Here is a 55461-nt window from a genome sequence, read left to right as displayed (position 1 = left end):
CTTTGACGAGATTGTCCACGGCCGCGACGACCACGACACGGTTCGCGTCGCGGTCGATCGCGAGCCCCAGCAGCGCGGTGTTGGCGCCCACGACGTCGGCGGTTCGCGGGAAGCTCCCCGCGGGAAGGAGTTGCACGAACGGCTCCCCGCCGTAGGCCGCCTCCCACGCGTCGCGGATCTGGGTGTCGGTGGCGCCGGCGGCGATCGGTGCGGAGGTGGTGGCCAGGATGCCCCGGGCCATCGGCACGATCACGGGGGTGAACGAGATCCGCACCGACGCCGCATCCGCCCCTGCTGCGGCGAGCGCCTGCCGGATCTCGGGGATGTGGCGGTGCGTCCCGCCGACGGCATAGGGGTTCGCCGACCCCAGGATTTCGCTCGCCAGGAGGTTCGTCTTCAGGCTCTTGCCGGCACCGCTCGGCCCCACGGCCAGGACGCTGACGATGTCGCCGGCGTCGATGACACCGGCAGCCACGCCCGGGGCGATGCTCAGCGACACGGTCGACGCGTTGCAGCCCGGCGCGGCGATCCGTGTCGCGCCCACGAGAAGGTCGCGCTGCTTCGAAGAGCCGACGGGCAGTTCGGGCACTCCGTACGTCCACGCCTCGGTGAAGGCTCCACCGTAGAAGCGACCCCAGTCCGCCGACGATGTCAGGCGGTGGTCCGCGCCCGCGTCGATGACGAGCGGGGTATCGGTCAGCGCGTCGGTGTACTGACCCGACTGGCCGTGCGGGAGGGCCAGCACGACGATGTCATGGCCGGCGAGCACCTCGGGGGTGGTCTCCTGCAGCGTCAGGTGCGCGAGCGATCGCAGGTGCGGCTGATGCTCGACCAGCGGCTGCCCGGCGTTGGAGTGCGCGGTGACCGTGCGGATCTCCACGTCGGGGTGCCCGGCGAGGAGGCGCAGGATCTCGCCACCGGCGTAGCCGGATGCGCCGGAGACGGCGACCGAATAGGGCATGACTTCCACCTTATGTTCTGGGACGACGGGGCCGGAGACGGCGACACCCGAGCCGCAGACGCGTTCGGGGTCGCCTAGAGTCGGCGGGCGCCGCGGCGCGAACGCAGACCGGTGCCGCAGAACGCGAGCGAGGAGGAACCGGCCGGAAGCATGGGGCGACCCTAGTCCCGCGCCGGACCGCCGCGCAAATCCTTCACCACTCGGGCCGCCTCGGCCGCGTCCGGGCCGTGCATCCCGTCACGTCATGTCCGACTTCTGCAGGAAACCACCCTCCAGAACCTGCAGATGTGGGACATCACTACGCGAACCGGCCGCACATCCGGCGGCGTCGGAGCGCCAGGCCAGGATGGACGCATGCTCACCACGCTCGCCGTCGCGGGGTACCGCTCACTGCGCGACGTCGTCCTGCCGCTCGGCCGCCTCACGGTCGTCACCGGACCGAACGGCTCCGGAAAGTCAAACCTGTACCGGGCCCTGCGCCTCCTGTCCACCGTCGCCGCCGGCGGGCTCGTCGGCGCCGTGGCGCGCGAGGGCGGCCTGTCCTCGCTCGTGTGGGCCGGTCCGGAAAACGGTGGCGGCGAAGAGGGCACGAGGCGCCGCGGTCCGGTGGCGGTGCTGCTCGGCTTCGCCTCCGACGATTTCGGATATCTCGTCGACCTGGGTCTGCCGCAGACCGAGCAGTCGAGCCTCTTCGCCCGGGATCCCGAAATCAAACGCGAGCAGGTGTTCACCGGTCGCGCGGCCAGGCCGTCGAGCCTGCTCGTGGACCGGCTGCGCGCGGTCGCCCGGGTGCGCGACGGCGCCTGGCGGACCCTCGGCCAGCAGCTCACGCCGTACGAGAGCATCGTGACCGACCTCGCCGACGGGGAGGCCGCCCCCGAGCTGCTGGCGCTGCGCCGCCAGCTGTCGGCCTGGCGGTTCTACGATCACTTCCGCGTGGATGCGGACGCTCCCGCGCGCCGGCCGCAGGTCGGCACCCGCACGCGCCGCCTGGCCGACGACGGGGCGGATCTCGCCGCGGCCTGGCAGAGCATCCGCGAGGCCGGGTTCGGCGGGCGCCTGGATGCGCAGGTGGAACGAGCCTTCCCCGGCAGTCGTGTCGAGATCGGCGTCGACGACGGACGCTTTCGCCTCCTGTGGCACCAGCGCGGACTCCTGCGCGCACTCTCGGCCGAAGAGCTCTCCGACGGAACGCTGCGCTACCTGCTTCTGGCGGTGGCCTTGCTCTCCCCCGAGCCTCCACCGCTCATCGTCCTGAACGAACCGGAGTCGAGCCTGCACCCCGATCTCCTGGCACCCCTCGCCGAGCTGATCGCCGCCGCATCCGACGACGCTCAAGTGCTCGTGGTCACGCACGCCGAGCCCCTTGCCGCCTCCCTGGCCGACACGGGGGCCGCGTTGCACCGGCTCGAGGGTGCCGCCGGCGGCACGCGCGTGGCGGGCCAGGGCACCCTCGACCGGCCGTCGTGGCACTGGGGGTCGCGCTAGACAGCGAGCGCGGCGCGAACGTCCTCCCGCGGCCCGCGGCCCGCGGCCCGCGAAACGGGACGCGGGGCGCTCTCAGTCGCGCAGCGCCGCACCGAAGCGCTCGGCCGCGACGGCGACGCCGGCAAGCTTCGCCTCGGTAGCCTCGGCGGAGGTGAGCGTGCGGTCGGGTGCGCGGAAGCGCAGCGCGAACGTCAGGCTCTTGCCGCCCTCGGGCAGGCCCGGGCCGCGGTAGTCGTCGACGAGGTGCAGCGACTCCAGCAGCTCACCCGCCCCCTCGACGATCGCCGCACGCACATCGGCGGCGGGCACCGCACCATCCACCACCAGCGACACGTCCTGCGTGGCGGCAGGGTAGCCGGAGAGGGATGCGGCGACGACGCGGTCACCCGCGACCTGGAGCAGCGCATCGAGGTTCAGCTCGGCCACGAGGACGCGCCCGGGCAGGTCGGACTTCTCGGCGACGGCCGGGAGCAGCTCCCCCACATATCCGACCTCGACGCCGCCCACTGTCAGCACGCCGGCTCGCCCCGGATGCAACGCCGCACGCTGGGACTGCGCGACGTCGATGTGCACCCCGGCGGCCGCCGCGATCGTACGGACCGCGTCGAGGGCGTCGGCCAGGTCGAACGGCGCCACCGGCTGGCCCGGCTGCTTGGCGATCCGGTTGCCGGTGAGGAGCACCGCGACATGGCGCGGCTGCGGCGGAATCGCCGCATCCAACTCCGCAAGCGTCTCCGGGTCGGGCCGCTCGGCCGGAACCGGAACGCTCGCGGTGCCGTAGTCGATGCCCGGCTCGGGCAGGAAGACGACCCCGCTCTCGAACAACGCCAAGTCGGTGAACCCGCGCGAGACATTGCGGTGCGCCACCTGCAGAAGCCCCGGGATCAGCGACCGGCGGAGGAACGGGTTCTGCCCGTCGAGGGGGTTGGCGAGCTGGATGCTCGGCAGGTCTGCTCCGGACGCCGACCCGTGCAGGTCGTTCTGCTCCTCCGTGGTGAAGCCGAACGACAGGGTCTCGACGTACCCTGCGGCAGCCAGCGCGTTCGCCACCCGGCGCCGGCCCTGTTGCGCCGGCGTGAAACCGCGTCCGGACGGCGGGATGGGCAGCTTCGACGGAATACGGTCGTAGCCGGTGATCCGGGCGACCTCCTCGGCGAGGGTCCATTTGTCCGTCAGATCGGGCCGCCACGACGGCGGGATCACGATCCACGAGCCGGGCGCTTCGGCGGCTTCGGTCACCTCGCAGCCGATGGTCTCCAGCGCACCGATGATCTCGGCATCGGTGTACTCCACGCCGATGAGCCCCGGAACGAACGGGCGCGGCAACTCGATCGCCTCGACGAACACCTCGGTGAACAGGGCTCCGCCGGTCTCGGTGTCGAGGGTTCCGCCGGCGTGCTCGACCATCAGGTCGGCCACGCGGCGTGCCGCCACGAACGGGATGAGGGGGTCGACGCCGCGTTCGAAGCGGCGGGATGCCTCGGAGGGGAGCTTGTGGCGACGCGCCGTCCGGGCGATCGTCACGGGGTCGAAGATCGCCGCTTCGATGAGCACGTTGCGGGTCTCGTCGCTCATCTCGGTGGCGCCGCCGCCCATGACGCCGGCCAGGCCGATGGGGCCGGACTCGTCGGTGATCAGCAGGTCTTCTTCGCTGAGGGAGCGTTCCTTGCCGTCGAGCGTCGTGAGCTTCTCCCCGGCCTGAGCGCGGCGCACGGTGATGCCGCCGGTGAGAGTGTCGAGGTCGTACCCGTGGATCGGGTTGCCGAGCTCGAGCATGACGTAGTTGGTGATGTCGATGAGCACCCCGAGAGACCGGATCCCGGCCAGCGTCAGCCGCGACACCATCCACGGCGGCGTGGGACGGGTGGGGTCGACGCCGCGCACGATGCGCACGACGAATTCGCTGGCGCCGACCCGGCCGCGGATGGGAGCGTCGTCGACGACCGAGACGGAGAATCCGCCGGTGGGCTGCTCGAGCTCCTCGAACGGGCGGTCGCCGGGGTCACGGAAGCTCGCCCCGGTGGCGTGCCCGTACTCGCGGGCAACGCCCCGCAGGCTCAGGGCGTAGCCGCGGTCGGGGGTCACGTTGATCTCGACCGCCACGTCGTCGAGGCCGAGGAGGGCGATCGCGTCGGTGCCGACCTCGGGATCGAGCCCCAGTTCGGTCAGGCGCAGGATGCCGCTGTGCTCGTCGCCCAGCCCCAGCTCCTTGGCCGAGGCGATCATGCCGTCCGAGACATGCCCGTAGGTCTTCCGGGCGGCGATCGGGAACGGACCCGGCAGGACGGCACCCGGGAGGGTCACGACGACCTTGTCGCCGGCGAAGAAGTTGCTCGCGCCGCAGACGATCCCGCGTACGCCGCCGTTCGATGGGCCGACATCCACCTGGCACCAGCGAATGGTCTTGCCGTTGGACTGCGGCTCCTCGACGACGTCGAGCACCTGTCCGACGACGATCGGACCGGTCAGCTCGAAGCGGTGGACATCCTCCTCTTCGAATCCGACGGAGACGAGCGAGGCGAGGATGTCTTCGGGTGTGGCGTCGGCAGGAACATCGACGTACTCGCGCAGCCACGCGATGGGAACGCGCATCAGACCACCATCCCGAACTGCTCGCTGAAGCGGACATCGCCCTCGGCCATGTCGCGCATGTCCTGCACGTCGGAGCGGAACATCAGCGTCCGCTCGAAGCCCATCCCGAACGCGAAGCCGGAGTAGACCTCCGGGTCGATGCCCGCGGCGCGCAGCACGTTCGGGTTGACCATGCCGCATCCGCCCCACTCGATCCATCGTGCGCCGCCCTTGAAGGTGGGATGCCACAGATCGAACTCGGCGGAGGGCTCGGTGAAGGGGAAGTAGTTCGCGCGCATACGGGTCTTCGCCTCGGCGCCGAACAGCTGGCGGGCGATGTGGTCGAGCGTGCCGCGCAGGTGCGCCATGGTGATGCCCTCATCGACGACGAGGCCCTCGAACTGGCTGAAGACGGGCAGGTGCGTGGCATCGAACTCGTCGGTGCGGAAGACCCGGCCGGGCGACACGATGTAGATCGGGAGGTCGCGGGTGAGCATGGAACGCATCTGGACGGGGCTCGTCTGCGTGCGCAGCAGCAGGTGGCGGGCGACCGGGTCGACGTAGAAGGTGTCCTGCATCTGACGGGCCGGGTGGTCGGCGTCGAGGTTCAAGGCATCGAAGTTGTACCACTCGTGCTCGAGTTCCGGACCTTCCACGATCTCCCAGCCCATGCCGACGAAGATGTCGCTGACGTGGTCCTGCAGGAGGGTGAGCGGATGCCGCGACCCGACGCGAGCACGCTGCGGCAGCGCCGTGATGTCCACACGTTCCGCCTCCAGCTGCGCGGCGGTCTCCGCCTCCGCCAGCGCGGCCTCACGGGCCGCGAGCGCCTGGTTCACACGGCCACGCGCCTGGCCGACGAGCTTGCCGAAGGTGGCTTTGTTCTCCGGGGCGACATCGCGCAGGCGGGCGTTCAGCCGTGCGAGCGGTGACCCTTCGCCGGAGTGCGCCGCGCGGACGGCCTTGAGCTCGGCGGTGGTGGAGGCGGCGTCGATGGCCGCCAGGGCGGCGTCGACCGCCGCTTGCACGGCGTCGGGGGTGATCTCGGGTGCGTCAGACACGAGAGTCGAGTCTACCGACGGGCGCGTGCCGCCCCGTTCGTGCGTGTCAGAACCCGCCGCCGCTGGTCCCGTCGTGCTTGCCGAGCCCACGCTGCGCGACGATGAGCTCGGTGTCGGTGACTTCCTGCATCGGCTGATGGGCGCCCGCGACGGTTGCCACCCTCGGCGAGCGCCGGAGCCGCTTCTCGGCCAGTGTCGCCACGCCCGACAGCGCGAGACACAGCGCGATGTAGATGGCGCCGACCACGATCGTCGCGGGGATGATCGGGGAGCCGATGCTCGCCTGTGAGCCGAGGAACTTGGCGTAGAACAGCAGCTCCGGGTAGGTGATGATGAACCCGAGCGCGGTGTCTTTGAGCGTGACCACCAGCTGGGCGATGATGACCGGCAGCATCGCCCGGATCGCCTGCGGAAGCAGGACGAGGCGCATGACCCCGGACTTGCGCAGGCCGATCGCGTAGCCGGCCTCCTTCTGCCCGCGCGGCAGCGACTCCACGCCGGCGCGGAAGACCTCCGCGAGCACCGATCCGTTGTAGGCGATGAGCGCGATGACCACGGCCCAGTAGGGCTCCATGCGCACCCCGATCACCGGGAGGCCGTAGTACAGCAGGAACATGAAGACGAGCACGGGCACCGCCCGCAGCAGCTCGATCACGACCGTGAACGGCACGCGCACCCACGCGTGATCGGAGAGGCGCCCGATCGCGAGCACGAAGCCCAGGATGAGGGCCCCGACCGCGGCGGTGCCGAAGGCGGCGAGCGTGCGCATGGTCGCCTGACCGATGTTGATCCACACGTTGGTGTACGTGAATGCCGACCACTTCTGCGCCGTGAACTGGCCGGTGGCGGCGAGCCGCCACACGAAGAAGCTGATGACGGCCACGACGACGACGATCGTCAGCACGCCCAAGACGCGGTTGCGCGCCATCGCGCGCGGACCGGGGACGTCGTACAGGACGCTGCTCATCGCGCGATCCTCCAGCGGTTCTCGAGCGTGCGCTGCACCCAGGACAGCACGAGCACCAGCACGATGAAGATGACCATGACCCACAGGATCGTGACGAACTGGTTCTCGCCGCGCTCACTCAGGTAGTTCCGGATGGATCCGAGGTTGATGACGGAGAAGCCCGCCGCCACGGTGGTGTTCTTCAGCAGGGCGATGAACACGCTCATCAGGGGCGGGATGACGGAGCGGAAGGCCTGCGGCATGACGACGCTGCCCATCACCTGCCCGAAGGTCAGCCCCAGCGCGCGAGCGGCCTCGGCCTGGCCGACGGGCACGGTGTTGATGCCGGAACGGATGGTCTCCGCCACATACGTCGCGGTGTACACACCCAAGGCGCAGATCGCGAGCGTCACCGAGACCGACTGCGTCAGGCGAAGACCGAGCAGCGGCGGGAGGGCGAAGGAGAAGGCGAAGAAGACGAGCGTGAGCGGCGTGTTCCGGATGGTGTTGACGTAGAGGGTGCCCACCGCCCGCGCCACCGGGATCGGGGACACACGCATCGCGCCGACGATGGTGCCCAGGACGAGCGCGAGCGCACCTCCGGCCACGAACAGCAAGAGGGTACCCAGGAGGAACGTCCACCACAGGTCGAGGTTGTCGGTGATGACACCCACGCGCGATCCTTTCCGCAAACGGCCGGAGAAGGGGGCGGCGCAGGTGCGCCGCCCCGGGAACTCACTGGTCGACGGCGGGCTGTTCGCCCTCGATGCCGGCGGGTGCGAGGTGCTCTTCGAACAGAGCGGTCCACACGTCGCCGCCGTCGGTGAACAGGGCGTTGATGTGCTCCTTCAGCGCCGTGTCGCCCTTCTCCAGGCCCACGCCGTAGCGCTCCTCGCTGAAGGGATCGCCGGCGATCTTGAGGGCGTCAGGCTCCAGCGCGACGTAGCCGGCGAGGATCGCCTCATCCGTCGTGATCGCATCGACCGAGCCGGCCTTCAGCTGCTCGACGCACTGCGAGTAGGTGTCGTACTCGACGGCGTCACCGGGGTTGTACTCGTCTCGGATGCGCTGGAGCGGGGTGGAGCCGGTCACCGAGCAGACGATCTTGCCCGCGAGGTCGTCTGGGCCGGTGATGTCCTCGTTGTCGGCGGCGACCAGCAGACCCTGACCGGTGATGAAGTACGGGCCGGCGAAGTCGATCTGCTCCTTGCGCGAGTCGGTGATCGAGTAGGTGCCGACGTAGTAGTCGATATCGCCGTTCACGATCGCCTGCTCGCGGTTCGCGGAGGGGATCGTCTGGTACTCGATCTGGCTCTCGTCGAAGCCCAGGGATGCGGCGATCCAGCGCGCGATGTCCACGTCGAAGCCGGTGCGGTCACCCGAGGCGGCGTCCTCGTAGCCGAGGCCGGGCTGGTCGTTCTTGACGCCGACGACGACGCCGTCCCGCTCGACCATCCGGTCGTACGTGGGGCTGCCTTCCAGGTCGACCTCGGTGGCGACCTCCCACAAAGCTTCGGTTCCAGCCGTTTCCTCTCCCCCGCCTCCCGAGCCGCCGGAGGGCGAGCCGCTGTTGCAGGCGCTGAGGGTGAGCATGGCGACGGCGGCCAGGCCGACGCCGGTGAGGATGCGGGACTTTCGCATGTCAGGACTCCTTGGGGGATGTGCTGTGGATGGGGGTCAGTGCGTGATGAGTTTGGAGAGGAAGTCCTTGGCGCGGTCGGACCGAGGGGAGGTGAAGAAGCCCTCCGGCTGCTGCTCCTCGACGATGAGACCGTCGGCCATGAACACGACGCGGTCCGCTGCCTTGCGGGCGAAGCCCATCTCGTGCGTCACGACGATCATGGTCATGCCCTCACGGGCAAGGCCGACCATGACGTCCAGGACCTCGTTGATCATCTCGGGGTCCAGCGCGCTGGTCGGCTCGTCGAAGAGCATGAGCTTCGGATGCATCGCGAGGGCCCGCGCGATCGCGACGCGCTGCTGCTGCCCACCGGACAGCTGCGCGGGGAGCTTGTTCGCCTGCGCGTCCACCCCCACCCGCTCCAGAAGCTCATGGGCCTCGCGCTCGGCGTCGGCCTTCTTCATGCCGCGCACCTTGATGGGGCCGAGCGTGATGTTCTGGAGGATCGTCAGATGCGCGAACAGGTTGAACGACTGGAAGACCATGCCGACATCCGCCCGCAACTGCGCGAGAGCCTTCCCCTCTTTGGGCAGCTCCTTGCCGTCGATCGAGATCGTGCCGGACGTGATCGTCTCCAGCCGGTTGATCGCGCGGCACAGCGTCGACTTGCCCGAACCCGACGGACCGATGACGACGACCACTTCACCGCGGCCCACGGTGAGGTTGATGTCTTTCAGCGCCTGGAATTCGCCGTAGTGCTTCTGCACATCCGCGAGCACGACGAGCGGATCGCCTGTGGCACGGGAGTCGGGGGTCACCATAATCACACCCTAGGAGCGCCGTGCACGCCGACCAAGGATCGACGCCCGCCTTTATCGACTTGTAACAGGGCCGCCGGCGCCGGACGCCTCGCCCGCGCGCTGCGCGAACGCGGTTTCGTACAGGCACACACTCGCCGCCGTCGCGAGGTTCAGCGACTCGGCGCGACCGTAGATCGGGAGGCGCAGAGCCAGGTCCGCCTGCGCGAGCGCGCTTTCTTCCAGTCCGTGCGCCTCGTTGCCGAACAGCCATGCGGTCGGGTCCGACAGTGCCGCCCGGGAGGCCAGGAAGTCCGTGCCACCGACATCGGCTGCCACCACGCGCATGCCGGCGGCGTGGGCACGCTCGACGGCCGCCTCCAGCTCCACTCCGACCACGATGGGAAGGTGGAACAGCGAGCCCGTGCTCGAGCGCACCACCTTCGGGTTGTACGGGTCGACCGTCCGCCCGGTGAGGATTACCGCATCCGCGCCCGCAGCATCAGCCGCGCGGATGATCGTGCCGAGGTTGCCCGGGTCGCGGACCTCTTCGCAGATCGCGACGAGGCGCGGAGAATCCGAGAAGACGTCCTTCATCGCCGTCGGCGACTGCTGGGCCACGGCCACGATGCCCTGCGGTGTGACCGTATCGGCCATCGCATCCAGCACGTCCTCGGTCGTGAACTCGACCTCGATGCCGGCGGCGCGCGCGGCGTCCCGGACGTCGCCGTGCCGCTCCATCGCGGACGGGGTGGCGAACAGCTCCAGCACGGTGGCCGGCACGTAGGCGAGGGCCTCGCGGGCAGCCTGCGGACCTTCGAGGAGGAAGAGCCCCGTCTCCTGGCGCGCGCTGCGCTTACTCAGTTTCGCAACCGCGCGAACGCGCGGCGAGCGGGGATTTTCCAGCACGTTCTCAGTCTATGGGCCCCGACGCTCGGCACCGGGCACCGGGGAGCCACGACACGGAGACAAACGAAAGGGGCGCCCTCCGAAGAGGGCGCCCCACGATCGTGGAAGCGGCGATTACGCGGTCTTCGCGGCGTTGACGTCGCCGGGCAGGGCGTTCTTCGCGGTCGCGACGAGCGAGGCGAACGTCGCCGGCTCGTTCACCGCGAGCTCCGCCAGCATGCGACGGTCGACCTGCACACCCGCCAGGCCGAGGCCCTGGATGAAGCGGTTGTACGTGATGCCGTTCGCACGGGCAGCCGCGTTGATGCGCTGGATCCAGAGGCGGCGGAAGTCGCCCTTGCGCTTGCGCCGGTCACGGTAGGCGTAGACGAGGGAGTGGGTGACCTGCTCCTTCGCCTTGCGGTACAGGCGCGAACGCTGCCCGCGGTAACCGGATGCGCGCTCGAGGATGACGCGACGCTTCTTGTGGGCGTTGACGGCCCGCTTGACTCTAGCCATTTCTTCTATTTCCTAACGTGCGTCGGCGCTCAGATGCCGAGGAGCTTCTTGGCGACCTTGGCGTCACCCTTGGCGAGGACCTGGTCCTGCGACAGGCGGCGGGTGCGCTTGGTGGCCTTGCCCTCGAGGTTGTGGCGGAGGTTCGCCTGCTGCTTCATGATCTTTCCGCTGCCGGTGACCTTGAAACGCTTCTTGGCACCCGAGTGGGTCTTCTGCTTCGGCATGTCTCTTCCTTCGTTGTGGTTCCCGCCCGGGCGGGGAGTGGTGGGGGCCTATTCGGCCGAGGCCTGGGTGGGCCGAGCCTCTTCGGCCGTGTCCTCGTCGTCGGGGTGCCCGTCGCCACGGGCGGCCGCACGCGCGGCTTCCCTGTTGGCGGTGCGCTGAGCGTTCTGCTCGGCCTTGGCCTCGGACTTGTTCTTGTGCGGCGCCACGACCATCACCATGTTGCGCCCGTCGATCGTCGGGCTGGATTCGACCGTGCCGAACTCCGCGACGTCTTCGGCGAACTTGCGCAGCAGACGGACGCCCTGCTCGGGACGGGACTGCTCGCGGCCGCGGAACAAGATCATGGCTTTGACCTTGTCGCCGGCCTGCAGGAAGCCCTCGGCGCGCTTCAGTTTGGTTATGTAGTCGTGTGCCTCGATCTTCAGACGGAACCGGACCTCCTTGAGGACGGTGTTCGCCTGGTTGCGACGCGCTTCCTTGGCCTTCTGCGCAGCCTCGTACTTGAACTTGCCGTAGTCCATGATCTTGACCACGGGCGGCTTCGAGTTCGGGGCTACCTCGACGAGATCGAGGTCGGCCTCTTGGGCCAGGCGCAGCGCCACCTCGATGCGGACGACGCCGACCTGCTCACCCGCGGGACCGACGAGGCGGACCTCGGGGACGCGAATGCGGTCGTTGGTGCGGGGATCGCTGATACGGAACTCCTCTTCTGGGTAGTCAGCCACCACGCCGCGGATGCGGCGGGAGCGGAAGAGGAATGCACGCCACCCGGCTCGACGCTTTCAGCGCCGGCTTCTCGCACCCGAACAACCCCGACGAGCGGGGCGGAGTGCGTGGACCCGGTAGCCTGGAACGGCGAACGGGTGGGATGGAATCCTCTTACGTCCGAAGCAGAACGCTCCGGAGCCCGCACAAGTCTACCAGAGAGAAGCACGTGACCTCGATCCCCGGCAGCGACCCCATCCCCGACCCGCACGTCGAGCGTCTCGCTCGCTGGGAAGAACAGGAGCGGGCCTCCTCATCCGCGTCCCGCGACATCGCTGACGTGCCGGCCGTCGAGGTCATCACCACCACCGCGGTGCACCTGCTGAGCGCCGCCGCCGTGAAGGTCGGCCTGGCGGATGACCCGGAAACCCAGACCGACCTGGACGAGGCCCGCAAGATCATCAACGCTCTCGCCGGCCTCATCACCGCGGGCGCGCCGGAGATCAGCGACATGCACGCCCGCTCGCTGCGCGACGGACTTCGCTCCGTACAGCTCGCCTTCCGTGAGGCCTCCGTCATCCCCGATCCGATCGGCAAGGGGCCGGGCGAGAAGTGGACGGGACCCGTCACCTGACCCGGGCTGGGCCCGTCGCTCCGGTCCTCGCTTCGGGCTCCGTGCCCCGGAAAACGAGGGCATCACGGAAATCGAGGATCGATCGAGCCCAAGGGGTCCTCGATCCGCGAGATGTCCTCGATTTCCGGGTCGCGTTCGGAAATTTTCCGGGCCCGCTCGCCCACGTCGCCGCTTGGTCGCGAGCGAGGCTCAGCGGGCGAGGCGACGTGACGTGCCCCGGAAAACGAGGAGATCACCGAAATCGAGGATCGATCGAGCCCAAGGGGTCCTCGATCCGCGAGATCTCCTCGATTTCCGTGAGCGGCTGCGGGTGCGTGAGCGGCTACGGGTAGGGAGCGGCTACGCGGAACGGTGGAGCTTGACCGTCAGAGAATCCACGAGCACGGCGATGCGGTCATCGGCCGCCCAGCGGCGGGCGACCCGCGCGAGCACCGCGTCCAGTTCCTCCTGGTCCAGGCCGTGCATGAGCTGGAGGTGCACGATGAGGTCGGGACCACGCAACTGTGCGGACGGATCGCCCGGCTCGACCGCGAGGTCGAGCACCGCCAGCTCCCCCGAAATGCTCTGCTGCAGCCCGGTGAAGACGTCCGCGGACAGGTGGCTCGGTTCCCACGGGATACCCTGACCGATCGCCCACACCGCGGGGCGACGGAGCACGAACTCCGTCTCGGACCCCGGATCGATCACGATCAGGTCGGTGTCGTCGGATGCTGCGGCGAGGGCCGTACGCACTCCCTCGGCGGGGACGGGGCGTGCCGCCGCATCCCACCGCCCCATCGCGTCGACCGAGGTGAAGACCGGGAGCACCTTGCGACCGTCGGGCGCGCCGACGGTCACGATCGACAGCTCCTGGGTCTTGTCCACGGTCAACCCGGTGGGTCCGACCCCCTCGTCGCCCTTCTCTGCGATGAGCGGGATCAGGAGGCGCGCGTGCCGGTAGGCCTCGACCACGGCCACCGCGTCGGCGTCTCCGGCCCGGAAACCCTGCAAGGCCGCGAGGAGCGCGGGGTCTGCCGATCCGTCGTCGCCGGAGTGCGGGTTCGCCTCGAAATGGCGGCCCTCCCAGGGCACGCCCGCGGAGTCAGCGCCGGAGTCCGGCGACATCCAGCGCCTCGGCCAGCGTGAAGGCCCCCGCATACAGCGCCTTGCCTATGATCGCGCCCTCGACGCCGAGGGGGACGAGTTCCCGCAGAGCGACGATGTCGTCGAGGCTCGACACTCCCCCGGATGCCACGATCGGCTTGGGGGTCCGCGAGGTCATCTCGCGCAGGAGCTCCAGGTTCGGTCCGCGTAGTGTGCCGTCCTTGGTGACATCGGTGACGACGTAGCGGCTGCAGCCGGCGTTCTCCAGCCGGTCGAGCACGGTCCACAGGTCGCCGCCATCCCGCGTCCATCCACGCGCAGCCAGGGTCGTCCCCCGGACGTCCAGGCCCACCGCGATGACATCGCCGTAGCGGCTGATGACATCCGCCGCCCACTCCGGGTTCTCCAGGGCGGCGGTGCCGAGGTTGATCCGCGCGGCACCGCTCTCCAAAGCCGTCTCGAGCGAACGGTCGTCGCGGATGCCGCCGGACAGCTCGACCTGCACGCCGCGCACCTGCTTGATGACCTTGCGGAGTATCCCGCCGTTGCTCCCGCGGCCGAACGCTGCATCCAGGTCGACGAGGTGGATCCATCGCGCGCCCTGCCGGGCCCACTCACCGGCGGCTTCAACCGGGTCGCCGTAGGACGTCTCGCTTCCGGCCTCCCCCTGGGTCAGCCGTACCGCCTTTCCGCCGGCGATGTCGACGGCGGGCAGCAGGATCAGCTCGGGACTTGACGCGAAATCGTTCATGGCTCCTCGTGCGAACGGACGGCGGGCGCCGGGGCTGGGCACAAGCTCAGAGAGTAGCCCCGCCGAGGCCGCCGATCCAATTGGACAGCAGCTTGATACCGGCCTCGCCCGATTTCTCGGGGTGGAATTGCGTCGCTGCGAGCGGACCGTTCTCCACCGCCGCGAGGAACGGCGTGCCGTACGTGCACCAGGTGAGGGCCGGTGAGGGGAACGGCGGCAGAACTTCCAGATTCCACTGCTGCGCCGCGAAGGAGTGCACGAAATAGAACCGCTCGGACTCGAGACCGGCGAACAGGCGCGAGCCTTTGCCCGCCTCGACGGTGTTCCACCCCATGTGCGGCAGCACCGGAGCATCCAGTTCGGTGACCACTCCCGGCCACTGCCCGAGCCCCTCCGTATCGACCCCGCGTTCCACCCCACGGCCGAAGAGCACCTGCATACCCACGCAGATTCCCAGAACCGGACGGCCACCGGCCAGACGGCGCTCGATGAGCTCGTCACCGCGGCTCTCCCGCAGTGCCTCCATGACGGCGTGGAAGGCCCCGACTCCGGGGACGACCAGACCGTCGGCGTCGCGGATGAGTCCGGCGTCCTTCGTCAGGCGCGCATCGGCTCCGGCCGCAGCGAGAGCCTTCACAGCGGAGTGGATGTTGCCCGAGCCGTAGTCCAGGACGGCGACGAGCGGCTTATCGCTCACAGAGCGCCCTTGGTGCTGGGGATGCCGTCGACCATCGGATCGAGCGACTTCGCCTGCCGGAACGCACGCGCGAATGCCTTGTACTCGGCCTCGGCGATGTGGTGCGCGTCGCGGCCCTCGAGCACGCGGATGTGTACGGTCAAGCCGGCGTGGAACGCGATCGCCTCGAACGTGTGCCGCACGAGCGAACCGGTGAAGTGCCCGCCGATGAGGTGGAATTCGAAGCCGGCCGGTTCACCGACGTGCACGAGGTAGGGCCGGCCGCTGATGTCGACGACAGCCTGCACGAGCGCCTCATCGAGCGGCACGAGGGCGTCGCCGAACCGGGTGATGCCCGACTTGTCGCCGAGGGCGTCACGGATCGCGTCACCGAGCACGATGGCCACGTCCTCCACGGTGTGGTGCGCGTCGATGTGCGTGTCGCCGGTCGCGCGCACCGTGAGATCGATCAGGGCGTGCTTGGCGAACGCCGTCAGGAGGTGGTCGTAGAAAGGCACACTCGTCGAGATGGAGCTGCGCCCCGAGCCGTCGAGGTCGAGTTCGATCTCCACGGAGGACTCGCTCGTGGCACGTCGCAGGGTCGCGGTGCGGGGCGCGCCAGTTCCGGTCATACCTTCGATCCTATCGAGGCCAGGGCATCGAGGAACGAGGTGGACTCCTCCTCCGTCCCGGCAGTCACGCGCAGCGAGTGCGGGATACCGACGTCGCGGATGAGGACACCGCGGTCATAAAGCGCCTTCCACGTGGCAGCAGGGTCATCCACCCCGCCGAAAAGGACGAAGTTCGTCGACGACTCGTAGGGCGTGTAGCCCAACGCCGAGAGGGTGGCCCCGATGCGATCGCGCTGGCTGATGATGTCCTCGACCATGCCGAGCATCGTGGAGGCATGCCCCAGGGCGGTCACCGCCGCCGCTTGCGTGAGGGCGCTGAGGTGGTAGGGCAAGCGCACGAGCCGCAGGGCGTCCACGAAGGCCGGATCCGCCGCCAGGTAACCGACCCGGGCGCCGGCGAACGCGAACGCCTTGCTCATCGTGCGCGAGACCACCAGCCGTTCGCGACCCGGGAGAAGGGTGAGCGCCGAACGCTCGTCCCGCGGCGCGAACTCGTGGTAGGCCTCATCCACGATCACGATGCCGTCGGTGGCGTCATACACGGCGGAGATGACGTCCAACCCCATCGGCGTTCCGGTGGGGTTGTTGGGCGCGCAGAGGAACACGACATCCGGCTGAACCTGCGCGACCTGCGCGGCCGCGGATTCCGGTGAGAGCGTGAAGTCGTGCGCCCGTTCGCCCGCCACCCACCGCGCTCCGGTGCCCCGGGTCAGGAGGGGATACATCGAGTACGTCGGCGCGAAGCTGAACGCCGTGCGGCCGGGACCGGCGAAGGCCTGCAGGATGTGCTGCAGCACCTCGTTGGATCCGTTGCCCGCCCAGATCTGATCGGGGGTGAGTCCGTGGCCGAGGTACTCCGCGAACGCCTCACGAAGAGCCGTGAACTCCCGGTCGGGGTACCGGTTCACGTCCCGCAGCGCTCGGGCGATCGAGTCGAGGATGTCATCGGCCACTTCTTGCGGCACGGGATGTGTGTTCTCGTTGACGTTCAAGGCGATCGGCAGCGCGGCCTGGGGGGCACCGTACGGCACCAATCCGCGCAAATCGTCGCGTAGCGGGAGGTCGTCCAACCGGATCGTCATTCTCCCCATGCTACGGCGAGCTGATCGGGCTACGGGGTGGCGGCGAACTCTGTAGGGATCGCCAGGCGCTGGCCGGCCGACACCGTCGAGGAGTCCAGCATGTTCAGCCGCGAGATCGCGTCGACGACGTCACGCGTGTCGGCATCGGGGGCGACGTCCTGGGCGATGGACCACAGCGACTCCCCAGACATCACCGTGATCTCGGTGAACGTCCCTGCCGGCGCTCCCCCGTCACCCGAGGCGAGGGCGGACCCGCCGGCGAGGGCGGCCCACGTGATCGCCAGCACGGCGGGAAGTGCGGCCAGGGACGCCAGCACACGGCGACCACGCGCGGTGAGGCGCAGGCGGGTGGTGGGGGCGACGCTCGCGATGGTGGCCATGGCTCCTCCTTTGGGGGAAGGTTCGCATCCAGCACTCGGCCGGGAGGGCAAGATGCGAACCTGTCTTCCGAATCTATCTTCGATATACTTCGCGTGTCAACCAACGCCTGATCGGACATGGATCGGAGGCGACACGCGGAGCGCAGCGACATCCGAAGCCCGATACCGGATACGGTTTCGACGACGGAAGACCATCACGGACCTCCGACATTCGAAGACCGGTGCCATGGCGGGCCCGGGAGGGAGCAGGAGAATGACCGACGCGACCGCTCGAGAGAAGCCGCAGACGCGCCGACGCAAGAGCCTCAGCGACAAGCAGCTCGCGATCCTCGAAGTCATCCAGAGATCCATCGCCCGGCACGGCTACCCGCCGAGCATGCGCGAGATCGGCGACGCCGTCGGGCTCAAGTCGCTCTCCAGCGTCACGCACCAGCTCAACCAGCTGGAGCTGAGCGGATACCTCCGTCGCGACCCCGGCAAGACCCGGGCCATGGAGGTGCTGATCGATCTGCCGGGCACGGCGGCGGAGAATCCGGCCGACGCCGGCCCGTCGGTCGGCGACGCCGCGCTCGTGCCGCTGGTGGGCCGCATCGCGGCCGGTGTGCCGATCACCGCCGATCAGCACGTCGAGGAGATCTTCCCGCTCCCCCGCCAGCTCGTGGGCAAGGGCGACCTCTTCATGCTGAAGGTGTCGGGCGAGTCGATGATCGACGCTGCGATCTGCGACGGCGATTGGGTCGTCATCCGCTCACAGGCCACTGCGGAGAACGGCGAGATCGTCGCGGCGATGCTCGACGGCGAGGCCACGGTCAAGACCTTCCGCCGCCGCGACGGCCACACCTGGCTGCTCCCGCGCAACTCCGCCTTCGAGCCGATCCTCGGCGACGAGGCGGTCGTTCTGGGCCGCGTCGTGGCGGTGCTGCGCGCCGTCTAACCCCGCCGCCGCCCCCTCCGCATCCGCGCGAGAAACGACATCCCGGCCGAGAAACAACGCGTTGCGTTACGTCTCGGCCGGGATGTCGTTTCTCGGTGGCGTCCGTGGGGGTCAGGCGACGGGGGCGGCCACACGCGCGCGCGTCCGGCGCGTGGCCTCGATGATGTTGCGGAGGGACGCCACCGTCTCGTCGTAGCCGCGCGTCTTCAAACCGCAGTCCGGGTTCACCCACACCTGCCGCAGCGGCAGATCATCGACGGCGCGGTCGAGCAGCTCCGCGACCTCGGCGACCGAAGGCACACGCGGTGAATGGATGTCGTACACGCCCGGGCCGATGCCGTGGGCGAACCCGGAGGTGCGGATGTCGCCGATCACTTCGCCGCGGCTCCGCGCAGCCTCGATCGAGGTCACGTCCGCATCCAAGGCGGCGATCGCATCGATGACCACCGCGAACTCCGAATAACACAGGTGCGTGTGCACCTGCGTCGCGTCGGCTGCGCCGGCCGTGGCCAGGCGGAACGACCCCACCGACCAGTCGAGGTACGCCGGCTGGTCCGCGCGCTTGAGCGGCAGGAGTTCGCGGAGGGCGGGCTCGTCGACCTGGATGACCCCGATCCCCGCACGCTCAAGGTCGGAGATCTCGTCGCGGAGGGCAAGGGCGACCTGATTCGCCGTCTCCCCCAGCGGCTGGTCGTCGCGGACGAACGACCACGCCAGGATCGTCACCGGTCCTGTCAGCATCCCCTTGACCGGCAGTTGGGTCAGTGACTGCGCATGCGTCGACCAGCGCACCGTGATCGGTGCCGGGCGCGAGACGTCGCCCCACAGGATCGACGGTCGGGTGGCGCGTGATCCGTACGACTGCACCCACCCGTGACGGGTCACCGCGAACCCGCCGAGATTCTCGGCGAAGTACTGCACCATGTCGTTCCGCTCGGGCTCGCCGTGCACCAGCACGTCGAGTCCGAGCTCCTCCTGCAGCGCAACGACGCGGGCGATCTCCTCGCGGAGGAACCCCTCGTACGCATCCGTGTCGATCTCCCCGCGGGCGAAGCGTGCACGGGCGCGGCGGATGTCACCGGTCTGGGGAAACGATCCGATGGTGGTGGTCGGAAGCACGGGCAGCCCGAGCGCCTCCCGCTGTGCCACCTCGCGCACCCCGTACTCGCCGCGAGAGAAGTCGGCATCGGTCAGCGCCTGGGCGCGGGCGCGCACGTCGCCGTCGCGGACTCCGGGCGCATTCCGGCGATCGGCGAGAGCGGCGGATGCGGCGGCCACCTCATCCGCGATCGCGTCGGGGCCGTCCTCAAGACCCCGCGCCAGAGTCGCCACCTGACCGATCTTCTGGTCGGCGAACGCCAGCCATGTCGCGAGGCGGGGGTCGAGGTCCGGCTCGTCCTCGACATCGTGCGGAACGTGCTGCAGCGACGTGGAGGTCCCGGCCGCCACAGCGGCGGAGCCGAGGGCGGCGAGCTCGGCGAGGCGGGTGTGCGCTGCTCCGAGATCACCTCGCCAGACGTTGCGTCCGTCGATGACGCCGCCCACCAGCGTCTTGCCGCCCAGCCCGTCGACGACCGGCGGGACGGCTCCCCGGGTGAGATCGACCGCGATCGCCTCGACGGGGGCTGCGGCCAGCGCCGCCCACGCCTGCTCGGAGAGCTGCGCGTAGGGGGCTGCGACGAGGATCGCAGGGCGGTCGGATGCTCCGCCCAACGCCGCGTACGCCCGCTCCGCCGCCGCGGCGAGGGACGCCGCATCCTCCGGGAGGCTCTCGCTCACCAGCGCCGGCTCATCCAGCTGCACCCACTCCGCGCCGGCCGCGCGGAGTGTTGCGAGGAGTTCCGCGTACACGGGAAGCAGGTCGTCGAGGCGGTCGAGCGGCCGGAAGCCGTCCGGCGCCCCGTCGGCGGGTTTTGCGAGGGCGAGGAATGTCACGGGGCCGACGATCACCGGCCGCGTCGTGTAGCCGTCGGCGCGCGCCTCGGCCACCAGGCGCGCATACCGGTCACTGGAGAGGCGGAAGACGGTGTCGGGCGAGATCTCGGGCACGAGGTAGTGGTAGTTCGTGTCGAACCACTTCGTCATCTCCAAGGGGGGATGCTCCCCCGCGCCCCGCGCCGCAGTGAAGTACCCCGCGAGGGGAACGGTGCCGTCGGCCTCGCGCAGGTCAGCGAAGCGCGCGGGGACCGCGCCGACGGTGACAGCGGCGTCGAGCACCTGGTCGTAATACGAGAACGACTCAGGGATGGCGGAGTCGTTCCGGCCGAGCCCCAGGGCGGCCAGGCGGCCCCGCGTCGCGCGACGCAGCGCCGCCGCTGCGGCCTCGAGCTCCGCCTCGTCGAGCGCGCCCGCCCAGTGCGCCTCCACGGCGCGCTTGAGCTCGCGCCGGCGTCCGATGCGGGGGTATCCGAGGATCGTTCCGGTGGGGAATGCGGTCATCTCGCGGTCTCCTTGTGCGGTGTGAGGACACCGGCCTCGCGGAGGACCGCGAGCACCGTGTCGTGGTGGTTGAAGGCGTAGAGGTGGACGCCAGGCGCGCCGCCGTCCACCACGTCGGCGACCAGACGTGCGGCGTAATCGATTCCGATGCGGGTGCGACCCTCGGACGTGGGCTCCACCTCGAGGGCGATGGCGAGCTCGGACGGCAGATCCTCGCCGGTGAGCTCGAGCACGCGCCGCAGACGTGCCGGCGAGGTGATCGGCATGATGCCGGGCAGGATCGGGATGGTCACGCCGGCGTCGCGGGCGCGCGCGACGAACCCCAGGTAGTGGTCGGCGTGGAAGAAGAGCTGCGTGATCGCGAGGGTCGCTCCCGCGGCCTGTTTCGCCAGCAGGGCATCGATGTGCTGACGAGGATGCCGCGAACGCGGATGCCCCGTGGGGAACGCTGCGACCGCGATCTGCACGCGGGGGCGACGGTCCACCCGGGCGGCCCCGGGAAGCCCGGGGATGCCGAACTCGGTGTAGGGCGCACGCTCGGCCTGCACCCTGTCGATGAGTTGCACCAACTGCGCTGAGCTCTCAAGGTCGCCGAGTTCCACCTCGTCTTCGGCCACCCCCTCCGGCGGGTCGCCACGGAGCGCCAGGAAGCTCGTGATCCCCGCGTCCAGGAATTCACGGATGAGTGCGGCTGCGCCGGTGTAGCTGTTGCCGATACAGGTGAGGTGCGCGAGCGGCTCGACGTCGGTCGTGCGCCGGATGTGGCGGAGCACGTCGAGCGAGCGCCCGCCGGTGGATCCACCCGCGCCGTACGTCACGGAGATGAACTGGGGCCCGGTCCGCGCCAGACGCGCGATCGTTTCGTGGAGCGCCGGCTCCGAGGTCGCCGAGCGAGGCGGGTACAGCTCGAAGGAGAACGGCACGTTGGTGCGCAGATCGTCGGACATCTGGGGCTCTCGGCGGAGGAACGGGGTGCTGCGCGCAGCACCTACGGCGGTTTGCGCACGCGACGTCAGGGGCGGGGCGGTCGTGCGGTTCGACGGTACCGCCGGCCCCTTCCCGAGGGGTGCGGTGTGTCGGACTGTTTCGCCGATCTAGGCTGACGGCATGCCTGCTCCCCTCCCCCACGGCTCTTGGCCATCTCCCCTCTCCGCGCGCGATGTGGCGGCGGCGTCGCCGCGGATCGACGGCGCGCGGTTCGTCGGTGATGAGGTGTGGTGGGGGCAGACGGTTCCTGAAGAGGGCGGCCGGACGACGGTGCGACGGCGGTCGGCGGATGGCACCGTGAGCGACGTCCTGCCGGCGCCGGGGAACGCGCGTTCCCGGGTGCACGAGTATGGCGGAGGCGCATGGGCAGCGACCGACGACGCCGAGCTCGTCTACGTCGAGAAGAGCGATCAGCGCGTGTGGGCACTCCGGCCGGGCGGGCAACCGCGAGGCCTGACCCCCCGCGCCGACGGCGTGCGGTTCGGCGGCTTGCGCGTTCAGGCAGGGATGCTGCTGGCCGTGCGCGAGACGGACGGGACCGGGCGCACGCCGCAACGCGACATCGTCGTGATTCCCCTGGACGGTTCCGCGGCCGCGAACTCGGCGGCCGTGCAGAGCATTGTGGCCGGCAGCGATTTCGTGGCGCAGCCGGCACTCTCCCCGGATGCGACGCGACTCGCCTGGATCGCGTGGAATCACCCGGACATGCCGTGGGATCGCACGGAGCTCCGTGTCGGCGAACTGCAGGACGGCCGGATCGACACGTGGGCTGTTGTCGCCGGCGGCGCGGACCGCGCGCCGCTGCAACCGGAATGGACAGGACGGGACGAACTCGCGTTCCTCGACGACGCGTCCGGCAGGTGGAACCTGTGGGGCACGCGGGTCGGCGGCACGCCGCATCCGATCGCCCCCGCCGATGCCGACACCGGCGGCGCACTCTGGGTGCTGGGTTCCCGGTGGTTCGCGCCCATCGACGGCGGCTTCGTCGCGGTGCGCACCGACGGTGCCGACCAGCTGGTGCTTCTGACGGACGGAAACGAGCGCACGCTGCCGGTGCCGGTCACATCAGGCGCCCTCGTGGAGGACGCCCACGGCCGAAGGGTGCTGGTCTCGGGCAGCAGCCCGCATCAGCAGGGTGGGCTGTGGATGATGGATGTCGACGCGGAGGAGGCCGTCCTCGTGGCCGGTGGCACGCCGGTTCTCCCGGAGGACTGGATGCCGCGCCCGCGGAGCCTCACGGCGGAGGGGCCGCACGGCCCTGTGCACGCCTTCTCCTATCCGCCGACGAACCCCCACTACACCGGCGTGGAGGGCGAGCTGCCGCCCTGCATCGTCCTCGTCCACGGCGGCCCGACCTCACACGTCGGGCCGGCAGCATCCGCGAAGATCGCCTACTTCACCAGTCGCGGGATCGGCGTGCTGGACGTCAACTACGGCGGGTCCACCGGCTACGGGCGGATCTACCGTGATCGGCTGAAGGGGCAGTGGGGCATCGTCGACGTGGACGATGTGGCTGCCGCCGCGGAGGGACTCGTGGCCGGCGGCGACGCGGACGGCAAGCGCCTGGCGATCGACGGCGGGTCGGCCGGTGGCTGGACGGTGCTGGCGGCGCTCGTGGGCACGGATGTGTTCGCGGCGGGAATCGCGCGGTATGCCGTCGGCGACGCGCGGACGCTGGCAGAGGACACGCACGACTTCGAGGCGCGCTACCTGGACGGACTCATCGGTCCGCTGCCGGAGGCCGAGGCCCTCTACCGCGAGCGGTCCCCGCTGAGCCGCCCCGAGCGATTCCGCGTGCCGATCCTGATTCTGCAGGGGGCCGAGGATGCGGTGGTCCCGCCGTCGCAGGCGGAGGCGATCCGTGATGCTCTTGCGGCCCAGGGGATCCCGCACGCGTATGTGCTCTATGAGGGCGAGGGCCACGGTTTTCGCCGTGGCGAGACGATCGCGCACGCCCTGGAGAGCGAGCTGGCGTTCCTCGGCCAGATCTTCGGCTTCGAGACGCCAGGGGTCCCGCCGATCACGCTCTCGACCTGACACCCCGTCGAGCCCGACGCGCCGCGGCACCGACCCCGCTGCCCACCGAGTGTCAACGGTCGGTTGACATCAGCGTCAACCTTTGGTTGACTATCGACATGGATGAGATCCGGGCAGCACAGCAAGCAGTGCAGGATGCCCGCCGCCGACTGGAGTCCGCCGTCGATGCGGCGCGGGCGGCGGGGCGGACATGGGCCGATATCGGGAGGGAATTGGGAATGACGAGGCAGGCAGCATTCAAGCGGTTCGGGAAGCCGGTGGATCCGGTAGGCGGCGAACCGCTCCCCCGGCGGGGCGTGGCGGAGGTCCGCACCACGACGGAGCTCGTGTTCACGCTCATCGCGACCGGCGATTACGGCAGGCTGACCGAGATCATGCATCCGGTCACCGCGCAGGAGCTTCCGCGCGAGCGCATCGCCGACACGTGGCGAACGGTGCTCGGTGAGGTGGGTGCGCTGCAGAGCCTCCGCGACACGCGCGTGGAGATGCCCGGCGGGGCCACCATCGCTGCCGAAGAAGACGAGGTCGTCGGCACCGTCGTGGGCGCGACCACCCTGGTCTGCGAGGCCGGGGAGATGACCGGCCGCGTGGCAGTGAACGAGGACGGCCTCGTCGTCGGCATCCTCATCGTGCCGGAGGGGTACGGCCCCACGCCCTTCTAAGTCCCCGACGCGTGTGAATCGGCTGCCGCACCCCTCGGTGTGGCAGCCGATTCACGCACGTGGCGGGTCAGGATGCGAAGGGTGCCAGCTCGGCAGCGAGCCGCTCCCCCACGTGCGCGTGCAGGTACGTTCCTTCGGCACGGTGCTCCTCGGCCAGGATCAGCCCGGAGTCGTGGGCCGCCGAAATGAGCTCGCCCCGGTCGTAGGGCACGACCGCGCGCACCTCGACCGCGGGAAGCGGAAGCGCCTCCTCGATCGCCGCGCGCAGCTCGCCGACCCCCTCGCCGGTCCGCGACGAGACGAACAGCGCGCTGGGCTCGAGGCCCCGCAGCACCATTCGCGTATCGGGATCGAGGAGATCCGCCTTGTTGAACACGACGATCTCGCGCGTCGAACGGGCGCCGACATCCCCCATGACATCCCGCACCGTCGCCAGCTGGGCCGCCGGGTCGGGATGCGACCCGTCCACGACATGCACGATGACGTCGGCGTCGCCGACCTCCTCGAGCGTGGAGCGGAACGCCTCGACGAGCTGGTGCGGCAGGTTGCGGACGAATCCGACCGTGTCGGTGAGGGTGTACACGCGGCCGTCGACGGTCTCCGACCGACGCACCGTCGCATCCAGCGTCGCGAACAGCGCGTTCTCCACGAGCACGCCCGCACTGGTGAGGCGGTTCAGCAGACTCGACTTGCCCGCGTTGGTGTATCCGGCGATCGCGACGGCGGGAATGACGTTGCGCTTGCGCTCGGCGCGCTTGGCGTCCCGGGCGGGCGCGAAGTCGCGGATCTGTCGGCGCAGCAGGGCCATGCGCGTACGGATGCGGCGTCGATCGAGCTCGATCTTCGTCTCACCCGGACCGCGTGAGCCCATACCGGCACCGCCGGCACCCACCTGGCCACCGGCCTGGCGGCTCATCGAGTCACCCCAGCCGCGCAGACGCGGTAGGAGGTATTCGAGCTGGGCCAGTTCGACCTGCGCCTTGCCCTCGCGGCTCTTCGCATGCTGGCTGAAGATGTCGAGGATGACCGTCGTACGGTCGATGACCTTGACCTTCACGACATCTTCGAGCGCACGGCGCTGGCTGGGGGCGAGCTCGGTGTCGGCGATGACCGTGTCGGCGCCGACGGCAGCGACGATGTCGCGAAGCTCCTGAGCCTTGCCGCGGCCGACGTACGTCGCGGGGTCGGGATGCGGCCGCCGCTGCAGCACGCCATCCAGCACGACGGCACCGGCCGTCTCCGCCAACGCGGCGAGTTCGCGCAGGGAGTTCTCCGCGTCCCCCTGCTCGCCCTGGGCGTGAACGCCCACGAGAACGACGTTCTCCAGCCGCAGCTGGCGGTACTCGACCTCGGTGACGTCTTCCAGTTCGGTGGAGAGCCCGACGACGCGGCGAAGCGCGGCGCGTTCCTCGCGTTCCCACTGCTCGCCGTCGCTGTTGCCGTAGCTCACCGTGGTCTCGTCCTGCAGGGCCTGAGCGGCCCCGAACACACTGACCCCGGAGCGAGCCTCGGCACGCTCGAGCACACGATCCACGGGGTCGACCCGGGTCTCATCGGTGCTCGAAACGGGCAGCTGGTGCCCGTGTCGGGGTGTGGTGGTGTCCGTCATATCATCCTTTCTCGATGCCTGACCGGCCGGTTACCGCCCGGTCGGGCACCCCTGCACTCTAACTGTCCCGCCATCGGGACGGTCTCCGCTACGCTTCCGGCATGGGCAGCGACCACTATTTCAGCGCGTCGCCTTCCAGTTCCGCCCAGTTCCGTCGCATCCGCGTGACCTTGGCGGGGCACGACCGCGAGGTCACGACGGCGGCGGGAATCTTCAGCCCCGACCGGCTCGATGCCGGTACGGCGGTGTTGCTGTCCCACACGCCTCCCCCGCCCGCCGGCGGTCACTTCCTCGATCTCGGCTGCGGCTGGGGCCCGATCGCGCTGTCACTGGCGCTGGAGGCGCCTCGCGCCACGGTGTGGGCGGTCGACGTCAATGAACGGGCCTTGGACCTCGTGCGGCGCAATGCCGAGGAATTGGGGCTTAATAACGTCAACGCGGCCCACCCCGAGGATGTTCCCTCGGACGTCGTTTTCCGCACCATCCGCTCCAATCCCCCGATCCGCGTGGGCAAGAACGAGCTGCACCACATGCTCGAGCACTGGATCCCCCGCCTGGACGTCCGATCGGACGCGTGGCTGGTCGTGCAGCGGAACCTCGGTTCGGACTCGCTGCAGCGGTGGCTGGACGCGACCTTCCCGCGAGGCTTCACGGTGCAGCGCGCCGCGACGTCCCGCGGCTACCGGGTGCTCAAGGTGCGCCGGCACGGAACGCCCGAGACCGGGACGATCACGCTGCCGTGACACCCCAGGGCGCGGGTCAGGAGAGCGTGATCTCGCCCGAATAGACGAGGGATGCGGGTCCGGACAGCATCACCGAACCCTCGTGCACGCGGACGCCGAGGCGCCCGCCCGGGACGTCGACGACCCAGCGATCGGGCGCCGCCTGACCTGCCCAGTGGCGAACTGCGAGGGCGGCAGCGGCCACGCCTGTCCCGCAGCTGAGGGTCTCGCCCACTCCGCGTTCGAAGACCCGCATGCTGATCTCGCCCACGCCGTCGCGGACCAGCGGATCGGACGGCACAACGAACTCGACGTTGGCCCCGCGTGCCGGTGACGGCTCCAGCACGGGCTGATACGTCAGATCGAGGCCCTCCAGCTCGGCGGCGGATGACAGCGCGACCACGATGTGCGGGTTGCCCACGTCGATGCCGATGCCCGGGCGCGCGATATCCAGGCCTCGTGCACGAACGAGAGTGTCCCCCGATTCGATCCGGAAGCGGCCCAGGTCCACCTCTAGGCCGTCCTCACTGCGGGTGAGTGTCTTCACGCCGGCGCGGGTTCCGATGCGCAGCCCGCCGTCGAGGCTCGCCAGCCCGGTCTGGGAGAGGTACTTCGCGAAGACACGGGTACCGTTGCCGCACATCTCGGCCTTCGACCCGTCGGCATTGCGGTAGTCCATGAACCACTCCGCGCCGGCCGCGGCCGCATCGGACCCCTCCGCGATGGAGGCCGAGCGGACGACACGCAGCATCCCATCGGCGCCGATGCCGAAGTGCCGGTCGCAGAGCACCGCCACCTGCGCGTCGCTGAGGTCCACCTCGCCGTCGGGATCGGCGATCAGGACGAAGTCATTACCGGTGCCGTGGCCCTTGGTGAACGGGAGCGAAATCGGCATGCCGTCAGTCTACGGTGGCGGCGCGCACGAGGTCTGCGGCGTCGATGGTGCGCGCATCCACCCAGGTGACGTCGTCATACCGGCGGAACCACGACACCTGACGGCGCGCGTACCGCCGAGTGAGAGCCTGGGTCTCCTCGACCGCTTCCTCGGGTGTCATCTCCCCCCGCAGCTGGGCGAGCGCCTGCGCGTATCCGATGGCACGGCGCGCCGTCACGCCGCGCTCCAGCCCGCTGGCCCGCAACATGTCGGCTTCGTCGACCAGGCCGTCCTGCCACATCCGGCGCACGCGCGAGTCCAGCAGGGGCACCAGCTCCGACCGCTCGATGGCCGTCGCGACGACGGAGGTGCGCGGATGCCAGAGCACGGGCCGTGCGGGCAGCGCCGCGCCGTGCGTGGACTCGCCTTGCGCGAGCACCTCGAGAGCCCGCACGATGCGGCGGCCGTTGTGCGGGTCCACGCGCGCCGCCGTCGCCGGGTCTGCCGCCTGCAGCCGAGCGAAGAGCACCCCCGGCCCCTGTTCCGCCAGCTCAGCCTCCAGGCCCGCGCGTAACGCGTCGTCGCGGGGCGGAAATCGGAAGTCGTGGATGACCGCGGAGACGTACAGCCCCGAACCACCGACGAGGATCGCGTCCGCCCCCCGCGCATGGATGCTGCGCACCGCGGTGCGTGCCGCTTCCTGGTACCACGCCACCGCGGCCTCGTCCGTCACCTCGAGCACGTCCAGCAGATGATGTGGGATACCCCGACGCTGGTCCTCCGGCAGCTTGGCGGTACCGATGTCCATGCCGCGGTACAGCTGCATGGCGTCGGCGTTGACGATCTCGGCGGGCTGCCCGAACGAGCCGAGCGCTTCGGCCAGGGCAAGCGAGAGGGCGGTTTTACCCGTCCCCGTCGCCCCGACGACGGCCCAGAGGCGTCGCTCGTTCACACCCCGACGCGGAGGCCCGGGAGGCCGAGCGACACCGCCCGTGCGCCGCCGGCTCCGCCGACGGGTGCGGGAACCGCGCAGGAATCCCCTTGAGCCCGATCCCACGCGTCGCCGGCGCGCGTTCGCCGGATGCGCAACGGGGAGTGGTCGGGGCTGTCCGCGAGCAGGTGGAAGGGTGCCGCGTGTGTCACCACGGCGGTCACGACGTCGCCGGGCCGCGGCACGCCCGACCCAGCGGGCACTTCGGCGTGGACCAGACGGTTGTCCTCCGCGCGTCCCGTCACGCGGCGGGTCGCCGCATCCTTCTTGCCTTCGCCCGTGGAGACGAGGATCTGCAGCTCACGGCCGACCTGGCGCTGGTTCTCCTCGAGGGCGATCCGCTCCTGGAGCGCGAGCAGGCGTTCGTAACGCTCCTGGACGACGGGCTTGGGCACCTGGTCGGGCATTGTCGCCGCCGGTGTCCCTTCGCGGATGGAGTACTGGAAGGTGAAGGCGCTGGCAAAGCGCGAAGCTTCGACGACCCGGAGGGTGTCTTCGAAGTCGGCGGCCGTCTCACCGGGAAACCCCACGATGATGTCGGTCGTGATCGCGGCCTGCGGGATGCGCTCGCGAACGCGATCGAGGATCCCGAGGAATCGCTCGCTCCGGTAGGAGCGACGCATGGCCCTGAGGACGCGGTCGCTGCCGGACTGCAGCGGCATATGGAGCGAGGGCATGACCGCGGGCGTCTCGGCCATGGCGGCGATGACGTCGTCGGTGAAGGCTGCCGGGTGGGGGCTCGTGAAGCGGATCCGCTCGAGCCCGTCGATCTCGCCCGCGGCCCGCAGCAGCTTGCCGAACGCCTCTCGATCGCCGAATTCGACGCCGTACGAGTTGACGTTCTGCCCGAGCAGCGTCACCTCGATCGCTCCGTCGTCCACGAGCATCCGGATCTCGTTGAGGATGTCGCCCGGCCGGCGATCCTTCTCCTTGCCTCGCAGGCTCGGGACGATGCAGAACGTGCAGGTGTTGTTGCACCCGACGGAGATCGACACCCAGCCGCTGGCCGCCGAGTCGCGCTTCGTGGGAAGGGTCGAGGGGAAGATCTCGAGGGACTCGAGGATCTCCAGTTCTGCGTCGCCGTTGTGACGGGCGCGTTCGAGGAGGCCGGGAAGAGAACCCATGTTGTGGGTGCCGAACACCACGTCCACCCACGGTGCCTTGTCGAGAACGGCCTGCTTGTCCATCTGCGCCATGCAGCCGCCGACGGCGATCTGCATGCCGGCGTGCGCGTCCTTGCGGGACTTCAGATGACCGAGGGTCCCGTACAGCTTGCCGGCCGCGTTGTCGCGCACGGCGCACGTGTTGATGACGATGACGTCCGCCTCCTCCCCGAGCGCCGCGCGCACGTACCCCGCGCTCTCCAGCGAGCCGGACAGGCGCTCGGAGTCGTGCACGTTCATCTGGCAGCCGAACGTGCGCACTTCGTAGGTGCGCGCACGGCCGTCGGGGCTGTACGCGGCAAGAGACGGCGCGATCAGCGTGGGGGCGGCGGACAGGGTGGTCATGGTGCCCCATTCTAGGTTCCGGCGACGGGCGCGGGGATCGAAGGTGTGGGCGGTCTCCCCATGACGTGTCGCGGGGCGTCACGCCGGAAATCAGCGGAAGTGCACGCCGCCGCTCGACCGGTTCTCCGCCAGCGCCGCGCGCGCCGCCGTCGCAGCGACCGACCCGGGGTACCCCCGACGGGAGAGCTGACCCATCAGCCGGCGGAGCGCCGTGTCATCGTCGTAGCGGCTCAGCTGGCGCGCTTTGGTCCGAGCGAATTGCAGCGCCCGCTCCGCATCGTCGTCGGGGAGTTCGGCGAGGACCGCGTCGGTGACGGCGCGCGGAACCCCGCGACCCGACAGCGTCTGCGCGATCGCGCGCCTTCCCTGCCCTTTGCGCTCGGTCGCGGCATGGATCAGCTGCTCGGCGAGCATCGTGTCATCGAGATAGCCGAGACGAACGAACTCGGCGACGAGCGCATCCGCCTCGCCGGGTCCGAGATCCCTTTCGCGGAGGAAGGACCGCGCCTCCGAGACAGACAGCTGCCGCGCCCGGAGACGGCGCAGGAGCGCGCTTTCGGCGTCGGCCACCGCATCCGATGCCGAGGTTCCGGTCGGAACGACGTCGGTGCCGAGCGCTTCTTCTGCCTCGACGGTCCACGCGGGGTGCCAGGCCGGCGCGTCTGCCGCGCCGGCGAACAAGGGGGTTACGGGGGCGAGGCGCTCGCCCTCGCCCCCGTTACTCATAGCTCACCCCGGTTGTTGAGCGACGCCGAAACACGGTTGTTGAGCGACGTCGAAACATCAGGCAGGGCGGCGCGCGGCCAGCTCGTCTTCGACCGACGTTGTGCGCGGCGCACCGATCCCGAGCTTGTCCTTGATCTTGGTCTCGATGTCGGCGGCGATGTCGGGGTTCTTCAGGAGGAAGTTGCGCGCGTTCTCCTTGCCCTGACCGAGCTGCTCGCCGTCGTAGGTGTACCACGCGCCGGACTTCTTGACGATGGTGTGCTCGACACCGAAGTCGATCAGGCTGCCCTCGCGGGAGATACCCGTGCCGTACAGGATGTCGAACTCCGCCTGCTTGAACGGCGGGGCCATCTTGTTCTTCACGACCTTCACGCGCGTGCGGTTTCCGACAGCGTCGGAGCCGTCCTTGAGCGTCTCGATGCGGCGGATGTCCAAGCGCACGGAGGCGTAGAACTTCAGCGCCTTTCCGCCGGCGGTGGTCTCGGGCGAACCGAAGAACACGCCGATCTTCTCGCGCAGCTGGTTGATGAAGATCATCGTGGTGTTCGTGGTGTTCAGCCCACCGGTGAGCTTGCGAAGTGCCTGCGACATCAGACGGGCCTGCAGGCCGACGTGGGAGTCACCCATCTCACCTTCGATCTCGGCACGAGGGACGAGCGCGGCGACCGAGTCGATGACGACGAGGTCGATCGCCCCCGACCGGATGAGCATGTCGGCGATTTCCAGCGCCTGCTCACCGGTGTCGGGCTGCGACACCAGCAGCGAGTCGATGTCGACGCCGAGCTTCTTGGCGTACTCCGGGTCGAGCGCGTGCTCGGCGTCGATGAATGCGGCGATGCCGCCCTGACGCTGGACGTTCGCGATGGCGTGCAGGGTCAGGGTCGTCTTACCCGACGACTCCGGACCGTAGATCTCGATGATGCGGCCGCGCGGGAGTCCCCCCACGCCAAGGGCCACATCGAGGGCGATCGATCCGGTCGGAATGACGGCGACGGGCGCACGCTCGTCGCTGCCCAGCCGCATGACCGAGCCCTTTCCGAACTGCCGGTCGATCTGTGCGAGGGCCGAGTCGAGGGCCTTTTCGCGGTCGGCGGGTGATGGCATGGCGTGCTCCTTCTGCTGCGCGTGTCCGTCGCCTGTAGGCTGTCGCGCTCCAGCCCGGCGGGTGGATGCTGCGACAAGGCGTGTGGTGTCGTTCGACGTTGTTCACGCTAGACGGGGCCTCCGACATCGCGGAGGATTCCCGTGGTCGCGGGGACAAACGCGTCCTCGACACCTTCTGTGCAGGAGCCTACGCGCCGTTCGAACACTTCTTCGATGACACGCCGCGAGGACGGCTCACCCGCCCGGATATATGCGTGCCCTGCCGGGGTCGCGTCGAGCAGCCGCGAGCCGGGGCGAGCCCTGGGCGCGACGTCGGCTCAGCGCCGGCGGGGTTCGAGGCGGCCGGCGCCGTAGCGACGCGATGGCGGCACGTCGGTCTCCTCGCACAGAGCCAGCCACACGTCGCGCGGAGGGATCCCCGCATCGAGTGCCTCGGCGGCCGTGCGCCCACCGACGGCGGACAGCACCAGATCGGTCACCAGCGAGGATCCGCGAGCGCCGAACTCATCGGACACCGCCCGATCGAACTCAGACCTGCGCACCGTGTCAGCGCAGCGACAGCTCGGGCTCCACCGAAGCGACCAGGTCGTCGGGAACCACGTCGGGGAACGGCTGCAGGCCTTCCAGGACGGAGATGCGGTCGCCCACCTCGCGCATGATCGTGGAGATCGGCACGTCGAGCGCCTCCGCCACCGAGGCGAGGATCTCGCTGGAGGCTTCCTTCTGGCCGCGCTCCACCTCGCTGAGGTAACCGAGCGCGACGCTTGCGCGGCTCGCCACCTGCCGCAGGGTACGACCCTTCTCCTGACGGAGTTCGCGCAGGACTTCGCCGATCTCTTGACGTACCAGGATCATTTCAAGCCCCTCCTCACGTTGACTCCGCTTTCTGCCGGGTGCACCACGGTACAACACCGCATGCTGGCAATCTAATCCCTTGCGCTGGGGAATGGATGGGAATCGCCGAATGTAACGGCGCAGAAACACGCCCTATTCCCGCGCGCGGCGAGTGCCCTCACAGGGCGAGTATCGCGCGGCGGACCGCGATGCGAGCGGCCTCCTTGCGGATCGCGTCGCGGTCTCCGCTGAGGACGAGCGAGTCCACTCGAGTGCCCAGTGGGGTCGACACGGCAACGTGCACCGTTCCGACCGGCTGCCCGTCGGGCGAGTCGGGGCCGGCGATGCCGGTCGTGGCGATGCCCACCTCGGCCGCTCGGCCGTTGTGGCCCAGCACTTCGCGTACCCCTCTCGCCATCTGACGCGCCACGCTCGGATGCACCGGCCCGTGCGCGTCGAGGAGAGCTTCATCCACCCCGAGGACGCTGCGCTTGATGTCGGTCGCGTAGGCCACCACTCCCCCGCGGACGACGCGGGAGGCTCCTGGTACCGCAACGAGCGAGGAGACGACCAGCCCGCCGGTCAGCGATTCAGCGACCGCGACGGTCCACCCCAGCTCCGCCAGCCGCTCGATCAGCCTCGCGGCGCTTTCGCGAGGGTTGCTTGCCAGGGTCTGCTCGAGTTCTGCGGGGAGCTCGTCCATCATGGCGCGACTTTACGCGACCGCGCGGCCCGCAACTCACTGACGAGATAGTCGATTCCGCTCGCGATGGTGAGCAGTACGGCGATCGTCATGGTGACGACGTTGACCCACCAGACCGCGCCCTGCCAGGTCGGATCGTCGATGAGCGACGCCAGCGGCAGAAGGGCCAGCGACAGCGCGAGGGCCTGAGCCACCGTCTTCAGCTTGCCCATCCATGCGGCGGCGAGCACGTGGTCGCTCACGACCAGGAAGCGGTACACGGTGATGCCGATCTCGCGCACGAGCACGATGATCGTGATCCACCACGGCAGCTCACCGAGGATCGACAGACCCACGAACGCCACGCCCGTCAGCACCTTGTCGGCGATCGGGTCGAGCAGCTTCCCGAGATCTGTGACGATCTCGTACCGGCGCGCCAGGTAGCCGTCGATGCCGTCGGTCGCGATCGCGACGATGAACAGCACCGCGGCCCACCAGCGCAGCGGCCCGTCCGCGCCGTCGTCGGCCAGCAGCATCCACAGGAAGACCGGCGCGCACAGGATGCGCACGATCGTGATGACGTTCGGCAACTGCCGAGGAACGGCCATCAATCGCGACCCGTCAACTGCCACGCGTCGCCGTCGTCGTCGTCCGCGTCCACGACCGGAAGGCCGTCGAACTGGGCCTCGATCGGGTCGGACGCGTAACGGTCGGATGCTGCCGGCTCCGGAGCATCCTCACCGCGCAGCCGTGCCATCACCGAGGGCAGCTGCTCTGCGGTCACGAGCACGTCGCGGGCCTTGGAGCCTTCCGACGGGCCGACGATCTCGCGGGACTCCAGGAGGTCCATGAGGCGCCCGGCCTTGGCGAAGCCCACGCGGAGCTTCCGCTGCAGCATGGATGTCGAGCCGAACTGCGTCGAGACCACCAGTTCCGCCGCGGCCAGGAGAAGCTCGAGGTCGTCCCCGATATCGGCGTCGATCTCCTTCCGCTCCGCGGCGGCGGCGACGTCGGAGCGGTACTCCGGCCGGGCCTGCTGGGTGACGTGGGCGACGACCTTCTCGATCTCGGCTTCACTCACCCACGCGCCCTGCACGCGCAGCGACTTGTTGGCGCCCATCGGCAGGAACAGCGCGTCGCCCTGTCCGATGAGGCGGTCAGCACCGGGCTGGTCGAGGATGACGCGGGAGTCGGTGACGCTCGTCACGGCGAACGCGAGACGCGACGGCACGTTGGCCTTGATGAGTCCGGTCACCACGTCGACCGATGGTCGCTGGGTGGCGAGCACGAGGTGGATGCCGCTCGCGCGGGCCAGCTGCGTGATGCGCACGATGGAGTCTTCGACGTCGCGCGGGGCGACCATCATGAGGTCCGCGAGCTCATCCACAACGACCAGGAGGTACGGATACGGCTTGAGGACACGCTCGCTGCCGGCGGGGAGCTGCAACTCCCCCGCCACCACGGCCTTGTTGAAGTCGTCGATGTGGCGGAATCCGAACGACGCGAGGTCGTCGTACCGCATGTCCATCTCCTTCACGACCCACTGGAGCGCCTCGGCGGCCTTCTTGGGGTTCGTGATGATCGGCGTGATGAGGTGCGGCACGCCGGCGTAGGCGGTGAGTTCCACGCGCTTGGGGTCGACCAGCACCATCCGCACTTCCGACGGCTTGGCGCGCATGAGCAGGCTCGTGATCATCGAGTTCACGAAGCTCGACTTGCCGGAGCCGGTGGAACCGGCCACGAGCAGGTGGGGCATCTTCGCGAGGTTCGCCACCACATAGCCGCCGCCGACGTCCTTGCCGACACCGATGGTCATGGGGTGCGTGGATGCCGCGGCCACCGGAGAGCGCAGGACGTCACCCAGCGTGACGATCTCGCGGTCGGTGTTGGGGATCTCGACGCCGATCGCGCTCTTGCCGGGGATCGGGGCGAGGATGCGCACCTCGTTGGATGCGACGGCATAGGCGATGTTGTTGGTGAGCGCCGTGATGCGCTCGACCTTCACACCCGGGCCGAGCGAGATCTCGTACTGCGTGACGGTCGGCCCTCGAGAGAACCCCGTGACGCGCGCGTCGACGTTGAACTGCGACAGCACGCTCTCCACAGCCGCGACGACCGCGTCGTTCGCCGGCGACCGGTCCTTGTGCGGCGATCCGGCCGCGAGAGCGGCGACCGACGGCAGCCGGTAGTTCGCTGCCGGCGGGAGCCCCTGACCGTCACCGCCCAGTCCGGAGATGCCGGGCAGCTCCGCGGTCAGATCATCGGGAGCGTCGTCGCGCAGCGACGTTCCTCCGCCGGGCAGGGCAGCGGCAAGCGCGGCCGGGTCGAGCACCTCGGTGAGGGCGTCGGGCGTCGGCGGGCGCGGCGGGGGCGGAGGGGTCGGGGTGGGGGCCGTCGGGAAGACCTGCTCGAAGCCGCCCTCGACCGTGCCGGGCGTCAAGAGCTGGGTCAGGTCCTGCGATCCCAGGCCCCCGTCGACCTCCTGCTCTCGGCCCGTCCGGTTGCGTCGCCACCACGGAAGCGCCGGGTCGGCGTCATCCCCGTCGTCGCCGTCGCCGGAGGACGCCTCATCCGCGCGCCGTGTCTCCGCACGCTCGGCGCGCGCGGCCCGCTCGGCAGGATCGGCGCCGAACAGCCAGTCGTAGAGGTCGCCCAGACGGCGGCCGATGCGATTGGGCGGCGTCTTCGTGAGGATCAGGATGCTGAGCACCGCGACGAGCGCGAGCACGATGCCGGCACCGACCGGTGTGAGCAGCATCGCGAGGGGCTCCCCCGCCATCCAGCCGAACAACCCGCCCGCGAGACTGAGGACCGGAAGGCCCTCGCTCGGCTGCGGCCGATCGCCGAGAACGTGGCAGAAGCCGGCGACCGTCACGAGGAAAAGCGCGAAACCGATGCCGATGCGGCCGTTGTCGTGCACGGAAGAGGGGTGGCGGAAGAGCCAGCCGGCCAGCAGCAGCAACAGCACGGGGAAGACGAATGCCTCGCGGCCGATCAGACCGCCGACGCTGTACGCGCTGATGAGTGCCGCGACGTCGGTGCCGATGAGGAACCACTCCACCACCGCGCCGGCAGCGGCGAGGAGGACGAGCAGGAACGGGAACCCGTCGCGCCGCTGATCCTTCTCGAGGGTCTCCGGCCCGAACGCACGGAAAACCCCTCCGACAGCGTGGGCGAGCGCGAGCCATGCGCGAACGAGGACGGCGGGCTTCTCGGGTTCGCCGACGTAACGTTTGGGTGCGGGGGCAGGTTTGCGCGCGCCACCCTTTGCGGACGCGCGGGCGCCGGTCGTCGTGGTGCTGCGGGGCATACTCCCACGGTAGGCCGGGGGGCCGACGTTTCCCCGGATTGACGCGGGTCTCTCAGCGGAGCCGCTTCACCCTAGAGTGATCGCGTGCGCACCCGATCGGTCCTCACCGTCGTCGTCGTCACCCTCGTCGTCGTGGGAGTCCTGGCTGCTTGGGTGACGGCGCCCGCGTGGATGCCGGCCCTCTCGGTGCGGGACGCCGTTCCTGTGGCCGCGCTCCACGACGTCGGCGAACTCTGTTCTCTCGGGTACGCGTCGTGCCGGGAAGTCGGGGCCATGAGCTGACGACCCGACGGAACTCAGCGGAGCCGCTTGACCATCGTGTCGCGCCCCATCCCGGCGTTCGTGACCGCGAACCCCTCCGAGCGATACAGCGTCACGGCGAAATTGCCCCGCTCGACGCTGAGGCTGATGCGGCCGAACCCCTGCGCACGCGCCTCGTCGCACAGAGTGTGGAGGAGCAGCCGGCCGACGCCGTGGGATCGCCAGATGGGTCGCACGCCGATGATCAGTTCCGGCACGCCCGTGCCGACATAACCGAAACCGGGTTCTGTGCGCGGGAACATCCGGTACCACGCGGCCCCGACGGCCTCACCGGCCGGCGACTCGGCGACCATGCCCGCGTCACCCGGCCGCATCCACCCGGCCAGGTATCGCTGGTAGTCGGCTCCGGCCAGCACCTCATGGCGTGGCCGATCGCCGCCCGCGCGCCAGTTCGCCGCTTCCACCACCATGTCGGCGAGGAACGTCCCATCGGATTGACGGGCCGGGCGAACCGGGAGCGCCGGCATGGTTACGCCTCGATCACCAGCGGCACGATCATCGGGCGGCGACGCAGCCGCTGGTTCACCCAGCGACCGATCGTCCGGCGCACCACCTGCGACATCGCGTGACTGTCGCGCGTGCCCGACTGGGCTGCCTCGGCGAGCGCGGCGGCGATCTTCGGCTTGACGCTCTCGAACACTCCGGCGTCTTCGGCGAAGCCACGCGCGTGGATCTCCGGTCCGGTGATGATCTTGCCGGTCGCGGAGTCGATGACGACGATGACCGAGATGAAGCCCTCCTCACCGAGGATGCGGCGGTCCTTGAGATCCGCTTCGGTGATCTCGCCGACGGATGAGCCGTCGACGTAGACGAACCCGATGTCGAGTTGTCCGACGACCTCGGCGAGGCCGTCGCGAAGGTCGACGACGGTGCCGTTCTCACCCAGGATCGTGCGCTCGGCGGGGATGCCGGTGTCCTGCGCGAGGCGCGCATTGGCCATCAGGTGGCGGTACTCGCCGTGCACCGGGAGCACGTTCGCGGGCTTGATGATGTTGTAGCAGTACAGGAGCTCCCCGGCGGCGGCGTGGCCGGACACGTGCACCTTGGCGTTGCCCTTGTGCACGACCGTCGCCCCGAGCTTGGTCAGCCCGTCGATCACGCGGTAGACCGCGTTCTCGTTACCCGGGATCAGGCTGGACGCGAGGATGACCGTGTCACCCACACCCGGCTCGATCTCGTGGTCGTTGTTGGCCATGCGCGACAGGACCGCCATCGGCTCGCCCTGCGACCCGGTCGACATGTACACGATGCGGTCTTCGGGGAGGTCGCGTGCCTTCTTGTAGTCGATCAGCACGCCCTCGGGCACGTGCAGATAGCCGAGCTCTTCGGCGATCGTCATGTTGCGCACCATGCTGCGGCCGAGAAGCGCGACGCGGCGCCCATGAGCGGCGGCAGCATCCAGAACCTGCTGCACCCGGTGCACGTGGCTGGAGAAGCTTGCCACGATGACCCGGCGGGGGGCCGAACCGATGACCTGCTCGAGGACCGGGCCGATGCTGCGCTCGGTCGGAGTGAACCCGGGCACATCGGCGTTGGTGGAGTCGACGAGGAACAGGTCGACGCCCTCCTCGCCCAGACGAGCGAAGGCGCGCAGGTCGGTGATGCGGCCGTCCAGCGGCAGCTGGTCCATCTTGAAGTCGCCCGTGGCCAGGGCCATGCCCGCGGGGGTGCGGATCGCGACGGCGAGCGCGTCGGGGATGGAGTGGTTGACCGCGACGAACTCGAGATCGAACGGACCGACCTTCTCCCGCTGCCCCTCGGCGACGGTGAGCGTGTACGGCTTGATGCGATGCTCTTTGAGCTTGGCCTCGAGGAGGGCGAGAGTCAGACCCGAGCCGAGGAGCGGGATGTCGCTCTTGAGCCGAAGCAGATAGGGAACCGCACCGATGTGGTCTTCGTGACCGTGGGTGAGCACGACCGCGACGATGTCGTCCAGACGGTGCTTGATCGGCTCGAAGTCGGGAAGGATCAGGTCGACGCCCGGCTGGTGCTCTTCGGGGAAGAGCACGCCGCAGTCGACGATGAGGAGCTTGCCCTCGTACTCGAATACCGTCATATTGCGGCCGACCTCTCCGAGCCCGCCCAGCGGCGTGACTCGAAGGGTGCGGGGTGCGAGCGCGGGCGGGTCATAGACCGTCGTGGGCATGTGTTGCCTCCTCGGATGCGGTTGCATCGCTATTGCGGCTCGCGTGGCGCGAACCTCTTTCTTTGTCGACTCGCGCGGCGCGAGCCCATGTCATCGGGTGGTGCCGTGCACCTTCGGCAGCGCGCCACCGGCCGCGGCGTTCCGGTCGGGGCGGAAGTTGGAGAAGTCCGCGCCGGGGACGTCGCGGACGAGGGCGAGTTCGTCCTCGATGATCGCGGCCTCCCACTCCTCGGGCCCGACCAGTGGCAGGCGAACGCGGGGACTCGTGATGCGTCCGAGGCCGTGCAGGATGTACTTCGCCGCCACCGTCCCGGGCACGTGGGTCATGACGGCGCGGACGAGGGGTTCGAGGCGCTTGTGCGCGGCGGTGGCAGCGGCGAGGTCGCCGCGGTTCACCGCATCCACGATCGTGCGGTACGGCGCGGCGGCGATGTTCGCGGTGACTCCGATGAGCCCGCTCGCTCCGATCGCGAGGTGCGGCAGCACGTTGGCGTCATCGCCGGAGAAGTACATCAGGTCGGTCTGGTTGAGAACGCGGCTGACCTCACTGAAGTCGCCCTTGGCGTCCTTGATGGCGAGGACGTTGGGGTGCTTCGCGATCCGGAGGATCGTTTCGTACCTGATGGGTACACCGGTGCGGCCGGGAATGTCATAGAGGATGACCGGCAGGTCGGTAGCGTCGGCGACGAGACGGAAGTGCGTGAGGATGCCCGCCTGTGTGGGCTTGTTGTAGTACGGCGTCACGATCATGATGCCGTCGGCGCCGGCCTTCTCGCTCGCCTTGTAGAGCTCGATGGCGTGCGCGGTCTCGTTGGATCCGCCGCCGGTGATGATCTTGGCGCGGCCGGCCGCGACATCCTTGCCCACCTCGACGAGGCGCAGTTTCTCGGGGTCGGTGAGGGTGCTGGTCTCGCCGGTGGTGCCCGTGACGACGATGCCGTCGGCACCGGCGACGATGACATCGTCGATGTGCTTCTCGACGGCGGGCCAGTCGACCTCGCCGTCGGCCGTCATGGGGGTGACGAGCGCGACGAGCACCTGCCCGAACGGATTGCCCGAATGCGTCATGTTCTCAGGGTATCGGTCGGCGCGGCGTCGTCGCCGCCGCATCCTGGCGCCCAGGCGTTCGCAGGGGGTTCTGTCGCCCGAGGCCGGCGGGCGCAGCGGGCGCCGGCGCCTGGCGGGGCGGGCGGGCGCGGCGGGCGGGGCGGGCGGGCGCCGGCGCGGGGCGGGGCGGGCGGGCGCAGCGGGCGCGCCGGCGCGGGGCGGGGCGTGCACGTCGGGAGGAGAAGTGCACTCGGGAGGGCCGAATCCGGCACTCACCCCCTCCCCAAGCGACATCTCCTCCCCAAACGCCCGCGCCGGACGCTGGCCGCCGATAGCGGGCGCGCTCACGGGCACGTCGGGAGGAGAAGTGCACTCGGGAGGGCCGAATCCAGCACTCACCCCCTCCCCACGCGACATCTCCTCCGCCAGCGCACAGGCATCGGGAGGGTCGGAGGGGGATGCCGCGTCAGCGGCCCCGACCGGCGGCCTTGACCACCACGGCGTCGGGCAGGAGACGGGAGGCGGTGACGAGCGCCTTGTATCTGCGGGACGGGATGGAGACCGACCTGCCCCGGCCGAGGTCTCGGAGCGACTCGCGGACGACGTCCGGCGCGTCCAGCCACATCCAGTCCGCGATCCCCTCCTCGCCCGGCGGCAATCCGAGCCGCTCGTGGAAGTTGGTGTGCACGAAGCCGGGGCAAACGGCCGTCACGGTCACACCCCGGTCGCGGTACTGCACGTTCGCCCACCGGCTGAAGCTGACGAGCCACCCCTTCACGGCGCCGTAGGTGCCCCGCGGGATCAGCCCCGCGACGGACGCGAGGTTGAGGATCTTGCCGCTTCCCCGCGCGAGCATGCCGGGCAGCGCCGCGTGCATGAGCCGCATCGGCACCTCGACGTGCAACTGAAGATGCCTCACCTCGTCCTCGATCGGGTTCCGCTCGAACGCCAGCGGCAGGCCGTAGCCGGCGTTGTTCACGAGCAGGTCGATCGGATGCTGCCCATCGGACAGGCGCGCGACCACCGTGTCGCGCTGCTCGGCGTCGAGAAGGTCGGCGACCAGCACCCGGGCCGAAACCCCGTGCGCGTCGCGGACGGAGGTGGCGAGTGCCTCCAGCGCGTTGCGGTCGCGGGCGACCAGCACGAGATCCATCCCCCGCGCGGCCAGCTGTCGCGCGTACTCGGCGCCCAGGCCGGAGCTCGCTCCCGTGATCAGTGCCGTACGTGCCATCACGGCCAGCCTAGGACCGCCGTTAGTCTGGCGCCATGACGCGCGTGTGGCTGACCGGATGGGAATGGGGATGCTGCGGGGAGCCCTTCCGCGTGGGCGACGCCGTCGACTTCGGCATCGCCTCCCGCGCGGGCGATGCGTGGCTTCACGAGCTCCTCGGATCCGACCTCGCCGCAACCGTCGACGCGGTCGAGTCGCACCACGAGGAGGAGTTCCCCGACCGGGTGCGCGGGGTGGTCACGGCCGTGCACGCAGTCGCGATCGGATACGTGGAACGCCGCGAGCTGCGCCGTCCGGGGCACGGCGCGCCCCCCGATGCCGTCGCCCCACGAGCGGGCGAGGAGTGGCCGGAAACTCGGCGACAGGTTGGCGACGGGATCTTCATCGGTACACGCCCGTCGCGGTACGTGGTCGTCCGCGAACCCGTTCCGGACAGCGCGACCCTTCATCCGGTCGAGGGCGTGCGTCTGCCCGGCCCAGAGGGCGGAGCCGTCATACCCACCAGGAACCCTCTGCCGGACCCGCCCCCGGAGCGCCGTCTGCGATCGACGGCCGGATGGCTCGTCGACCTCGAGGCTGACCGCGCGTGACCGGGCAGCGGCCCGAGCGTCACCCGATCCCTTCGGTCACCGTCTCGTTGTACGAGAACTCCAGGTCGAGGTTTCGACCGAAGTAGTGGTCGCGGGTGGTGTCCCTCGCGCCTGCGCACATGGGACCGTCTCCGATGGGTGCTCGTTCGTCTCCCGTTGGGGGCCTCGGTACGTCCGGCCAAGACCGCATCGCCAGGGGCGAACGACCCACAACAATCGCTGCTGCTCGGCGCGACCCGCCGCTGGTTCCGCCCGTCTGCGCGGCATTCTCCACGCGCGCCGCCGCTCCGACGGGCCATCCGTCGGGGGGGACGAACGACCCTGGTCCGGCCGCGTGCCCCCGACGTACGCTCGCCACGGGTGCACGACCGCGGACCCCTCGTCGGCCGTCGCACCTGTGACGACCACCTACTTGTGGCCGCTCGGGAGCTAGACAGGAGATGTCATGAACGCATTCCAGGCCAGCGGTGATCTGACTCCGAGGTTCGCGCGGCCCGGTGAGGCGACCATCGCCGCCCGCCACGTCATCCCCCAGGAGGAGTCCCTCCCCGACACCGCAAAGCAGATCGTCGACGACGAGACGATGCTCGACGGCAACTCCCGCCTCAACCTCGCCACCTTCGTGGGGACGTGGATGGACGAAGACGCCAAGCAGGTGTACGAGGCGTCGTTCGACAAGAACATGATCGACAAGGACGAATACCCGCAGACCGCGGCTATCGAGGACAACTGCTGGCACATGCTGGCGAACCTCTGGAACGCGCCCGACGCCTCCCAGAGCATCGGCACGTCGACGATCGGTTCGTCGGAGGCCTGCATGCTCGGCGGCCTCGCCTTCAAGCGGCGCTGGCAGCAGTCACGCCGCGTCGCCGGGAAGGACACGTCCAAGCCGAACCTGGTGATGTCATCCGCGGTGCAGGTGTGCTGGGAGAAGTTCTGCAACTACTTCGACGTCGAACCCCGGTTCGTGCCGATCAGCATGGACCACAAGACCCTCGACGGGTACGACCTCGAGAAGTACGTCGACGAGAACACGATTGGCGTCGTGGCCATCCTGGGGGTCACCTACACCGGCATGTACGAGCCGGTCGCCGAGATCGCCAAGGCGCTGGATGACATCGAGGCCAAGACCGGCCTCGACATCCCGATCCACGTGGACGGGGCATCCGGGGCGATGATCGCGCCGTTCCTCCAGCCCGACCTCGTCTGGGACTTCCGCCTCGAACGCGTGCACTCAATCAGCACCTCGGGCCACAAGTACGGCTTGGTGTACCCAGGCTTGGGCTGGGTGGTCTGGCGCAACACGCAGTGGCTGCCCGAGGACCTGGTGTTCCAGGTGAGTTACCTCGGCGGGCAGATGCCGACGTTCGCCCTGAACTTCTCCCGCCCCGGCGCACAGGTGCTGCTGCAGTACTACATGTTCCTCCGCCTCGGGTTCGAGGGGTACCGCGCCGTGCAGCAAGCGTCGCAGGACGTCGCGAAGTACCTCGCCAAAGGTATCGCCAAGATCGGCGCCTTCGAGCTGTGGAACGACGGCAGCGACATCCCCGTCTTCGCGTGGTACCTGAAAGACGGGCACACCAAGAACTGGAATCTCTACCACCTGCAGGATCGACTGCGGATGAAGGGCTGGCTCGTGCCGGCGTATCCCATGCCCGATGACCTGAGCGATCTGACGGTGCAGCGCATCGTGGTCCGCAATGGTCTGAGCATGGACTTGGCCGCCGAACTGCTCGAGAGCATCGAGACCGAGACCGCCTACCTCGATGCACTCGAATCGCCCATGCCCGTCGAAGCCCAACACTCCGGTTTCCACCACTAGGCGGCGGAGATGTCGACCAACGCATCGAATCAGACAGCGGATGCTGCCGCGAAGGCCGCGTCCAATCATCCGCTCACGTCCCGCAAAGTCGTCACGAGCTTCCTGGGAGTCGGCCAGCTCGCACTGCTGACGCTCGTGGTCGTGGCGAGCCTGCGTTCCCTCCCCGCGATGGCCGTGTACGGGCTCGGGAGCGTCACCCTCTACATCATCCCCGCCGTCCTCTTCCTCATCCCGACCGCGCTCGTGGCCGCCGAGCTGGCCACAGGGTGGAAAGGCGGTGTCTACGTCTGGGTCCGCGAGGCCTTCGGCAACCGCTGGGGGTTCACGGCGGTCTGGCTCCAGTGGATCCAGAATGTCGTCTGGTACCCGACGCAGATCGCGTTCATCGCCGCGGCGCTGGCGTTCGTGTTCGTCGACCCGTCGCTGGCGAACTCAGGGCTCTTCACCGCGATCGTGATCCTGGTGCTGTACTGGGGGTCGACGCTCATCACGCTGCGCGGCGGCAACCTCTTCGCCAAGCTCGGCTCGTGGGGCGGCATCCTCGGCACGCTCCTGCCGGCCGTGCTGCTCATCGTGTTCGGCTTCATCTGGCTCGGCACCGGCCAGAAGAGCGAGGTGCCGCTGGACGCCTCGGCGATCATCCCGCCGTTCACCGGCATCGCCTCCATCGTGCTGATCGTCTCCAACGTGCTGGCGTACGCGGGCATGGAGGTGAACGCCGTCCACGTGAACCAGATGAAGGATCCCGGCAAGGGGTACCCGCGGTCGGTGCTGCTGGCCTCGATCCTGATCCTTCTGGTGTTCATCCTGCCGACGATCGCCATCTCGATCGCCGTGCCGGAGAAGGAGCTGGGGCTCACCAACGGCATCATGCTCGCCTTCCAGGCCTACTTCGACAAGTGGGATCTCGGATGGGGAACCGCGGTGGTGTCCGCGCTCATCGCGGCTGGCGCGCTCGCATCTGTCATCACGTGGATCGCCGGTCCGTCGAAGGGTCTGCTCGCCGCGGCCGAGACCGGGCTGCTGCCGCCGGCGCTGCAGAAGCGCAACAAGGCGGGGGTCCAGTCCGGCATCCTCATGCTGCAGGGCACCATCGTGACGATCCTCGCGGCGATCTTCGTCGTCGTGCCCAACGTCAGCGCCGCGTTCGTCGCTCTCGTCGACATGGCCGCTGCGATCTACCTCATCATGTACATGCTGATGTTCGCCGCCGCGATCGTCCTGCGCCGCAAGGAACCCGACGTGAAGCGCACCTACCGCGTACCGGCGATGAACCTCGTGGCCGGTGTCGGATTCGTCGGGTGCCTCGCCGCGTTCCTGCTCGCCTTCATCCCCCCTGATGGATTCACGGCATTCCCACCCGCCGTGTACCCGTGGATCGTGGGTCTGGTCATCGTGGTGCTCGGCGCTCCGCCGCTCGTCTTCTACGCCCTCCGCCGACCTGGATGGGACCGCCGCAGCGAAGCCGACAAGACCAAGCACGGCACCCACGACGAGGATGACGCCCAAGGCAACTCGGAGTCAGGACCCGCCGCCGCCTCGGCGGCGCGCCCGCCGACGACGGGATCCGCGCGGGGTACGAACAAGTCGAGCCGCCGGACGCCGGATTAGAGAACTCGGAATCAGCGAGCCCGTCGTGGTCGTCACGAAGGCGCCCCAGGGTCACCCGCTGCGCACGCCCGCGTGATGAGCCCCGGTTCACGACGCGGACCGCTTGAGAGCACCGGGCAGGGCGATCCGTCGGTGCTCGAGGCGACGTGGCTCTCGATCCTCAGCGAAGGCATGGTGGGTGCGCCCGGCTTCCGAACGCCACGCCGACGACAGCACGCCCGCGAAGGCGGTCGCCACCCCGGGCACGACGCTGAGGAGCCGGCATACCACGGCGATGCCCGGCTGGCTCGCCACAGCCGGTGGGTGTGTGGCGAGGGAGCTGGAAGGGGGGTAAACCCGCGCATCATCCCCGTTCTTCTCGGCCATCGATGGGCCGGACCGTTACTGGATGATGCTGGGTTGCAGGTCGCCCAGTGTGAAGAAGCGGGTCATCCGAGTGACCCCCGCCGCCGCCACGATGGCTGCAACGAGCGCCCAGCAGAGCACCACCCCCATGTCGGTCCAGACACGGGAAAGATCGCCGCCGTACATGACCTGGCGCAACGCGTCGACGATGAAGCCCATCGGCAGCACCTCGTGCAGCGCCGCCAGCGGCGCGGGCAGCGTCTGCCAGGGGAACGTGCCCCCCGCGGTCACGAGCTGAAGAACCATGAGCACGAGCCCGAGGAACTGACCCACCGCCCCCAGCCAGATGTTCAACGCCAGGATGATCCAGGTGTACGAGGCCGAAGCGAACACGAGCAGCCCCAGCACGGCCGCCGGGTTGGCGAATCTGAACTGCAGGGCCAGCGCAAGCACGGCGAAAAGCCCGACCATCTGCACCGCTCCGAGCAGGGCCGGGGTGGCCCATCCGGCGATCGTCACGCGCACCGGCACCTCCATGGCGCTCACCGCCCGACGCGAGACCGGCTTGACGATGAGGAACAGCGCGTAGATCCCGATCCACGCCGCCAGCGCGGCGAAGAACGGCGCCAGCCCCGCGCCGTAATTCTGCGCGGTGGCGAGCGATGTGGTCTCGATGCGGACCGGCTCGGCCAACGTGGCGCTCTGCTTTTCGCGCGTCGCCTCATCGGCGTCGGGCACCTGTCCGGCGCCGTCCTGCAGCCCGGTGGTGAGCTCGCCCGCACCGGCCGACAACTCGGTGATTCCGGCGGCCAGCTGGTCGATGCCGCCGCGCAGCTCGGTCGCCCCCGATTCCGCTGACCCCAGTCCCCCGGCCAGGCTCGACGCCCCGGCAGCGACCTCCCCCGCCCCGGCCGAGAGGCGGTCGATGCGCGACACCGCACCCTGCAAGCGGTCGTTCAGGCTGCGGAGCCGGTCACCCACCGGTTGGAGACGGGCGACGGCCTGGTCGATCTGATCCTGCGGGAGACCCGCGTCGGTCAGGACCTGGACGAGATCGGCCTGCACCTGCGGAAGGTCGGCAGTGGCCCGCGCGGCCAGCGCGCCCGCGTCGTCCGCGACGCCGTCCAGTTCTCGCACGCCGGCGGCGACCTCCTGCGCTCCCGCCGCCAGGCTCTCGCTTCCCTCGCGCAACTGCGCGGTCCCATCGAGGAGTTGCTGCGATCCTGAGCGCAGCTGCTCGGCGCCGGCTCCGGCCGTCGACAGTCCCTCAGAGAGTTGCCCGGCTCCGGACGCGGCCTCCAGCAGTTTGGCGCGGATCTCGGCGAGGCCGCCCAGCACTGCCGACGCCGCCTCATCGATCACCTTCCGGGCGATGACGTTCTGCACCCGCTGGACGGCCTGCGTGCCGATCGAGGAGGCCAAGTAATTGTTGGCGTCGTTCGTGCGCAGTTCGATCGCCGCGCGCTCAGGCGCGGATCCTGTGATCGAGGCGACGGCCTCCGAGAAATCGCGGGGTACGACGATGAGGAACTCGTATCTGCCGTCCCGCAGGCCCGTCTCCCCGGCGCGCTCGCCGACGACGCTCCACCGAAACGTCTTGCTCTTGCGCAGTTCCTCGGAGATCTCGTCGCCGAGATTGCGCTGCTCTCCCTGGATCTGAGCGCCCGCGTCCAGGACGACGATTCCGGCGGGAATGCTCCCGAGCCGCTGGTACGGATCCTGGTTCGCCCACAGATAAAAGCCCCCGTAGAGGATCGGCACACACAGCAGTGCGACGAGGGCGAGGGCCGACATCGGTCTGGACACCAACCGCCGCAACTCGGCGGCCACCATATGGGAGATCTTCATGACGCACCGGTCGGGCCTGCCGCGATCGCCCGCGGCGCCGGGTCGTCGGGCACGCCGATGCGCGCACCCAGGACGAGGCGCGAGGCCTCCCCGGCGATCACGAGCACGGCGAACCGGCGGGCGGCGAACTCGGCCACGAGCGACCACCAGTCGCGAGGATCTGCACCGTGGCGATCGGGTGACACCAGCACCAGTCCGCTGACGTTCTTGCGCAGCACCGCCAGCTCACACAGTATGCGCAGACGCCGTACCGGTTCGAGGTTGCTGACCGGACGGCGGGCGGCGTCGCTCATCCCCTGTTCGCGCAGCCAGCGTCGCGCCGCGACCGGCCCCGAACGCTGACCGGCGAACATCAGCTCCTCCGCAACGACAGCCGCGACGGCCACGTTGGGTTCGGGCGCCGAGATGTCCGGGGCGTCGACGAGGGCCACCATCCGGCGCAACGCACGTGCATCGGGTCGGCCGTCGAGGAGCACCGCGCCGGTGTCCGGTCGCATCCGGCCCGCGGCCAGCAGTCCCAGGACCGTGGGTCGCTGCTCCGTCTCGGCCAACCCGAACGTCGTCCGCCCGGTTTCGAACTCCACCGTCATGGGCGGAAGTGCATGAGCGCGTTCGTCCTTGCCGACGCCGTCCAGGTGGACGCGCACGGCTCACACCACCTTCAGCACCGTCACGGTTCGGGCGCGGAGTGAGCATGAATCGGCCATGTCCACTCCCTCCGGGCGAGGGCCTCGCCGCTGCTCACTCTCGCCGCGGCGGGGACGAATGACCAGAGACTAAAGACCCAATCGGAGGCAGCGCGTCATGCCGCCGGCGTCCCTCAGGGAGCCACGCGGCCGTTCGCGTTGAACGCGGAGTGGGTGAGCGGCATGAGCTCGGTCCAGAGCTTCTCCATCTTCTCCGCGCACATCTCGATCTCCCGCTGGGGGAACGACGGGAAGTGGGTGCCCTCGACCTTGGTGCGCAGCGACAGGAAGTTCATGAGGGAGCGCGCGTTCATCGTCACGTACATCGACGAGTAGATGTTCAGGGGCAGCACGATGCGTGCGACCTCGCGGGCGACGCCGGCGGCCAGCATCCGCTGGTACGCCGAAAACGCGAACTCCGCGGCATCCTTCGTCGCGGTGTCGACGAGCGCGTGCTGCTCGGGACTGCCGGGGAGGAACTCGTAGGCGCCGGGTTTGCCCACCTGCACCAGGTTGCGCTCCGGAGCGGGAACGTAGAAGACCGGTCGGAGCTCGCGGTAGCGGCCCGATTCTTCGTTGTACGAGGCGATGCGGTGACGCATGAACTCGCGGAAGACGAAAATCGGCGCCTGCACGTAGAAGGTCATCGAGTTGTGCTCGAAGGGCGAGCCGTGCCGGTCGCGCATGAGGTAGTTGATGAGGCCCCGGTCGCGCCCCGACGCCTCGGTGCCGGACTGCGCAGCCTCCAGAGTCTGCTCGCCCTGGGTGGAGACGCGGGCGGCGAAGAGCACATCGGCATCCGACGCGCTGGCTCGCACCAGCTCGACGGTGACGTCGCTGCGGAATTCGATCTCGGGGCGGATGTCGGCGTCAGTCACGGTGCCACCCTACTGCCGTCGGCCGACAGCGATCGTTACGCCGTCCGCGTCATGTGGAACATCTCTGCCCACGGACCGGCGGGGGCCGATAACGTGGCTCCTGATGTCACTCTTCGACGCCATGCTCGCGCTCACGGCCCTCCTGGCCGCGGTGCTCGTGAGCGGACTCGTCGTCCGCCATCGGGCGGTGCGCATCCGCAGGGACGTCCCGCACGAGGTCATCCAGCCGGAGCGGCTCGGTGCCGACGGGCTCGGTGAAAGGGCGACGCTGCTGCAGTTCAGCACCGACATGTGCTCGAGGTGCCCGGGGCTGCACCGGATACTGTCATCCGTCGCCGCCGGGCACGACGGTGTCCGCCACCTCAACGTCGACCTCACACACCGGCCCGACATCGCCAAGCACTTCCGCGTCCTCCAGACGCCCACCACCCTCATCCTCGACCGTCATGGCGCCGTGCAGTCCCGTATCGGCGGCGTGCCGGGGCGCGACATGCTCGAGCTGGAGCTCACCCGCTTGACCGGCGAGGGCGCTCGTGCCTGACGCCCTGCCCGCGGGCATCGACCCGCGCGGACCCCGCTTCGCGGCAGGCATCACCGCCCTGTTGCTCGCCATCGATGTCGTGCTGGGGCTCACCGGAATCTCCACGGCCCGCGCACCGGAACGCCTGACGGGCGACTTCGCTTTCGTCAGCGGTTCGTGGTCCGTGACAGTGGCTCCCCTGTCCGCTCGCTTTCTCGACCCGGGGTTCCTGCTGCTGGCCGTGATCGCGCTGCTGTTCCTGTGGGGCGTGGTGTCGCCGCGCACCGCACCGTGGGGCGTTCTCTACCGCCGCGTCGTCCAACCGCGCCTCGGCCCGCCGGCCGAACGGGAAGACCCGCGCCCGCCGCGCTTCGCGCAGGGCGTCGGCCTCGTCGTCACCGCCGCGGGACTGCTGCTCCACGTGCTCGGCGTCCCATGGGCGCTCCCGATCGCCGCCGGGATGGCGTTCGTGGCCGCGTTCCTCAACGCCGCCTTCGGGCTGTGCCTGGGCTGCCAGCTCTACCTGCTGCTGCAGCGCGTGGGCATCCTGGGCCGGCGCCGCCCCGCCTCCGCCTGACGCACCCGCGGGTACCACGCAGGTCTCACGCTGTCGAGGCATCCCGTCCCCCGCGCCGTCCGATTAGGCTCGCACCGACACCGCCCGACGCGGTGCCACCGTCGACCCGGGAGGTATTCCATGACCGTCACGAGCGAAGCCCGCACCGCCTGGAGAGGCAGTCTCATGGAGGGATCGGGCCAGGTGGCGCTTGCCACCTCCGGCGCCGGAACCTTCGACGTCAACTGGAAGGCTCGCAGCGAGGGGTCCACATCGGTGACGACCCCGGAAGAGCTCCTCGCCGCCGCGCACTCCGCCTGCTTCAGCATGGCGCTGTCGCATGCCCTCGCGCAGAACGGCACCCCGCCGGAGTCGGTGGATGCGACGGCATCCGTGACCTTCAAGCCCGGCACCGGCATCAGCGGCAGCCACCTCAACGTGAACGCCGTCGTCCCGGGCATCGACGCCGAGACGTTCGAGCGCATCGCCGCGGAGGCCAAGGCCAACTGCCCCGTCTCGCAGGCCCTCGCCGGCATCGAGATCACCCTCGAGGCAACGCTTGCCTGACACCCGCCGTGTCGTCGTCGCGGGCGCTTCCGGCCTCATCGGAAGCGCCCTCGCCGACAGCCTGCGCGCCGACGGCATCGAGGTCACCACCCTCGTGCGCCGTCCCGCGGCGGCACCGGGCGAGGTGGAATGGCTGACCGGTCCGGAACCGCTCGATCCGGACGTGCTCGCCGGCGCCGACGCCGTCGTTGCGCTCAACGGCGCAAGCATCGGCCGCTTCCCGTGGACGCCGCGGTATAAGAGCACCCTGTTGTGGTCGCGCATCACCCCGACCCGCACGCTCGCCACGGCGCTTCGCGCGCTGGGGGCGGATGCTCCGGCTTTCGTCTCCGCGTCCGCCGTCGGGTACTACGGGTCGGTGCCCGGTCGTCGACTCACCGAAGAATCGCCCCGCGGGGAGGGGTTCCTCGCCGACCTCTGCGGCGAGTGGGAGAACGCCGCCCGCGCGGCCGGTTCGCACGCCCGTGTCGCTCTCCTCCGGACAGCGCCGCTCGTGCACCCGGACGGGGTGCTCAAGCCGCTTCTCCTGCTCACCCGGCTCGGACTGGCCGGCCCCATCGGACGAGGCACCCAGGTCTGGCCCTGGATCTCGCTCGTGGACGAGGTCCGCGCCATCCGCCATGTGATGGACGAGGGGCTGGAAGGCCCCGTCAACCTCGTCGGTCCCACTCGCGCGACAGCCAACGACCTCGGCTTCGCACTCGCGCTGCGGATGAACCGGCCCTACGTGCTGCGCGCCCCGGCGTGGGCGCTGCGGCTGGTGCTCGGATCCGACGCGACCGAGGCGATCCTCACCTCCGACGCCGATGTCGTCCCCGAAGTGCTGGAGCGGGGCGGATTCCGCTTCACCCACCAGACCGTCGATTCGGCGATCGCGGCCGTGGTTCCCCCGGCGGCCTGAGGCGCCGCATCCCTCATCGGGTGCCGCGGCGCTCCGTCCCCTCGAGCTGGATGGCACGGCGGATCGCCTCGCGCGCCCGGCGGCGATCGGATGCCGCGTCGTACGCCAGACCCAGGCGGTACCACGCCCGCCAGTCCTCCGGACTCTCCTCCACCTCGGCCCGGTACTGCGGGAAGACAGCGTCGCCGTCCTCACGCACCACACGGCCGCTCGGACGCACCGCCACGGAGTCGTCGGGAAGCGCATTGTCGATTTCGAGCCGCCGACCGAGCCGGTCTGCGCGCCATCCGAACCACAGTTCGCGACCCAGAGCCCACGCGGCGAGCAACGGCAGCACGAGGAGCGCGACGCCCAGGGCGATCCCGATGCCATCCCCGCTGATCAGCAACAGCCACGCCCGCTGACCCACCAGCACGATGTACAGCAGCAGGACCGCTGCCATCAGCGCGACGCCGATGCGCGCGGTCACAGGCCGGTTCCGCCCGCCACCTGCCCTGAGCCGCCCTCGACCGGCGCGGGACCGTCGACGCGCGGGGACGGGATGCGGATACCGACGTCGATGAAGCTGTCGAGTCCGACCGTGACCCCCACCGCGTCGCGCGCAGCGGTGAGCGCGATCCGGATGCCGGGGGCGTACGCGAGGGCCGGGTCGACGGTGTCGTGCACGATCGTCAAGGACTCTCCGGCCCCGGAGAGCACGACCTCCTGCCGCGCGACCACGCCCGGTCGGCGCAGCGAATGGATCGGCACGCTGGCGACCTGCTGACCACGGGCTCGCTGGTCGACGTGGGGCGATTCGACCGGCCCCACACCGGAGCGGGCCGCGGCGATGATCTCCGCCGTGCGGACAGCCGTGCCGCTCGGCGAATCGACTTTGGTCTCGCGGTGCGCTTCCACGATCTCGATCGACGGGAAATGCGGCGCCGCTGCGGCGGCGAGGGCGCTTCCGACGACCGATCCGAGCGAGAAGTTCGGGATGAACACGGCGCCGGTGCCGGCCGCATCCACGAGGGGGCGGATGAGCGCTATGCGTTCGCTTGACCACCCCGACGTGCCGACGAGGAGGTTGATGCCCCGCGCGATCGCGGCCCGCACGACGTCGATGGAGACAACGGTGGAGGAGGCATCCACCACCAGGTCGGCGCCCGCGAGCTCATCCAGACTCGAGGACGAGGTGAGGATCGAGGTCACCTCGAAATCGGGCGCGTCGTCGATCACGGATCGGATGACGCTGCCCAGCTTGCCGGTTCCGCCCACGAGAGCCACGCGCGTCGTCATGGTCCCACCCTAAGTGGCCTACCCTCGGAGCATGGTCACGATCCGTCCCGTGAGCGTCGACTCCCCCCACGCCCACGCGCTGCTGGAGGAGTACTTCGCCCTTCGCGCCTCGATCTTCCCCGGCGGCGGCTACCGAACGGTCTTCCCCTCTCCCGACTCCTTCCAAGATCCCGACGGCGTCTTCCTCGTGCTGTACGACGGCGAAGAGCCTGCCGGGTGCGCCGGCATCCGCCGCCTCCCCGACGGACCGCTGGGCCCGCGATTCGAGGTCAAGCACCTCTATGTGTGCGACGCCGGACGCGGCCGCGGCTGGGGGCGCATGCTGCTGCAGGATCTCGAGCGGCGCGCCGTCGAGGCCGGCGGAGCCGAGATGGTGCTCGATACCCATCACACCCTGGATGCGGCCGGATCGCTCTACGAGCGGTCGGGCTACGTCCCCACCGAGCCGTACAACGACAACACCAACGCGACGCGCTGGTACGCCAAGCCCCTCGCCTGAGCGCCCCACCGGGTCGCCCGCGCGTTGCTCTCGCCTCGACCGTCCGCCGCGGGGCGCGAGGACATATCGTTCGGCGAGAACACCCGGGTGGATGCCGACGGGATGTGAGCTCGTCGAGGACGTATGGTTTCGCGAACGGGCCTGCTGGCTGGGCGCTAGACCGGGCTCGGCTCGGGGAGGCCGGTGCGCAGCTCGACGGGCAGGTGGGCCAGGTCGTTGTGGGCGAGCAGCGTCCAGGGACGTCCGGGCTTCTGAGCAATGACGCTCAGCCCGCAATGCGCCTGGTTGAGGGTCATCCATCGCCAGTCGGGGGCCTGCAGAACCTCGCGGACGAACCATCCGATCACGAAGTTGTGCGTGATCAAGAGCTCGTGCACCTCGCCCGAGCGGCGGGCGAGGAATTCCGCCGTCGCGTCCGCCATCTGCGCGCCGCCGGCCTCGATCTCGGCCTCCGTCACTGCGCCGAAGAAGGGCTCGTAGGCGGAAGGAGTCTCGCTTGTCATCCCCGTGGGGATGCAGTCGAACAGCAGCGCGGACGGTGTCGGTGAGATCGCCTGCAACCGCTCAGCAACGGCCACAGCGGTCTGTTCGGCCCGCTGCAGAGGGGAGTGCCAGACCGCATCGAGGGGCACGCCGGAGAGGCGATCCGCCAGGGCGGCCGCCTGCCGGAGACCGCGCGGCGACAACGGCCCGTCGACCAGACCGTGCTCAGCGTCGAGATGCTCGCCGTGGCGCACGAGGTAGATGTAGTGCGTCACGTCAGCTCGCTTCGTCGTCGGTCGGCATGCTCGGAAGCACCCTCCCACCCTACGACAGGGGCGACGGGAGGGGACGGGAGAAGTCGGCGCGCCGCGCTTCAGGCGATCGCGCGCGCGATGTCGGACAGCTGGGCGCGGCTCAGCCGGACACCGACGCCCTGCACGAGTTCTTCGACGTGCTCGGGTGCGAAGGCGTTGACGATGGGGGCGGTGACGATGCGCTCTGCCAGCAGCCACGCGACCGCCACGGCGGCGACCGGAACGCTCAGTTCCGCGGCAAGCGCGTCGAGAGCGCGGAGCGTGCGGGTGCCGCGACGAGTGAGGCTGGCCGCCATCTGCGCGCCGCGCACCGAGCGCACATCGCGCGAACGTCGCCGCTGCGCACCGGCGAGGAACCCGTGCTCGAGGGCGTGCGACGGCGTCACGGCCATGCCCTGAGCGCCGGCCACGAGGCGCAGATCGCCATCGAACTCGTCGCGGCGAACCACGTTGTACGGCACGTCGAGCACGGTGATGCGAGGGTACCCAGCCGCCGCCAGGATGCGGGCTTCCACGAGCTGCGCCGCCGTGTAGCCGTACGCGCCGACGGTGCGGACCTTGCCCGACTCGACCAGCCACTCCGAGGTCGCGAGGGTGTCTTCCAGGGGAACCGGGTCGGCGGCTTTCGCATCGAGGTAGAGCACGTCGATGCGGTCGGTCCCGAGGCGGGTCAGCGACGCTTCCACGGCGCGGACGAGGTTCACCGAACCGAGGCCGGGGTTATCGGGATGACGCCCGACGCGAACGGCGACCACCACTTCGTCGCGTGTCCCGCGCGAGCGCATCCATTGCCCGATGATGTACTCGCTTCGCCCCGCCGAGAAGCTGTCGGCCGTGTGCAGCATGTTGCCGCCGAGCTCCAAGTAGGTGTCCAGGATGCCGTGACTGGCTTCGACATCGACGTTCCACCCGAACTCTGCACCCCCCAAGGCGAGGGGGAAGACGTCGAGACCCGACTCCCCCAGCGGCACCCGGACGGCCTCGCCGAGGGCGGGTCCCTGCACGGGGATGGGAGCGGAAGGGTGCGAGGGAGCAGGCGGGCGCAAGCTCACAGAGGCCGGTTGACCGACGCTCAAGCCCGACATGGTGCGCTCCCAGGGTGAGGCCGGCGAGCACGGATCCAATCTGAAACCGCGCGCTCCGGCGCGTATTACGAGGCTATGTCCTGCCTCGGACACTCCCGCCGATTGAGCGCGCCCGTCGGTAAACATTGCATAACGCTTTGCGCAAGACGATGCCCGCCCCGCACAGGCGGGACGGGCATCGTTGTTCTTGCGGATCAGACCTCGACGGTCGCCTCAGCCGGGGCGTCAGCCGGAGCCTCGGTGTCGGAGGCCTCTTCGACGACCGGCTCGAGCGAGAGCTTGCCGCGGTCATCG

General features: G+C 69.6%; 57 protein-coding genes and 2 pseudogenes (2 of these 59 cut by a window edge). 15 read left to right on the top strand and 44 right to left on the bottom strand.

Features of this window, described 5'->3' with window-relative positions:
- Window positions 1-961: the 5' portion of an N-acetyl-gamma-glutamyl-phosphate reductase gene (argC, locus tag AC4FS2_RS03875; protein WP_491153355.1), read on the bottom strand. The gene continues 89 nt to the left of window position 1, outside the view; 961 of the gene's 1050 nt are visible here — the first part of the coding sequence; its start codon is at window positions 959-961; the stop codon falls past the left edge of the window.
- 354 nt (window positions 962-1315) lie between these two features.
- Here argC and AC4FS2_RS03870 point away from each other — a divergent pair, with 354 nt between their 5' ends.
- Window positions 1316-2449, top strand: coding sequence for an AAA family ATPase (locus tag AC4FS2_RS03870; protein ID WP_491153356.1), 1134 nt, complete (start codon window positions 1316-1318; stop codon window positions 2447-2449).
- Window positions 2450-2521: 72 nt separating this feature from the next.
- Here AC4FS2_RS03870 and pheT read toward each other — a convergent pair whose 3' ends face one another.
- The 10 genes from pheT to infC form a co-directional block, all read right to left on the bottom strand.
- On the bottom strand, window positions 2522-5041 hold the full coding sequence (pheT, locus tag AC4FS2_RS03865) for a phenylalanine--tRNA ligase subunit beta (RefSeq protein WP_491153357.1): 2520 nt from the start codon (window positions 5039-5041) through the stop codon (window positions 2522-2524).
- Window positions 5041-6081: a phenylalanine--tRNA ligase subunit alpha gene (pheS, locus tag AC4FS2_RS03860; protein WP_491153358.1), complete on the bottom strand. Its 1041-nt coding sequence runs from the start codon at window positions 6079-6081 to the stop codon at window positions 5041-5043. Before pheS ends, pheT begins: the two co-directional genes overlap by 1 nt.
- Window positions 6082-6127: 46 nt before the next feature.
- Complete coding sequence (locus AC4FS2_RS03855) at window positions 6128-7048, bottom strand: amino acid ABC transporter permease (RefSeq protein ID WP_491153359.1); 921 nt, start codon at window positions 7046-7048, stop codon at window positions 6128-6130.
- Entirely contained in the window at window positions 7045-7701 is a 657-nt protein-coding gene (locus AC4FS2_RS03850) for an amino acid ABC transporter permease (RefSeq protein ID WP_491153360.1), read from the bottom strand. Before AC4FS2_RS03850 ends, AC4FS2_RS03855 begins: the two co-directional genes overlap by 4 nt.
- 61 nt (window positions 7702-7762) lie before the next feature.
- Window positions 7763-8668 carry a glutamate ABC transporter substrate-binding protein gene (locus AC4FS2_RS03845; RefSeq protein WP_491153361.1) on the bottom strand — a complete coding sequence of 302 codons (906 nt, stop codon included), beginning with the start codon at window positions 8666-8668 and terminating at the stop codon, window positions 7763-7765.
- 36 nt (window positions 8669-8704) lie between these two features.
- Complete coding sequence (locus AC4FS2_RS03840; RefSeq protein ID WP_491153362.1) at window positions 8705-9469, bottom strand: amino acid ABC transporter ATP-binding protein; 765 nt, start codon at window positions 9467-9469, stop codon at window positions 8705-8707.
- Between the two features lie 51 nt (window positions 9470-9520).
- Window positions 9521-10354 (bottom strand): TrmH family RNA methyltransferase, encoded by an 834-nt coding sequence (locus AC4FS2_RS03835; protein ID WP_491153363.1) that lies wholly within the window; start codon window positions 10352-10354, stop codon window positions 9521-9523.
- Between the two features lie 114 nt (window positions 10355-10468).
- Window positions 10469-10852, bottom strand: coding sequence for a 50S ribosomal protein L20 (gene rplT, locus AC4FS2_RS03830; protein WP_484509641.1), 384 nt, complete (start codon window positions 10850-10852; stop codon window positions 10469-10471).
- A gap of 29 nt (window positions 10853-10881) precedes the next feature.
- The gene (rpmI, locus tag AC4FS2_RS03825) at window positions 10882-11076 is read right to left on the bottom strand and encodes a 50S ribosomal protein L35 (protein ID WP_491153365.1); all 195 of its coding nucleotides are present in this window, start codon (window positions 11074-11076) and stop codon (window positions 10882-10884) included.
- 48 nt (window positions 11077-11124) lie between these two features.
- Window positions 11125-11802: a translation initiation factor IF-3 gene (gene infC / locus AC4FS2_RS03820; RefSeq protein WP_491153367.1), complete on the bottom strand. Its 678-nt coding sequence runs from the start codon at window positions 11800-11802 to the stop codon at window positions 11125-11127.
- 209 nt (window positions 11803-12011) lie between these two features.
- Here infC and AC4FS2_RS03815 point away from each other — a divergent pair, with 209 nt between their 5' ends.
- Window positions 12012-12416, top strand: a complete 405-nt coding sequence (locus AC4FS2_RS03815) for a DUF1844 domain-containing protein (protein ID WP_491153369.1) — start codon at window positions 12012-12014, stop codon at window positions 12414-12416.
- 339 nt (window positions 12417-12755) lie between these two features.
- On the opposite strand, the gene AC4FS2_RS03810 is transcribed toward AC4FS2_RS03815, so the two are convergent.
- From AC4FS2_RS03810 to AC4FS2_RS03785, 6 genes are read right to left on the bottom strand one after another with little or no spacing between them, the layout of a single operon-like run.
- Window positions 12756-13520: an SseB family protein gene (locus AC4FS2_RS03810; protein ID WP_491153370.1), complete on the bottom strand. Its 765-nt coding sequence runs from the start codon at window positions 13518-13520 to the stop codon at window positions 12756-12758.
- Window positions 13498-14250 (bottom strand): bifunctional 1-(5-phosphoribosyl)-5-((5-phosphoribosylamino)methylideneamino)imidazole-4-carboxamide isomerase/phosphoribosylanthranilate isomerase PriA, encoded by a 753-nt coding sequence (priA, locus tag AC4FS2_RS03805; RefSeq protein WP_491153371.1) that lies wholly within the window; start codon window positions 14248-14250, stop codon window positions 13498-13500. Before priA ends, AC4FS2_RS03810 begins: the two co-directional genes overlap by 23 nt.
- Before the next feature lie 46 nt (window positions 14251-14296).
- Window positions 14297-14947, bottom strand: a complete 651-nt coding sequence (gene hisH / locus AC4FS2_RS03800) for an imidazole glycerol phosphate synthase subunit HisH (RefSeq protein ID WP_491153373.1) — start codon at window positions 14945-14947, stop codon at window positions 14297-14299.
- Window positions 14944-15558, bottom strand: a complete 615-nt coding sequence (hisB, locus tag AC4FS2_RS03795; RefSeq protein WP_491153375.1) for an imidazoleglycerol-phosphate dehydratase HisB — start codon at window positions 15556-15558, stop codon at window positions 14944-14946. Before hisB ends, hisH begins: the two co-directional genes overlap by 4 nt.
- A complete protein-coding gene (locus AC4FS2_RS03790) occupies window positions 15555-16640 on the bottom strand; it encodes a histidinol-phosphate transaminase (protein WP_491153377.1) in 1086 nt (361 codons plus the stop codon). The genes hisB and AC4FS2_RS03790 overlap by 4 nt, the downstream gene beginning before the upstream one ends.
- Window positions 16641-16669: 29 nt before the next feature.
- A complete protein-coding gene (locus tag AC4FS2_RS03785) occupies window positions 16670-17020 on the bottom strand; it encodes a LysM peptidoglycan-binding domain-containing protein (protein WP_491153380.1) in 351 nt (116 codons plus the stop codon).
- A gap of 253 nt (window positions 17021-17273) precedes the next feature.
- On the opposite strand from AC4FS2_RS03785, the gene lexA reads away from it, so the two are divergent.
- Window positions 17274-17954 carry a transcriptional repressor LexA gene (gene lexA / locus AC4FS2_RS03780; protein WP_491153382.1) on the top strand — a complete coding sequence of 227 codons (681 nt, stop codon included), beginning with the start codon at window positions 17274-17276 and terminating at the stop codon, window positions 17952-17954.
- Between the two features lie 111 nt (window positions 17955-18065).
- On the opposite strand, the gene metE is transcribed toward lexA, so the two are convergent.
- Both metE and AC4FS2_RS03770 read right to left on the bottom strand, forming a co-directional pair.
- A complete protein-coding gene (metE, locus tag AC4FS2_RS03775) occupies window positions 18066-20393 on the bottom strand; it encodes a 5-methyltetrahydropteroyltriglutamate--homocysteine S-methyltransferase (protein ID WP_491153384.1) in 2328 nt (775 codons plus the stop codon).
- Window positions 20390-21340, bottom strand: coding sequence for a methylenetetrahydrofolate reductase (locus tag AC4FS2_RS03770; protein WP_491153386.1), 951 nt, complete (start codon window positions 21338-21340; stop codon window positions 20390-20392). Before AC4FS2_RS03770 ends, metE begins: the two co-directional genes overlap by 4 nt.
- A 160-nt stretch (window positions 21341-21500) precedes the next feature.
- Between AC4FS2_RS03770 and AC4FS2_RS03765 the strand changes: the two genes are divergently transcribed.
- Window positions 21501-23417, top strand: coding sequence for a prolyl oligopeptidase family serine peptidase (locus AC4FS2_RS03765; protein ID WP_491176372.1), 1917 nt, complete (start codon window positions 21501-21503; stop codon window positions 23415-23417).
- 98 nt (window positions 23418-23515) lie between these two features.
- Window positions 23516-24079 (top strand): hypothetical protein, encoded by a 564-nt coding sequence (locus AC4FS2_RS03760; protein WP_491153390.1) that lies wholly within the window; start codon window positions 23516-23518, stop codon window positions 24077-24079.
- A gap of 67 nt (window positions 24080-24146) precedes the next feature.
- Here the strand turns inward: AC4FS2_RS03760 and hflX are convergent, their stop codons facing one another.
- Window positions 24147-25688: a GTPase HflX gene (gene hflX / locus AC4FS2_RS03755; RefSeq protein WP_491153391.1), complete on the bottom strand. Its 1542-nt coding sequence runs from the start codon at window positions 25686-25688 to the stop codon at window positions 24147-24149.
- A 101-nt stretch (window positions 25689-25789) separates the two neighbouring features.
- Between hflX and AC4FS2_RS03750 the strand changes: the two genes are divergently transcribed.
- On the top strand, window positions 25790-26431 hold the full coding sequence (locus tag AC4FS2_RS03750) for a class I SAM-dependent methyltransferase (RefSeq protein WP_491153393.1): 642 nt from the start codon (window positions 25790-25792) through the stop codon (window positions 26429-26431).
- A gap of 16 nt (window positions 26432-26447) precedes the next feature.
- Here the strand turns inward: AC4FS2_RS03750 and dapF are convergent, their stop codons facing one another.
- The 10 genes from dapF to AC4FS2_RS03700 form a co-directional block, all read right to left on the bottom strand.
- Window positions 26448-27305: a diaminopimelate epimerase gene (gene dapF / locus AC4FS2_RS03745; RefSeq protein WP_491153394.1), complete on the bottom strand. Its 858-nt coding sequence runs from the start codon at window positions 27303-27305 to the stop codon at window positions 26448-26450.
- 4 nt (window positions 27306-27309) lie between these two features.
- Window positions 27310-28236, bottom strand: coding sequence for a tRNA (adenosine(37)-N6)-dimethylallyltransferase MiaA (gene miaA / locus AC4FS2_RS03740; protein WP_491153396.1), 927 nt, complete (start codon window positions 28234-28236; stop codon window positions 27310-27312).
- The gene (gene miaB / locus AC4FS2_RS03735; protein ID WP_491153398.1) at window positions 28233-29783 is read right to left on the bottom strand and encodes a tRNA (N6-isopentenyl adenosine(37)-C2)-methylthiotransferase MiaB; all 1551 of its coding nucleotides are present in this window, start codon (window positions 29781-29783) and stop codon (window positions 28233-28235) included. Before miaB ends, miaA begins: the two co-directional genes overlap by 4 nt.
- Window positions 29784-29873: 90 nt before the next feature.
- A complete protein-coding gene (locus AC4FS2_RS03730; RefSeq protein WP_491153400.1) occupies window positions 29874-30509 on the bottom strand; it encodes a regulatory protein RecX in 636 nt (211 codons plus the stop codon).
- Window positions 30510-30566: 57 nt separating this feature from the next.
- Window positions 30567-31613 carry a recombinase RecA gene (gene recA / locus AC4FS2_RS03725; RefSeq protein ID WP_491153402.1) on the bottom strand — a complete coding sequence of 349 codons (1047 nt, stop codon included), beginning with the start codon at window positions 31611-31613 and terminating at the stop codon, window positions 30567-30569.
- Window positions 31614-31930: 317 nt separating this feature from the next.
- Window positions 31931-32155, bottom strand: a complete 225-nt coding sequence (locus AC4FS2_RS03720; protein WP_491153404.1) for a DUF3046 domain-containing protein — start codon at window positions 32153-32155, stop codon at window positions 31931-31933.
- Between the two features lie 4 nt (window positions 32156-32159).
- A complete protein-coding gene (locus AC4FS2_RS03715) occupies window positions 32160-32468 on the bottom strand; it encodes a helix-turn-helix domain-containing protein (RefSeq protein ID WP_491153406.1) in 309 nt (102 codons plus the stop codon).
- 157 nt (window positions 32469-32625) lie between these two features.
- Complete coding sequence (locus AC4FS2_RS03710; protein ID WP_491153409.1) at window positions 32626-33153, bottom strand: CinA family protein; 528 nt, start codon at window positions 33151-33153, stop codon at window positions 32626-32628.
- Complete coding sequence (gene pgsA / locus AC4FS2_RS03705) at window positions 33150-33737, bottom strand: CDP-diacylglycerol--glycerol-3-phosphate 3-phosphatidyltransferase (RefSeq protein WP_491153411.1); 588 nt, start codon at window positions 33735-33737, stop codon at window positions 33150-33152. The genes AC4FS2_RS03710 and pgsA overlap by 4 nt, the downstream gene beginning before the upstream one ends.
- Window positions 33737-36439, bottom strand: a complete 2703-nt coding sequence (locus tag AC4FS2_RS03700; protein WP_491153413.1) for an FtsK/SpoIIIE family DNA translocase — start codon at window positions 36437-36439, stop codon at window positions 33737-33739. Before AC4FS2_RS03700 ends, pgsA begins: the two co-directional genes overlap by 1 nt.
- An 84-nt stretch (window positions 36440-36523) precedes the next feature.
- Here AC4FS2_RS03700 and AC4FS2_RS03695 point away from each other — a divergent pair, with 84 nt between their 5' ends.
- Window positions 36524-36721 carry a hypothetical protein gene (locus tag AC4FS2_RS03695; RefSeq protein ID WP_491153415.1) on the top strand — a complete coding sequence of 66 codons (198 nt, stop codon included), beginning with the start codon at window positions 36524-36526 and terminating at the stop codon, window positions 36719-36721.
- Between the two features lie 14 nt (window positions 36722-36735).
- On the opposite strand, the gene AC4FS2_RS03690 is transcribed toward AC4FS2_RS03695, so the two are convergent.
- The 4 genes from AC4FS2_RS03690 to AC4FS2_RS03675 all read right to left on the bottom strand — a co-directional run bounded on the left by AC4FS2_RS03690 (window position 36736) and on the right by AC4FS2_RS03675 (window position 41184).
- Complete coding sequence (locus AC4FS2_RS03690; RefSeq protein WP_491153416.1) at window positions 36736-37227, bottom strand: GNAT family N-acetyltransferase; 492 nt, start codon at window positions 37225-37227, stop codon at window positions 36736-36738.
- A 2-nt stretch (window positions 37228-37229) separates the two neighbouring features.
- The gene (locus AC4FS2_RS03685) at window positions 37230-38906 is read right to left on the bottom strand and encodes a ribonuclease J (RefSeq protein ID WP_491153418.1); all 1677 of its coding nucleotides are present in this window, start codon (window positions 38904-38906) and stop codon (window positions 37230-37232) included.
- A gap of 90 nt (window positions 38907-38996) precedes the next feature.
- Window positions 38997-39974: a 4-hydroxy-tetrahydrodipicolinate synthase gene (dapA, locus tag AC4FS2_RS03680; RefSeq protein WP_491153420.1), complete on the bottom strand. Its 978-nt coding sequence runs from the start codon at window positions 39972-39974 to the stop codon at window positions 38997-38999.
- 445 nt (window positions 39975-40419) lie between these two features.
- Window positions 40420-41184, bottom strand: coding sequence for an SDR family NAD(P)-dependent oxidoreductase (locus AC4FS2_RS03675; protein ID WP_491153422.1), 765 nt, complete (start codon window positions 41182-41184; stop codon window positions 40420-40422).
- A 35-nt stretch (window positions 41185-41219) separates the two neighbouring features.
- Between AC4FS2_RS03675 and AC4FS2_RS03670 the strand changes: the two genes are divergently transcribed.
- From AC4FS2_RS03670 to gadC, 3 genes are all read left to right on the top strand, one after another.
- Window positions 41220-41774, top strand: a complete 555-nt coding sequence (locus tag AC4FS2_RS03670; RefSeq protein WP_491153424.1) for a DUF6578 domain-containing protein — start codon at window positions 41220-41222, stop codon at window positions 41772-41774.
- Window positions 41775-42219: 445 nt separating this feature from the next.
- Window positions 42220-43596 (top strand): glutamate decarboxylase, encoded by a 1377-nt coding sequence (gene gad, locus AC4FS2_RS03665; protein ID WP_491153425.1) that lies wholly within the window; start codon window positions 42220-42222, stop codon window positions 43594-43596.
- Between the two features lie 9 nt (window positions 43597-43605).
- Window positions 43606-45207: a glutamate/gamma-aminobutyrate antiporter GadC gene (gene gadC, locus AC4FS2_RS03660; protein ID WP_491153427.1), complete on the top strand. Its 1602-nt coding sequence runs from the start codon at window positions 43606-43608 to the stop codon at window positions 45205-45207.
- Window positions 45208-45294: 87 nt separating this feature from the next.
- Here the strand turns inward: gadC and AC4FS2_RS03655 are convergent, their stop codons facing one another.
- The 5 genes and pseudogenes from AC4FS2_RS03655 to thyX form a co-directional block, all read right to left on the bottom strand.
- On the bottom strand, window positions 45295-45501 hold the full coding sequence (locus tag AC4FS2_RS03655) for a hypothetical protein (RefSeq protein ID WP_491153429.1): 207 nt from the start codon (window positions 45499-45501) through the stop codon (window positions 45295-45297).
- An 87-nt stretch (window positions 45502-45588) separates the two neighbouring features.
- A pseudogene (locus tag AC4FS2_RS03650) lies at window positions 45589-46203 on the bottom strand (YhgE/Pip family protein); the annotation flags it as partial.
- A gap of 120 nt (window positions 46204-46323) precedes the next feature.
- A pseudogene (locus AC4FS2_RS03645) lies at window positions 46324-47385 on the bottom strand (YhgE/Pip domain-containing protein); the annotation flags it as partial.
- A gap of 11 nt (window positions 47386-47396) precedes the next feature.
- Complete coding sequence (locus AC4FS2_RS03640) at window positions 47397-48047, bottom strand: hypothetical protein (protein WP_491176370.1); 651 nt, start codon at window positions 48045-48047, stop codon at window positions 47397-47399.
- Window positions 48048-48220: 173 nt separating this feature from the next.
- Window positions 48221-48964: an FAD-dependent thymidylate synthase gene (thyX, locus tag AC4FS2_RS03635; protein ID WP_491153432.1), complete on the bottom strand. Its 744-nt coding sequence runs from the start codon at window positions 48962-48964 to the stop codon at window positions 48221-48223.
- A gap of 103 nt (window positions 48965-49067) precedes the next feature.
- Here thyX and AC4FS2_RS03630 point away from each other — a divergent pair, with 103 nt between their 5' ends.
- The 4 genes from AC4FS2_RS03630 to AC4FS2_RS03615 all read left to right on the top strand — a co-directional run bounded on the left by AC4FS2_RS03630 (window position 49068) and on the right by AC4FS2_RS03615 (window position 51508).
- Complete coding sequence (locus tag AC4FS2_RS03630) at window positions 49068-49505, top strand: thioredoxin family protein (RefSeq protein ID WP_491153433.1); 438 nt, start codon at window positions 49068-49070, stop codon at window positions 49503-49505.
- The gene (locus AC4FS2_RS03625) at window positions 49498-50061 is read left to right on the top strand and encodes a DUF4395 domain-containing protein (protein ID WP_491153435.1); all 564 of its coding nucleotides are present in this window, start codon (window positions 49498-49500) and stop codon (window positions 50059-50061) included. The genes AC4FS2_RS03630 and AC4FS2_RS03625 overlap by 8 nt, the downstream gene beginning before the upstream one ends.
- Before the next feature lie 120 nt (window positions 50062-50181).
- A complete protein-coding gene (locus tag AC4FS2_RS03620; RefSeq protein WP_491153437.1) occupies window positions 50182-50607 on the top strand; it encodes an OsmC family peroxiredoxin in 426 nt (141 codons plus the stop codon).
- A complete protein-coding gene (locus AC4FS2_RS03615) occupies window positions 50600-51508 on the top strand; it encodes a TIGR01777 family oxidoreductase (protein WP_491153439.1) in 909 nt (302 codons plus the stop codon). The genes AC4FS2_RS03620 and AC4FS2_RS03615 overlap by 8 nt, the downstream gene beginning before the upstream one ends.
- A gap of 13 nt (window positions 51509-51521) precedes the next feature.
- Here the strand turns inward: AC4FS2_RS03615 and AC4FS2_RS03610 are convergent, their stop codons facing one another.
- Together AC4FS2_RS03610 and AC4FS2_RS03605 are read right to left on the bottom strand one after the other, a co-directional pair.
- Complete coding sequence (locus tag AC4FS2_RS03610; RefSeq protein WP_491153441.1) at window positions 51522-51977, bottom strand: hypothetical protein; 456 nt, start codon at window positions 51975-51977, stop codon at window positions 51522-51524.
- On the bottom strand, window positions 51974-52786 hold the full coding sequence (locus AC4FS2_RS03605; RefSeq protein ID WP_491153443.1) for a 4-hydroxy-tetrahydrodipicolinate reductase: 813 nt from the start codon (window positions 52784-52786) through the stop codon (window positions 51974-51976). Before AC4FS2_RS03605 ends, AC4FS2_RS03610 begins: the two co-directional genes overlap by 4 nt.
- A gap of 31 nt (window positions 52787-52817) precedes the next feature.
- Here AC4FS2_RS03605 and AC4FS2_RS03600 point away from each other — a divergent pair, with 31 nt between their 5' ends.
- Window positions 52818-53285, top strand: a complete 468-nt coding sequence (locus AC4FS2_RS03600) for a GNAT family N-acetyltransferase (protein WP_491153445.1) — start codon at window positions 52818-52820, stop codon at window positions 53283-53285.
- A gap of 155 nt (window positions 53286-53440) precedes the next feature.
- Here AC4FS2_RS03600 and AC4FS2_RS03595 read toward each other — a convergent pair whose 3' ends face one another.
- The 3 genes from AC4FS2_RS03595 to AC4FS2_RS03585 all read right to left on the bottom strand — a co-directional run.
- Complete coding sequence (locus AC4FS2_RS03595; protein ID WP_491153446.1) at window positions 53441-54043, bottom strand: histidine phosphatase family protein; 603 nt, start codon at window positions 54041-54043, stop codon at window positions 53441-53443.
- Window positions 54044-54141: 98 nt separating this feature from the next.
- Window positions 54142-55167, bottom strand: coding sequence for an aldo/keto reductase (locus tag AC4FS2_RS03590; RefSeq protein ID WP_491153447.1), 1026 nt, complete (start codon window positions 55165-55167; stop codon window positions 54142-54144).
- 194 nt (window positions 55168-55361) lie between these two features.
- Window positions 55362-55461, bottom strand: the 3' portion of a protein-coding gene (locus AC4FS2_RS03585) for a polyribonucleotide nucleotidyltransferase (RefSeq protein WP_491153449.1). Its footprint extends 2186 nt past the window's final position; the window shows 100 of its 2286 coding nt (coding positions 2187-2286); its start codon lies beyond the right edge, outside the window; its stop codon occupies window positions 55362-55364.

Source organism: Microbacterium sp. Z10_103 (assembly GCF_058310455.1).
The sequence above is the reverse complement of the archived record's forward strand: the minus strand, read 5'-3'. Positions and strand labels throughout refer to the sequence as shown.

Bases quoted from the DNA above. Each gene is read 5' to 3' on its own strand.
- AC4FS2_RS03690 (WP_491153416.1), bottom strand. From the start codon at position 37,227: ATGCCGGCGCTCCCGGTTCGCCCGGCCCGTCAATCCGATGGGACGTTC.
- AC4FS2_RS03770 (WP_491153386.1), bottom strand. From the start codon at position 21,340: ATGTCCGACGATCTGCGCACCAACGTGCCGTTCTCCTTCGAGCTGTAC.
- AC4FS2_RS03790 (WP_491153377.1), bottom strand. From the start codon at position 16,640: ATGACGATCCGGTTGGACGACCTCCCGCTACGCGACGATTTGCGCGGA.
- pgsA (WP_491153411.1), bottom strand. From the start codon at position 33,737: ATGGCCGTTCCTCGGCAGTTGCCGAACGTCATCACGATCGTGCGCATC.
- lexA (WP_491153382.1), top strand. From the start codon at position 17,274: ATGACCGACGCGACCGCTCGAGAGAAGCCGCAGACGCGCCGACGCAAG.
- AC4FS2_RS03810 (WP_491153370.1), bottom strand. From the start codon at position 13,520: ATGTCGCCGGACTCCGGCGCTGACTCCGCGGGCGTGCCCTGGGAGGGC.
- AC4FS2_RS03870 (WP_491153356.1), top strand. From the start codon at position 1,316: ATGCTCACCACGCTCGCCGTCGCGGGGTACCGCTCACTGCGCGACGTC.
- AC4FS2_RS03675 (WP_491153422.1), bottom strand. From the start codon at position 41,184: ATGGCACGTACGGCACTGATCACGGGAGCGAGCTCCGGCCTGGGCGCC.
- dapF (WP_491153394.1), bottom strand. From the start codon at position 27,305: ATGCCGATTTCGCTCCCGTTCACCAAGGGCCACGGCACCGGTAATGAC.
- AC4FS2_RS03840 (WP_491153362.1), bottom strand. From the start codon at position 9,469: ATGGTGACCCCCGACTCCCGTGCCACAGGCGATCCGCTCGTCGTGCTC.
- rplT (WP_484509641.1), bottom strand. From the start codon at position 10,852: ATGGCTAGAGTCAAGCGGGCCGTCAACGCCCACAAGAAGCGTCGCGTC.
- AC4FS2_RS03700 (WP_491153413.1), bottom strand. From the start codon at position 36,439: ATGCCCCGCAGCACCACGACGACCGGCGCCCGCGCGTCCGCAAAGGGT.
- AC4FS2_RS03855 (WP_491153359.1), bottom strand. From the start codon at position 7,048: ATGAGCAGCGTCCTGTACGACGTCCCCGGTCCGCGCGCGATGGCGCGC.
- priA (WP_491153371.1), bottom strand. From the start codon at position 14,250: ATGAACGATTTCGCGTCAAGTCCCGAGCTGATCCTGCTGCCCGCCGTC.
- hflX (WP_491153391.1), bottom strand. From the start codon at position 25,688: ATGACGGACACCACCACACCCCGACACGGGCACCAGCTGCCCGTTTCG.
- AC4FS2_RS03760 (WP_491153390.1), top strand. From the start codon at position 23,516: ATGGATGAGATCCGGGCAGCACAGCAAGCAGTGCAGGATGCCCGCCGC.
- miaB (WP_491153398.1), bottom strand. From the start codon at position 29,783: ATGACCACCCTGTCCGCCGCCCCCACGCTGATCGCGCCGTCTCTTGCC.
- AC4FS2_RS03670 (WP_491153424.1), top strand. From the start codon at position 41,220: ATGACGCGCGTGTGGCTGACCGGATGGGAATGGGGATGCTGCGGGGAG.
- AC4FS2_RS03765 (WP_491176372.1), top strand. From the start codon at position 21,501: ATGCCTGCTCCCCTCCCCCACGGCTCTTGGCCATCTCCCCTCTCCGCG.
- hisB (WP_491153375.1), bottom strand. From the start codon at position 15,558: ATGACCGGAACTGGCGCGCCCCGCACCGCGACCCTGCGACGTGCCACG.
- gad (WP_491153425.1), top strand. From the start codon at position 42,220: ATGAACGCATTCCAGGCCAGCGGTGATCTGACTCCGAGGTTCGCGCGG.
- AC4FS2_RS03685 (WP_491153418.1), bottom strand. From the start codon at position 38,906: ATGCCCACGACGGTCTATGACCCGCCCGCGCTCGCACCCCGCACCCTT.
- metE (WP_491153384.1), bottom strand. From the start codon at position 20,393: ATGACCGCATTCCCCACCGGAACGATCCTCGGATACCCCCGCATCGGA.
- rpmI (WP_491153365.1), bottom strand. From the start codon at position 11,076: ATGCCGAAGCAGAAGACCCACTCGGGTGCCAAGAAGCGTTTCAAGGTC.
- AC4FS2_RS03715 (WP_491153406.1), bottom strand. From the start codon at position 32,468: ATGATCCTGGTACGTCAAGAGATCGGCGAAGTCCTGCGCGAACTCCGT.
- AC4FS2_RS03750 (WP_491153393.1), top strand. From the start codon at position 25,790: ATGGGCAGCGACCACTATTTCAGCGCGTCGCCTTCCAGTTCCGCCCAG.
- AC4FS2_RS03590 (WP_491153447.1), bottom strand. From the start codon at position 55,167: ATGTCGGGCTTGAGCGTCGGTCAACCGGCCTCTGTGAGCTTGCGCCCG.
- gadC (WP_491153427.1), top strand. From the start codon at position 43,606: ATGTCGACCAACGCATCGAATCAGACAGCGGATGCTGCCGCGAAGGCC.
- AC4FS2_RS03710 (WP_491153409.1), bottom strand. From the start codon at position 33,153: ATGATGGACGAGCTCCCCGCAGAACTCGAGCAGACCCTGGCAAGCAAC.
- pheT (WP_491153357.1), bottom strand. From the start codon at position 5,041: ATGCGCGTTCCCATCGCGTGGCTGCGCGAGTACGTCGATGTTCCTGCC.
- AC4FS2_RS03620 (WP_491153437.1), top strand. From the start codon at position 50,182: ATGACCGTCACGAGCGAAGCCCGCACCGCCTGGAGAGGCAGTCTCATG.
- AC4FS2_RS03605 (WP_491153443.1), bottom strand. From the start codon at position 52,786: ATGACGACGCGCGTGGCTCTCGTGGGCGGAACCGGCAAGCTGGGCAGC.
- AC4FS2_RS03730 (WP_491153400.1), bottom strand. From the start codon at position 30,509: ATGAGTAACGGGGGCGAGGGCGAGCGCCTCGCCCCCGTAACCCCCTTG.
- recA (WP_491153402.1), bottom strand. From the start codon at position 31,613: ATGCCATCACCCGCCGACCGCGAAAAGGCCCTCGACTCGGCCCTCGCA.
- AC4FS2_RS03630 (WP_491153433.1), top strand. From the start codon at position 49,068: ATGTCACTCTTCGACGCCATGCTCGCGCTCACGGCCCTCCTGGCCGCG.
- AC4FS2_RS03785 (WP_491153380.1), bottom strand. From the start codon at position 17,020: ATGGCCACCATCGCGAGCGTCGCCCCCACCACCCGCCTGCGCCTCACC.
- AC4FS2_RS03600 (WP_491153445.1), top strand. From the start codon at position 52,818: ATGGTCACGATCCGTCCCGTGAGCGTCGACTCCCCCCACGCCCACGCG.
- AC4FS2_RS03845 (WP_491153361.1), bottom strand. From the start codon at position 8,668: ATGCGAAAGTCCCGCATCCTCACCGGCGTCGGCCTGGCCGCCGTCGCC.
- dapA (WP_491153420.1), bottom strand. From the start codon at position 39,974: ATGACGCATTCGGGCAATCCGTTCGGGCAGGTGCTCGTCGCGCTCGTC.